A 57,671-nucleotide genomic window follows, 5' to 3' on the forward strand; every position below is an offset into this window, starting at 1 on the left:
ACGTTAATGTTACACTACCTCCTGCTATATCTGCTGCACTCGGAGTATAAACGGCATTAAGTGTCGTAGCATTAGGTGCAAATGTACCTGTACCACTTGAACTCCATGTTCCTGAAGAAGCACCTCCACCAACTGAACCGGCTAACTGAACGGTTGAACCCGCACAAATAGTTTGATCAATATTAGCATTAGCTGTTGCTCCCGGATTAATAGTAACAACCATAAAATCACTGACTGCAGGACAAGGTCCATCCGGATTATTAGTAGTTAATGTTAATGTTACACTACCTCCTGCTATATCTGCTGCACTCGGAGTATAAACGGCATTAAGTGTCGTAGCATTAGGTGCAAATGTACCTGTACCACTTGAACTCCATGTTCCTGAAGAAGCACCTCCGCCAACTGAACCCGCTAGCTGAACGGTTGAACCAGCACAAATAGTTTGATCAATATTAGCATTAGCTGTTGCTCCCGGATTAACCGTAACATCAAATTGAGCAATTCCATAACAACCAGGATTACTCAATTTTTCACTACGCACATAAATAGTAGTTGTACCAAGGGATGCATTGTAAGATGCTGGATTAAGTATTTCAACGTCATAAACACCTTCAGCATCATTGTTATCACCATCGGATGTAAAATAGTGAATTGGACCACCATCAGGCGTTACAGAAGTTCCTGTTGTAAGATTAACTGGATTATCAGAGTTACAAATTGTTTTAGCAGCAACAGTTATGTTAGGCGGGGTTCCAGTGTTTCCAAACAAGAAAGGACCTGCAAAATCTTTCAGCTCACTGCCAAAAGCAGTACTATCGGTTGGACCACCACCACTACTTCGGGTTTTAACCAACAAACTTCCCAATATATTGCTACATGGATCTTGTGACCCACGTGCGTCCAATCCGAAAGCAGTAAGATTTATCCCTATTTCAACAAACTGTAACGCTTGATAGTGAGTTACAGCATTCGGTGTAGAACCTTCAAAGGTTCCCCAAGGAGGCCCTAGTGTGGTGTCATTATTATTTACTCTACCCCAGATAGCTGTTGTTCCTACATTGGGTAAAATAACACCATAGCCAAAAGTTAATGAACCAGTTCCTTTTTCAAAAGTTCCAGGATCAGTTGTGAAAGGGCGAGCCACAGCTGAATTATTATAATTATTAAAAACGGTTTCGTCCATCCATACCCTGACCCTAACTTGTGGTACTGTTCCCCCGTTAGTATAATCTACAGAAACAATAATGGTTCCGGGAGTTGCAACAGATCCGTCAGGATTAAAAGTCCAAGCGGTTCTACCTCCATCGGGACCAGTAGCCCCTGGAACAGATAAGTCTGATACTTCGTCCAATGCGGTACGGAAGAACTCAAAATCAACATGCTTATTACCATTAGTAACCACTAAAGAAGCTCCCGCGTAAGCCCAAAGTGTAGTAAAGGGTCTTGGGTCTGTGTTCCCTGGAGGTGTAAATGGAATTCTGGGTCCTTCCCCTCTTAAATGTGCATACACATCAATAAGATCATCCTTTTGAGGAACACTCCCTGAAGTCCCAATAGACCAAGTAGATGGATTATCGGAATTCTTATCCCCAGAACCTGCAAAATAGGATTTTTCAGCGCTACCACCTTTTACATAGTTATCTCTTCCATAAACGGCATCCAACCACAAATAATCAACAACCGCACCTGAATCATTAACGCCAGGAACAAGAGGATAAGGATAAGGAGAATTAAGAGCTGTTATAGATTGTCTAAATGAAAAGGCTTCATTAGGAGTTGCTGGAATGGGGTCAGTTTGTTTTATCACTCCCCGACCGTCGCCCGGATATGTACTGTTAAACCAGTCATCGGTATTCGAAGGACCAGCAAGATTACCAAATTGTAACAGATTAGCATAGACATCTCCATCAATACCAAAACCAGCTTTGACGGCTGCTCCACCAACAAGCTGTCCATAAATAGGAGCCTGACCAAATGCTAAAAGCGATAAAGTAGTATAAAAAACGAGTTTTTTATGAAACCAACTCGTCCCAAAAAAACTCGAAAAGCCTGCTTTGCAGCAGCAGGAAAAAGTATGGCTATGCTTTAGCCAAACTTTTAGCTTAGATAAAATTGTATTCTTTTTCATGATAATAGTATTTTTACACCATAAATTATATCAAGTAGGATATTTAAAGACTTGGAGAAAAACCAGTAAAGAAAATCATCTTCACAAGAAATAGCTGTGAAGTACACCATCATCCAAAGGATTTGTCATTTTTAGGAAATAAAAAATCCATCCTTTTACCAACTAATAAAGTCATTAAAAAAACTTTTAAAATTAGGATTAAAGCAACGGATAGGTTAAAACTAAAGTTTTCAGAATCGGGGGAGAAAACCAATAAAAAGAATCCTCTTCACATACTTTTATGAAGGATAACATCATAGAAAGGCTATCTCTATTATAGGAATAGTTAAGTCTTTTTACCAAACAGCTAAATCATTTCTGAAATAACTTAAAAAACATTATTAAATATAGTCTATAGATTAAATACAAAAGCTTTCAGACTTGGGATAGAAAAGCTGCAGAAAAAATTATCTTCAAAAAATATTTATGAAGTATGGCCCCCTTTATGGATATTTCATGAAGTAAAAACAACAAATAAGCACCTTTTTTAGTGTTAAAAAACTGTCTTATAAAACAACTTATTGTGAAAATTTTGTCTCTCAAAGTTAACTATTTAACTAAAAAAAAAGACGTTAAAAAAACCTAAAAAAGACAATCAACTACTATTCTCGTCAAAAAGCATGGTTGACTAAGAAAAACATTACAGTAGAAAAAAATTAGCATTAATTGACGTGTTAATATATTGAAAATCAATTAATTAATACAATTATTACATAAATTTTGTTAATCAAAAATAAATGTTAATTGCCATAAAACTTATTACGTTATTGTCTCTTTAATGGAATAAAAACTAATTTTTAAACAGTGATTTTTACAAAAAACCAACAATATTAAATTATTAAAAATAACTACAAAAAAACGTTTACTTTAAACTCAATTTTTAGTAAACGTAAAATTATAATCTCCAAAAATAAAATTGCGATTATCAGTTTCAAATCAATAAAAAAAAAGGCTTTTTTCTAACTAATTAATAAAATAATAGCATAAAAAAACCACCTCATCGGAATGGAGGTGGTTTGGATTTTAACAAAATAGTTAACTATAAAATCAGAATAAAGAATCTACAAATAAGACCCGATTTTATTCTTTATCGGAGTAAGGGATTCACATACTTTTCTTTTGCATATAAAGCGGTTCTCTATTTACATATTTCTTCTATACTGACCGCCTACCTCAAAAAGTGCAGCAGTGATTTGTCCCAAAGAACAAACTTTGCTCGCTTCCATTAAATATTCGAATAGATTTTCATTTTTAATGGCAGCGTCTTGAATCGCTTTCAATTGTTCATCTACTTTATCGTGATTTGCTTTGTGCAAATTATCCAGCATGGTGATTTGGTATTGTTTTTCTTCTTCAGTTGCTCTGATTACTTCAGCAGGAATAACCGTTGGCGAACCTTTAGAACTCAAGAAGGTATTTACTCCAATAATTGGGAATTCACCTGTATGTTTCAAAGTCTCATAATACAAACTCTCTTCCTGAATCTTAGAACGTTGGTACATCGTTTCCATTGCACCAAGAACTCCACCACGCTCTGTAATTCGGTCAAATTCCTGTAAAACGGCAGCTTCTACCAAATCCGTCAATTCCTCGATGATGAATGCACCTTGAATTGGATTTTCGTTTTTGGCCAAACCTAATTCTTTATTGATAATCAGCTGAATTGCCATTGCGCGACGTACCGACTCTTCGGTTGGTGTTGTAATCGCCTCGTCATACGCATTGGTATGCAAGGAATTACAGTTGTCATAAATCGCGTACAAAGCTTGCAAAGTTGTACGAATGTCATTGAAATCAATTTCTTGTGCATGCAAAGAACGACCCGATGTTTGAATATGGTATTTCAACATTTGCGCTCTTTCGTTAGCACCGTATTTGTTTTTCATGGCTTTCGCCCAAATTTTACGCGCCACACGTCCGATTACCGCATATTCAGGATCTACACCATTCGAGAAAAAGAACGATAAATTAGGTCCAAAATCATTAATGTTCATTCCACGACTCAAATAATATTCCACGTAAGTGAAACCGTTTGAAAGCGTGAAAGCCAATTGCGTGATTGGATTGGCACCAGCCTCGGCAATGTGATATCCAGAGATCGAAACTGAATAAAAATTTCTAACGTTCTTAGTAATGAAATATTCCTGAACGTCACCCATTAATCGCAAAGCGAATTCTGTTGAGAAAATACAGGTATTTTGTGCTTGGTCTTCTTTTAAAATATCCGCTTGAACGGTTCCTCGAACTTGAGATAACGTTCTTGCTTTGATGTCATTATATACTTCCAAAGGTAAAACCTGATCTCCGGTAACGCCCAAAAGCAGTAATCCTAAACCATTGTTTCCTTCTGGTAAATCACCTTGATAATGCGGTCTTTCTACCCCTTTTTCTTTATATATTTTATTGATTTTAAGCTCAACTTCTTTTTCCAGACCGTTAGCTTTAATATACAGCTCGCATTGCTGATCAATGGCAGCATTCATAAAAAATCCTAATAACATAGGCGCAGGACCATTGATGGTCATACTCACTGAGGTCATTGCATGAACCAAATCGAAACCAGAATATAGTTTTTTAGCATCGTCCAAACAACAGATAGAAACCCCGGCATTACCGATTTTTCCGTAAATATCCGGACGAAGATGCGGATCATTTCCGTATAAAGTCACACTATCAAAAGCCGTTGACAGTCGTTTTGCCGGCAAGCCCGCACTTACGTAATGAAAACGCTTATTAGTTCTTTCCGGTCCACCCTCGCCCGCAAACATACGAGAAGGATCTTCGCCTTCGCGTTTGAAAGGATATAAACCAGCTGTGAAAGGAAATTCTCCAGGAACATTTTCCTGCAGACACCAACGCAGAATATCACCCCAAGCCTGGTACTTTGGCAAGGCGATTTTTGGAATTTGAGAATGCGAAAGTGACTCTGTATGTGTCGCCATCTTTATTTCGCGATCACGAACCTTAAAGGTATAAACCGGATTCTTATATTTATTTACTTTTTCGTTCCAAGTCAATATAATTTCCCAATTGTAGGGATCTAAATCCATTTTTACTTTATCAAATTGATTCAGTAAAAGATTAAGGAATATTTTATTTTCAGCAGCTCCTTGCTTTTCGGATTCAATAGCGTTTGGTAAAACCGAACTATCATCAATTCCCGTTTTTATAATAAGCGGTACTTTACCCGAAACCGTTTCCAGTGTTTTGAAAATTCCGTATAATTTTTGGGCAACTTGCTCTTGGCTTAAAGCTATGTCATCATATTTACGATTGCTCTCGGCAATTTCAGACAAATAACGCGTTCTGTGTGGCGGAATAACATAAATTTTCTCGCTCATTTCTCGCGTGATTTGAAAAGTTGATTTCAAATCTGAATTTGTTTTCTCAACGATTTTATCCAAGATCGCTTTGTAAAGCGTATTCATTCCCGGATCGTTAAACTGCGAGGCAATGGTGCCAAAAACCGGCATTTCATCCGGATTCACATCCCATAGATTATGATTGCGTTGGTATTGTTTCTTAACATCGCGAATAGCATCTAATGCGCCTCTTTTGTCGAATTTATTTAATGCCACCAAATCAGCAAAATCAAGCATGTCGATTTTTTCCAATTGAGTTGCAGCACCAAATTCCGGTGTCATAACATATAAAGAAACATCAGAATGGTCCATAATCTCGGTATCTGATTGGCCAATTCCGGAAGTTTCAAGGATTATAATATCGTATTTAGCCGCTTTAATTACCTGAATTGCATCGGCAACGTATTTTGATAATGCCAAATTGGATTGACGCGTAGCCAACGAGCGCATATAAACTCTAGGATTATTGATGGCATTCATTCGGATTCTGTCTCCCAACAATGCTCCTCCCGTTTTACGTTTGGATGGATCCACAGAAATTAAACCAATCGTTTTTTCTGGAAAATCGATTAAAAAACGACGAACTAATTCATCTACTAATGATGACTTTCCTGCTCCTCCTGTTCCTGTAATTCCAAGAACTGGAGTCTTACAATTTTCGTTCATTTTATGAATAGCATCCAAAGCAGGTTTTGCCAAATCTGGGAAATTTTCTGCAGCAGATATGATTCTTGCAATGGCTGTTGGATTTTTGGATTCTAATTCTTCAAGCTCATTTGTTAATTTATTTCCGGTAGGAAAATCAGAACGTTCTACCAAATCATTGATCATTCCTTGCAATCCCATCGAACGACCATCATCCGGCGCATAAATACGGCAAATTCCATAGGCTTGCAGTTCAGCAATTTCAGAAGGCAAGATCACTCCGCCTCCGCCTCCAAATATCTTAATATGTCCCGCTCCTTTTTCTTTGAGCAAATCATACATGTATTTAAAATACTCATTATGTCCACCTTGGTAAGAAGTCATTGCAATAGCATTAGCATCTTCTTGAATGGCGGTATTTACCACTTCTTCGACACTGCGGTCATGACCGAGATGAATTACCTCAACACCTGTAGATTGAATAATTCTTCTCATAATGTTTATGGCAGCATCGTGACCGTCAAAAAGAGAGGCCGCGGTAACAATTCTTACTTTATTCTTAGGAATATATGGTGTTTCTGGATTCATTTTGAGGATATGATAATTTTAGTGGTGCAATTTACAAATTTTTTTAATGATTGTTTGACCTTCGTTAGACTTGTTAATAAAAAAGCAAGGAACTTAGCTTATAGCCCCGATGGAAGCGGTATCCTTAGCTGTTATTGCGAGGAACGAAACAATCAGCGAAGATAGAGCGCACAGCGGGACCGATGCCTGCAAACAAATCCTAAAGTTTATGCTTCTAAACAAAATTATGCGTTTGTTTTTGAATTAAATAGTATTTTTGACTCAAACCTTTTAAATAAATTAAGGTGAAGTAACTCTTAAAAAATAAACATGAAACGATTTTTAATTTTAACAGCAGTATTTTCTCTTTTTGGCTGTGCCGAAATGCAACAAGTAATGAATCAATTACCACAAGCCCAAGGCATGGGATTAGTTGATATATCTGGCGGATTAAAAGAAGCTTTGAACAATGGAATTTCAAAACAAGTAACAAAATTGACTGCCGCTGACGGTTTTTATAGAAATGAAGCTGTAAAAATATTATTACCAGAAGAATTGCGAAAAGTTGATGCGGGCTTGAGAAAAATTGGTCTTAATTCCTTAGCCGATGAAGGGCTAAAAGTACTGAACCGTGCCGCCGAAGATGCAGTGAAAGAAGCGACTCCAATTTTTGTAGATGCCATAAAAAACATGTCTTTTGCTGATGCCAGAGGAATATTGATGGGAAATGAAAGTTCAGCGACTAATTATTTACAAAATAGCACTTCGACTTCTTTATACGGAAAATTTAATCCTGTGATTAAAAATTCGTTTGCTAAAGTTGGTGCCGATAAAGTTTGGGCCAATATTATCACCAAGTACAACAGTATTCCATTAGTAAACAAAGTGAACCCAGATTTGACAGATTATGTTACGAATCAGGCGATGAGCGGTGTTTTTAAAATGGTGGCTGTTGAAGAAAAAAACATTAGAACAAATCTAAATGCCAGAACTTCTCCTCTATTACAAAAAGTTTTTGCGATGCAGGACAAGAAGATTTAATTCTTATTTATTATAGGTAAACAAAACGGCGGTGTTTTACTAAAAACACCGCCGTTTAATAATTTGTCTCCATAACATTTATTTTATTCTCGTTTTCAAAGATTACTTTTTTCCAAAAAGGTTTTGCTTTTATGCTTGTAGGATACCAATCTTTTCCTTCTGCAGCGAGTATAAAAAGTCCTGTTTCTGTTCCCATAACAATAAACTTTTCCAGTTTTGGCTGCATCGAAAAAACGGGAAGCTCATATTTTTCGACTAATTCATCGCAAAGCTTTGAAACACTTTTAGCTACAAAACCAATTTCGCTTATCGAAATAATGGAAGAACCATCAAAAGGATCGTTTGATTTGTTATCCAAATTATTACGGGCTATAAATTCTAAAATATTTCCGTTGTTATCATAGAAATAAAACGACTTGGCATTCCAATTACGAAAATCCGCAATTTTATCAGGAGGAATCACCTCTAGAATCTGAACTTTTGCTTCCATCCATGCAAAAGCCTCCGAAAGCATATTATTTGGGATATCGAAAGCGAAATGATAAATCGGCTTTTTAATTTTAGACAATCTGAAAGTCAGCTTCGTCTTTTTTACAGCAAATGAGATACTGGATTTATCCTTTGAAATAATTTTCAATCCTAGTTTTGTCCTATAAAAAACTTCTGTTCCGTCAATATCATTTGTCAATAATTCAACCTCTAAAATATTCATACCAATTTTGTTAAAACTATTTCGGTTCTTCCATATCCACCTCATCAACACCCAAACCTTCTTCAATTGCCGCTCCTAAACGACCATCGACTCTATACCAATGACTCAATTGTCTGTTGATGATTTCGCGTTTTTTAGGCCCCTGAATACCAGACATGGCGGCTACAATGTTACTAATGGTGTTTTCTTGTTGTTTAGCTGTCATTAATTTAAATAAATTACCAGGCTGCGAAAAATGATCGTTCTCGCCTTCAGAATTTCTGTCGTACCAATCGGCATAATGGCTGTTAATAGGAAGTGGTGGTTCCTGATATGCCGGATCAATTTCCATATCATCAAAGCTATTTGGAAAATAATTAGGGTTTTCGCCACCATTACCATCCACTCTCATGTGTCCGTCTCTTTCATAATTATTGGTTGCAAAGGGACATCTGTTTACTGGAATTTGTTCGTAATTGGTCCCCAACCGATAGCGGTGGGCATCCGGATAGGACAATAATCGTCCTTGCAACATTTTATCGGGCGAATAGCCAATACCGTTTACTATATGCGCCGGGGCGAAAGCGGCTTGCTCAATATCCTGAAAATAATTATGGGGATTTTGATTTAATTCTACAACTCCAACGTCAATCAATGGATAATCTGCGTGGGGCCAAACTTTTGTCAAATCAAACGGATTTAAATAATAGTCTTGACTAAGCGCTTCTTCTTCGGTCATTACTTGAATTTTTAAATCCCATCTTGGAAAATTCCCTGCATCAATATTCTCCATCAAATCACGTTGTGCAAAATCCATGTCATGGGCTTTCATTTGGGACGCTGCCTCATTAGTGAAATTGCGAATCCCTTGTGCCGTTTTAAAATGAAATTTTACATAGGTACGTTCATTGCCTGAATTAATCATCGAATAAGTATGACTGCCATAACCGTTCATGTGACGGTATCCGTAAGGCGTTCCTCTATCAGACATTAATATCAAAACCTGATGCAAACTCTCGGGATTCAACGACCAGTAATCCCACATCATTGTTGGTGACTTCAAATTTGTATGGGGATCTCTTTTTTGAGTATGTATAAAATCTCCGAATTTTTTAGGGTCTTTGACAAAGAAAACCGGGGTATTATTGCCGACTAAATCCCAATTTCCATCTTCGGTATAAAACTTCATTGCAAAACCTCTGGGATCTCTTTCTGTATCTGCCGATCCTCTCTCTCCACCTACCGTTGAAAACCGCATCAACATTTTTGTTTCTTTCCCTATTTCAGAAAAAATTTTAGCTTTCGTATATTTAGTGATATCATGAGTTACCGTAAAAGTTCCAAAAGCACCTGAGCCTTTTGCATGTACCACTCTTTCCGGAATGCGTTCCCGATTAAAATGAGCCATCTTTTCATGGAGAATATAATCTTGCAATAAAAGCGGCCCTCTTGAACCTACAGATTGGGAATTTTCATTCTCTACATAAGGTCTCCCCGATGCGGTTGTCAGTTTTTTATGTAATTTCATGATTAAGAATTTAAGAATTTTTATCAAATTAACACTCTGAACAATAGATGCAATAAAAACAAAACGAATTAACTGTATGCTTTTTTAACAAAAAGTCATACAGAAGTAACAATGACAAAGAAAGAGGTATTATAAAAAAAATTAAAATTATGGACTTGGGGACTAATGCCATCAATTTTAAAAACTACACTTAAAGTTAAAAAACTTAACTTATAAACAACAAACTAATAACAAAATATTAACAGCTAAATAGGGGCTTATAACCGATCTTTGCAGAGTAATAAACTGGTTATTTATTATATTGGTTTTGGTTAGTTAAAGATTTGCCGACATTTTAGGATGTCGGCATTTTTTATTTTGTTTTATTCATAAAAGAAAGGACAGCAACATTAAAAGCATTAGCCTGCTCCACGTTTACCACATGTCCACAGTTTTCAATTACAAACAATTTTGAGGATTTATAATGAGCTGCCACCACTTTTCTGACAGAAGGCAAAAACATATAATCTTCTTCTCCCATTACATAAAGGGTCGGTATATTCAATTCAACCTGACGAAACCATTTCAGTACAGGATTAATTTCGGCTGTGAGTTTAAACCATTTTATGAACTCTTTCTGATATAACTTTTTGGCCTCATTGATAAATAGCAAACGGGATTGTTTGTGATTCGCTTTTGGCATGATCACAAAAGCAAAAAACTTATACAATACCAGATAAGGCAACACATATTTAAAAAGATTCCCCAGTCGCATTAAAACCTGAGAACGAAAATTCATTTTTAATATTGCTCCTCCTAAAATCATGCTTTGAACCCGTTCAGGATACATTTCAGCCAATTGTCTAATCAAAATTGTTCCGAGAGAAATTCCAACAAAATGTGATTTCTGAATTTTGAGAAAGTCCAAAACTTCCAAAATATCATTGGCCAAAGCCGAAAAAGTGTATTTCTGCTTAAGAGCACTCTTTAGTGAAGTTTTTGAGTTTCCATGCCCCCGCAAATCCAATAACAAAACATTATACTGTTTCTGGAAATCCCTAATCTGCTTGAACCAAATAGAAGAACTTCCACCAGCACCATGAACAAAAGTCACCCATTGGTCACTGTTTTTATTTTCATAAATAGTATAATTTATCATGCGCTTATTTTTTGTAAAAGAAGATTTATAAACGGAATAATCTATTCATCAATCCTCCTTTTATAATTTTTGATGTAAATTTTTAAAATACTCAAAAGCTTTCAGCAATCTGCTTCCATACCAGGAAAACATTTCACCATCTACCAGAATAATTTGGGCGTTCTCTGCAAACTCTGCTATCTCATAGCCATCTTCGCGCTTAAAAGGATAAGGTTCCGAAGAAAGAAAAACGATCTCGGGATTCCCTTCTGATTTCATTTTTTCTAATTCAATTTCCGGATATCTGCCTTTATCATCATAAATGTTTTTAAAATGATTCAATCTCAATAACTCATTAATAAAATTGTTTGAACCGGCAACCATATATGGGGTTTTCCAAATAAAATAGGTGACTTTCGCAATTGCTTTATCTTTGATGAAATTTTTAAAATCGCTCAAGGCAAAAGCCAATTTGTCATTCCATTTTTGTGCTTCGATTCTACAATTAAAAAGTTGACCAAAATCAGTTATCATCTTAAAATTATCTTCGATAGTAATGATGTCAGTCACCCAAACTGGACAAATTTTACGCAATTCTTCAACGATTTCCTTCGTATTCTCCTCTTTATTGCAAATAATAATATCTGGCTGCAATAGTCGGATTTTCTCATAATGCACTTTTTTTGTTCCGCCTACAATCTTCTTGGTCGATTTTAGATGATATGGATGCACGCAAAACTTGGTTATCCCAACAATTCGGTCTTCCAAGCCCAAATCACACAACAATTCCGTTTGCGAAGGAACCAAAGAAATGATTCTTTGTGGCGACTTCTCAAAAGTATGTTCATTCCCGATTTGGTCAATTAAAGTTTTCATGTATTTAACGCAAGACTCACAAAGAAATTCACAAAGGATTCAAATTATGTTGATTGCTTCCTTTTGAACTTCTTCTGAATTTTATTATTTTATTGGATTTGTATTTAAAATTGCTTCCATTTCCTGTTGCATCTTCAAGGCTTCGACTCTGGCTTTTTCGGCAAAATCAGCTCCATTAGAAGCATAGATAATTCCTCTTGAAGAGTTAATAAGCAATCCCACATTGGCATTCATACCGTATTTACATACTTCAGAAAGGCTTCCACCTTGTGCTCCCACTCCCGGAACAAGTAAGAAACTATCAGGAACTATTTTACGAATTTCAGTAAAATATTCTGCTTTGGTTGCTCCAACCACATACATCAAATTTTTGCTATTTTTCCAAGTTTTAGAGGTTTCTAAAACACGTTTATACAATTCTTTACCGTCTACGTTCAAAGTCTGGAAATCAAAAGCACCTTCGTTTGAAGTCAGTGCCAACATAATGGTATGTTTGTTTTCGAAAGCCAAGAAAGGTTCTACGGAATCTTTCCCCATGTAAGGCGCAACGGTTACACTATCAAAATTTAAATCTTCAAAAAAAGCTTTGGCATACATCGAAGAGGTATTTCCTATATCGCCACGTTTGGCATCGGCAATTGTGAATATTTCGGGATAATTCTCGTTGATGTAATTGATTGTTTTTTGCAATGACATCCAGCCTTTGATACCATAAGCCTCAAAAAATGCCGTATTGGGTTTGTAAGAAACCGCAAGATCATGAGTTGCATCAATTATCGCTTTATTAAACTCAAAAATAGGATCTTCCAGTTCTAATAAATGTGATGGGATTTTAGTTAAATCTACATCTAATCCTACGCATAGGAATGATTTCTTTATTTTTATTTGCTCAATTAGTTGTTGTGTTGTCATTGTAATTTATTTAATCGCAAAGTTCGCAAAGTTTTTCGCAAAGTCCGCAAGGATTCTTTGATATTGTGTTGTTTTTTAGGAGCAATATCCTCGAAGTGAAACGAAGAGATAAAGACGAAATCGGGAAAAAGCTCCAAAAAAAAGCCTCAATAAATGAGGCTTGTAATTTAGAAAACTTCGCTGGCTTCCTTTAATTTTTCCATGTTGTTCACCAGTTGTAACTCGTCAACAATTTTCTGAATGTCACCATTCATGATATTTCCTAAATCGTATAATGTCAGACCAACTCTGTGATCCGTCACACGACCTTGTGCATAGTTATAGGTTCTAATTTTTGCAGAACGGTCACCTGAACTCACCTGAGAAGTACGTTTTGTAGCATCCTCAGCTTCTTTTTTGGCTAATTCTTGTTCGTATAAACGAGAACGCAAAACGCCCATCGCCTTATCCTTATTTTTATGTTGCGATTTTTGATCTTGACATTGCGCTACTAATCCTGTAGGAATGTGTGTCAAACGCACCGCAGATTTAGTTGTATTTACCGATTGTCCTCCTGGTCCTGACGAACAAAAGAAATCCACACGTACATCATTCATATCAATTTGAACATCAAATTCCTCCGCTTCTGGTAAAACCATAACTGTTGCTGCCGAGGTATGAACACGTCCTTGGGTTTCCGTTTGAGGAACACGTTGTACACGGTGAACTCCCGCTTCAAATTTTAAAGTTCCGTAAACATCTTCTCCACTAACTTCAAAAATCACCTCCTTGAATCCTCCTGATGTCCCTTCATTCATATCCACAACCGATGTTCTCCATCCGCGGTTTTCACAGTATTTAGTATACATACGGAATAAATCTCCGGCAAAAATACTCGCTTCATCCCCGCCCGTACCGGCACGAATCTCCACCATCACGTTCTTAGCATCTTCTGGATCTTTAGGAATCAGCATGAATTTAATTTCTTCTTCTAATTCCGGCAATCTATCTTTGGCTTCTTCCAGTTGCATCTTGGCCATTTCGGTCATATCAGCATCACTATTGTCAGCTATTATTTCGTTTGCTTCATCAATATTAGCCATCAAAAGAACATATTCATCTCTTTTTTCAGCCAAAGCTTTCAGATCTTTATACTCTTTGTTCAGTTGCACATAACGTTTCTGATCCGAAATAACATCCGGCTGGATGATCAAATCCGAAATCTCATCGAAACGTTGTTTTACTATTTGAAGTCTATCTAACATATTATCAGTCCTTATATTTGGAGTGCAAAAATACAAAAAAGATTGCAGATTTTAGATTCCGGATTTCAGATTTTTTTAGAAGCTTAATTCAGCTGTTTGATCAAATAAAATTGATCAATTTCCGATGAAAATAAAAACAAAGTGAAGTACTCTTTTATAATAAGAAAAAATCAAAAAAAAGGATGCTGATTCGATCTGGGCTAATTGCAGTAATTTTCATAATATTGTACCCAATTTCATCAACAATTCAATTTTTAAAATATGTACACAAAAACCTTTTTTCTACTTCTTATCATAACGCTTGTCTCCTGTAAAAATTCAGATTCAAACGAAAAAGACAAAATCAAAACAGCACATTGGCTCCTTGGAAAATGGGAAAGCAAAACTTCTGATGGTACTCTTTCGGAAAACTGGAAAAAACTAAATGATAGTACTTATAAAGGGCAATCCTATTTCATCAAAGACAAAGACACCTTGCATTTTGAAAGCATCCTTTTACAACAAAAAGGAGAAGAACTAAATTATATTGCCACCGTACAAGGACAAAACGATGATAAAGCTGTTACGTTTCAACTTACAGGGACCACTGAAAAACAATTAGTTTTTGAAAACCCGAAACACGATTATCCTCAAAAAATAAGTTATACGAACGTTTCCACCACCACTTTGGTTGCTGAAATTTCAGGAATCCAAAAAAGAAAACCAAGTTCTGAAAAATATACTATGGTTAAGACCCAATAGAGAAACATTATATTTCTTATAAAGCCTTGCTTAAATTAAGCAGGGCTTTTTGTTTACATAAAAAACTGATTTTCAATTTACTAAAAAAAAGTTAAACTTATTATTGATATTTAATCTAAATAAGCTTTGTCAAATCAAAATGAGGTTTTATCTTTGCATCGTTATTTTTAATTATTCCAAATAAACAATCATGAGCAATCAAATTAGAATATTATTTATCCTATTATTTACATCATTTTTTATACAAGCACAAGAAACAGGTATCATTGAAGGGAAAATAGTTTCGGCAGATGGATTTCCTCTTTCGGGAATAGCCATAAAATTAGGAAAAGAAGTGAAAACAACCAAAACGGATGCCAAAGGCGAGTTTAGTTTCACTAATTTCCCAATCGGAAACCACACTATTACATTAGAAGGAAGCGGAATGAAGAAACAATCCAAAGAGATTAAAGTTCTGCCAAACCAAACCAATTTTGTAGAATTCCGATTAGAAGAGGACATTACTACTTTAAAGGAACTGGTAATTAAAATTAAACAAACTCCCAATAAAAAAAGAGAAACCGTTCTATCTGGTCTGGAAATAAAACCAATAGATTTGCCTCAAAGCATTCAAATAGTAGGAAAGCAAGTTATAGAACAGCAACAAGCAGTAAAATTGAGTGACGTCATTAAAAATGTAAATGGCTTATATGTAGGTTCAGCCCGTGGTGGTGCTACAGAATCATTTTGGTCTAGAGGATATGATATGTCAACCAATAATATGTTTAAAAACGGCTTCCGTTTTAACAATGGTTCAATTCCGGAAGTATCTTCTTTGGAAAGAATAGAAGTACTTAAAGGAAGTGCCGCATTATTATTTGGAAACGTGGCTCCAGGAGGTGTCTTAAATATGGTTACAAAAAAACCTTCTTTTAAAAGTGGAGGAGAAATTAGCATGCAAATGGGAAGTAACGCTTTCTACAAACCATCTCTTGATATTTATGGTCCTTTAAATAATACTATTGCTTATCGCATTACAGGTTCTTATGAAAACTCAGAAAGTTTCAGAGATGTTGTAAAAAAAGAACGTTACTACATTAATCCATCGGTACTTTTTAAAGCTAGTAAAAAAACCGAAATTGTATTGCAAGGAGATTATTTACATGACAATTGGACACCTGACTTTGGAACAGGAATCATTGGAAAAGAAATTGTTGATTTGCCTAGAAATACTTATTTAGGTGCTACTTGGTCTAATGGTCAAACTAGACAAGCCAGCGTTTCAGGATTAGTAAAACATGAATTTAATGAAAATTGGAAATTGAATTTCAATACTTCTTTCCAAAACTATGAAAGAAGTTCAAAAGGAACCGAACGTATACAACCAGCTGCCAATGGAGATTGGAGCCGCCCTTTAGGTCAAAACAAAAACTTGGAACAAATAATCGGGGAGCAAATAAGTTTGCAAGGAAATTTTGTTACCGGAAAAATAAAACACCAATTTTTTACGGGAGTCGATTTTGATAATTCTTTTGCGCAAGCATATACCTATACATTTGGCCAAAAAAATTATGGTAGCGGTAACATTTTCGATTTTGATAATTTTGATCAAGGCGGTGCCATTCCCGATGCGACTAATACTCGAATCGTAAAAACAGACACCAATCGTTTTGGAATTTATGCACAAGATTTAATTTCGCTTACCGATAAATTCAAAGTTTTGGCAGGAATACGTTGGTCTTGGCAAGAATCACAGGCAACAAACCATGATTTAACTAAAAGCCCGGTTGCAATAAAAGAAGATGAAAAACGTATCGATCAAGCTTTTACTCCTAAATTAGGTTTGGTTTACCAACCTACAAAAAACACCTCGTTATTTGCCAGTTATTCTAATTCTTTTACCCCAAACACAGGTACAACGGTTGATTTAAAAGTGATAAAACCTTCTATAATTGACCAATATGAATTGGGAATCAAAAACGATTTTTGGAAAGGAATATTGAGTACAAACGTTACTTTCTACCAAATTGAAAACAGCAACTTAGCTCAAACTGCCGAATTTAAAGCCGATGGATCAAGCAATACTGACTCTAGCATAAAAGTCTTAAGCGGATCAACAAAAAGTAAAGGTGTAGAATTAGATATCACAGCACGACCATCAGAAGGTTTAAGCATAATAGCAGGTTATAGTTATAATGACATGCGCTACACTAAAACTTCAGGTTTAAAAGGAAGTTTTATAGAAGGTGATCGTTTAGCAAGAACACCAGCAAACACAGCTAATTTAAGTTTCTTTTATACCTTACCATCAGGAGCCTTAAAAGGTGTTTCTTTTGGAGCAATAGGAAACTATATCGGAAAAAGAGTTGGAGGTTGGAACAATCAAATTGATGCATCATTACCAAACGGAATTTTTGACAGAGAAATCCCTCTTGCAGCTTACACGACGATAGATGTATCAGCAGGTTATAGCTGGAAACAGTTTTCAATCTTATGTAAATTGTCTAATATCACAAACGAGTTGAATTATACCGTACATGAAAATTACAGTGTAAACCCAACCGCTCCACGTCAAGTAATGACTTCGCTAAAATATAAGTTCTAATCAAGTTATTTTTCTTGATTCTAAACTAAAATTTAAATCATACAACTTACAAAAAATCCCAATTCTGAAATTTCAGAATTGGGATTTTTTTATTTTAAGAAGAATCTAATATTATTTCAATCCAGCCAAACTCTGCTCAATGGTTTCAATTTTAGATAAAGCATCGGCTTCTTTTTGCCTTTCGTTTGCCAATACCTTCTCCGGTGCACCGGCCACAAATTTTTCGTTGGCTAATTTGTTTTGAACTGATTTCAAGAAACCTTTTATATATTCTAACTCTGAAGTTAGTTTAGCAATTTCTTCCTCAATATTTATGTTTCCGGTAATTGGGATGAAATATTCATTTGATTTAACTCTGAATGATAAAGCGCCATCCACTTTGTCCGAAACATATTCCAACGCAGTGATATTCCCCAATTTAGTCACCACCGAATCAAAATAAGTCGAAGTGTTATCATTATTAATCGCTTTCAATTCGATCGCGTCTTTGAAAGGAATATTTTTGTCTTTACGGATCGTTCTTATTCCAGAAATCACATCGATTGTGTTCTCGAAATCGGCAATTAATCCCGCATTAAATGGTTTCATCTCCGGCCAAGTTGAAACGATTAACGCTTCTTCTGGTGTTCTTTCGGCCAATAATTGCCAGATTTCCTCTGTCAAAAACGGCATGAACGGATGCAATAATTTCATGTTGTTTTCCAGCATTTCTATCGCTTTCGCAAAAGTTACGCTGTCAATTGGCTGTTGATAAGCCGGTTTTATCATTTCAAGGAACCAAGAACAGAAATCATCCCAAACCAATTTGTAGATTCCCATCAAAGCATCGGAAATTCTATATTTTTCGAAATTATCTTCGATTTCCAAAAGCGTTTGTTGCAATTTGGCTTCATACCATTCAATCGCTACTTTTGAGGATTCCGGCTGCGGAATTGAATCCGAAACTTCCCATCCTTTTATCAGTTTGAAGGCATTCCAGATTTTGTTGGTAAATCCTTTTCCTTGGTTGCATAACTCTTCGTCGAACATAATGTCGTTTCCTGCAGAAGCACTCAAAAGCAAACCTACACGAACACCATCGGCACCAAATTTTTCAATCAAATCCAATGGATCCGGTGAATTCCCCAATGATTTAGACATTTTACGTCTTTGTTTGTCGCGAACCAAACCGGTCAAATACACATTTGTAAATGGTTTTTTCCCCGTATATTCATAACCCGCAATGATCATTCGCGCCACCCAGAAAAACAAAATATCCGGCCCGGTCACTAAATCATTCGTAGGATAATAATATTTAAAATCTTCGCTTTCTGGATCCATGATTCCACCAAAAACGGACATTGGCCAAAGCCAAGAAGAAAACCAAGTATCTAAAGCATCAACGTCTTGTCTCAGATCAGAAATTTGAAGTTGAGCGTTAGAAGTTTTTGTTTTTGCCAATTCTAAAGCTTCTTCGATAGATTCAGCAACCACAAAATCTTCTTTTCCGTCGCCATAAAAATAAGCTGGAATTTGTTGTCCCCACCACAATTGGCGAGAAATATTCCAATCGCGGATATTATTTAACCAATGTGCATAAGTATTCTCGAAACGTTTTGGGTGCAATTTAATATCACCATCAACCAAAACGGATTGGATAGCCGGTTTAACCAAATCCTCCATTTTCAAAAACCATTGGTCTGATAATCTTGGTTCGATTACCGCTTTGGTTCTTTCAGAAGTTCCTACTTTATTCAAGTGAATTTCCGTTTTTGCCAAGGCACCAATAGTTTCGAGTTCTTTTGCAATTTCTTCACGAACCACAAAACGGTCTTTTCCTTGGTAATGCAATCCAAAACTGTTCAAAGTGGCATCTTCATTAAAAATATCAACGATTTCAAGATTGTGTTTCTCACCCAATGTTTTATCATTCATATCGTGGGCAGGAGTCACTTTCAAACATCCTGTTCCGAATTCGATATCAACGTATTCGTCTTCGATAATAGGAATGATTCTTCCACAAATAGGCACAATCGCTTTTTTTCCTTTCAAATGAGCAAAACGCTCGTCATTCGGGTTGATACAAATCGCGGTATCCCCAAAAATAGTTTCCGGACGCGTTGTAGCAATCGTTAGGAAATCTTCACTTCCCTCGATTTTATATTTTAAGAAATATAATTTCCCTTGTTGCTCTTCATAAATAACCTCTTCATCAGACAAAGTTGTTTTGGCTTCCGGATCCCAATTCACCATTCGATAACCTCTATAAATCAATCCTTTGTTATATAAATCAACAAAAGAACGAATTACAGATGCTGACATATCCGGATCCATCGTGAATTTTGTTCTTTCCCAATCGCAAGAAGCGCCTAGTTTTTTTAATTGATCCAAAATTACACCGCCATACTTATCCGTCCAATCCCAAGCATGCTTAAGAAATTCTTCGCGTGTCAAATCATTTTTATTGATTCCTTCGGCTTTTAACTTCGCAACCACTTTGGCCTCAGTAGCAATCGAAGCGTGATCTGTTCCGGGAACCCAACAAGCGTTGAAACCTTTAAGACGTGCACGACGAATCAAAACATCTTGAATTGTATTGTTTAGCATGTGTCCCATGTGCAAAACTCCGGTAACATTTGGCGGAGGAATCACAATGGTATATGGGGTTCTATGATCTGGCTCCGAATGAAAATAATTATTCTTCATCCAGTAGTCATACCACTTATTTTCAATAGTTTTAGCGTCAAATTGTGCAGGAATTGTCATTTTACTTTTGATTTGTTTATTTGTTAATTCGTTGATTTGACTAACCGAACCATCGATTAACCCTATCAACAAATAACCATTTAATCTTTGGTCTAATTATTGTAATTCATATAGGCAACAAAAGTAAGTAAATAATTAAGGACACTATAAAAAGGCAAATAAAATTTGTGTACTAATTAAAAGAAAGTATATTTACTTTTAATAAATAAACTAAAAATGAAAAAAATAGCCACATTATTAGCGATCATATGCTTTAGTAGTATGGGATTTGCCCAAAAAGGAGCTAAAATTGAATTTAAGGTACAAAATAACACTATCGATTACGGAAATATCAGCAAAGGAAAGGACAATGGGATACGGACTTTTGAATTTACTAATACCGGTGACGCCCCATTAATCATCTTTTCTGTTCAATCAACTTCAAATTTGACTATACTTTCTAAACCGAAAGATTCCATCTTACCTGGAAAAACGGCTAGAATTGAAATTAAATACAATATGATTCCAGGGCCAATCAGAAAAACGATTACTGTTGAATCTAATGCTATAAATTACGATGAAGGACGTATTCCTTTAAAGATTAAAGGGGAAGTAATTGCCAACTAATATTCCTAACTTAACTAAAAAAACGCTTCTTGATTTAATTTCAAGGAGCGTTTTTTTTTTATAAAATATCAACGAGTTGAAATTTAAAAACCTGAAGTTTCCCTTCTCTTTCTATTTCCAAAGTAATCCATTTATCTTCTTCTGATTTTAACAACAGATTAATTTGTTGCAAAGTATATTTGTATGCCGGATTTTTATTAATCGAAATAATTATATCTCCTTTTTGCAATCCGCTATTCTCCGCCGGAGATTTTTTTCGAATATTTGCTATTTCAAAAACGGGTTTTAATTCAAATTTGTATTTAAACTCAACCGAATTCCTGTCCTCTTTGTTACTATATGAATTCGCCGAAACCGGTACTGTATTAAGGCGCACCGTTTCCTGAACCCACTGCACACCAACATGGCTAATTTCAATTCCGCTTTTATTATAATGAAAAGGAGCATTAAAATCTTTGTTCTTTTTTAAATAAATATATTCATTAGGATAGTCAAAAACAACGGAAAATCTTTTTAAAATCTCCCCACCTACAGAACCCAATCTATTTGAGGCCATGGTCACATGCCTTATGGAACTGGAATCCGGAAAAGCAGCAATAGGCTTATTAAATTTAAAATCCGAAATTGTAAATTCAGAAATCCGAGCTCTTTTACCTAAAACATCACCACTAAAACCTTTGCCCAAATAATCATCGAAATTTTTCTCTGGAACTGAAATTTTATCTGAAATTTTTTGAAAAAGCCATATTGCATCACTGTTTCCTATATCGATCAGTAATTTCGCAGGAAATGCAATCGAATCTATAACCATTGTAGTCTTAATATAAGGTTTTGATCTTTCAATTGAAATTGGAATTTTATTAGAGTTCTTCTCAACTCTCTTTCTGTTTTTCGGATTGTCTTTATAAACAATAACTTGTTTCTTGGCATAATTAATTTCTACAAGATTATGCTGCAAAAAAGAATAGCCAATAATTCCATTTACAGGAATCCCAACATGCGAGGATAAATTAAAACTTGGATCCAAAATAATATACAACAAATGTTCTTTGGACTGCATCCCATTGACTTCAACTAAATTCCCTTCCGATTTTAGTCCTTCAATAGCATCTTCACTTCCTAAACCCCGCAAGCTTATTTTTTCAGTGTTTTTGAGATTAACTTCATTTTTATCTTCCAAACTGAATAAAATAGTCTCTTGAACACCCGAATCTAATAAAACCGTAAGTTCCGTTCCGTTGACTTTTATAGGAATAAATATCAAATTATTAATCAATTGAAAGGGAATTTTCACTTTATCAATTCCTTTTTCAAATTGAAATTCATCCTGAGCAAAAACAGGAAATACATAAATAAAAACAAAAAAAAGCAAGAGCATTTTTTTCATATAAAATCGTTTTTTATAAAATTACTAAAATTCCTTCATTATAATACACAATCAACAATAAATATGGATGTTGACGGCATTAAATTCGAAAAAAATTCGCAAATTTGCAGATCAAAAATTTTATTATCATGCCAAAAATATCCAATAAAGGCAAGCACATGCCTGAATCTCCAATTCGCAAATTGGTTCCTTACTCGGAAATCGCCAAGAAAAAAGGGCACAAAGTATACCATTTAAACATTGGTCAACCCGATATAAAAACACCTGAAGTGGCTATGAATGCCGTAAAGAATTTTGATATAAAAGTATTAGAATACAGTCATTCGGCGGGTTTTGAAAGCTACAGAACTAAATTATCTCAGTTTTATAAAAATCAAGGATTACCAATAAACCTAGAAGACATCATTATTACAACTGGTGGTTCTGAAGCCTTGCTTTTTGCTATGGGAAGCACAATGGATCAAGGTGATGAAATCATCATTCCTGAGCCATTTTATGCTAATTACAATGGTTTTTCAGTGGCATCAGGTGTTACTGTAGTTCCTGTGATTTCTTCTATCGACACCGGTTTTGCGCTACCTGCAATCGCTGATTTCGAAAAATTAATCACCCCTAAAACCAAGGCAATTCTTATTTGTAATCCAGGAAACCCAACGGGTTATTTGTATTCAAAAGAAGAAATGATGCAATTGGCTGATTTGGTAAAAAAACACGATTTATTTTTGATTGCTGATGAAGTTTATAGAGAATTCACTTATGATGGTGACATCCATTATTCTGTAATGAACATTCCTGGAATTGAAGAAAATGCCATAATGATTGATTCTGTATCAAAAAGATATAGTATGTGTGGCGCAAGAATTGGTTGTATTGTTTCAAAAAACAAAGAGCTTATGGCTACTGCAATGAAATTTGCACAAGCAAGATTAAGCCCACCTACATTTGCACAAGTTGCAAGCGAGGCAGCTCTTGACACTCCTCAAAGCTATTTTGATGAAGTAATCACAGAATACAGAGATCGTAGAGATACACTTATTGCCGAATTAAATAAAATTGAAGGCGTAAAAGTAGCTACACCAAAAGGCGCATTTTATTGCATCGTAGAACTACCAATAGAAAATGCAGACGATTTTGCACAATGGCTTTTGGAAAGTTACGATTACAATAATGAAACCGTTATGGTTGCACCAGCAGCAGGTTTCTATTCTACTCCTGGAGTAGGTTTAAACCAAGTGCGAATTGCTTATGTTCTGAAAAAAGAAGATTTGATCAAAGCAGTTCGTATTTTGAAAGAAGCTATTATTGCCTATAATTCTAAATAATCTGGCATATAAAAAGGATTTGTTAACCAAAAAAGAAAGATATCGTTTGTAAAACAATACTTTTCAGTTGGCAAAACAATAATTAAACACTTATAATAAAGGCAATAACAATCAAATGTTATTGCCTTCATTTTTATACTTAAATTTATATCCTACTATCGCAGTAAAAAGAGATGATTAATTATCAAAAGCTATAGAAATTCTTTGGTTTTTATTAATTATCTTTACCCCTTTAAATTATTACACCCACCATAACAGTAACTTTTAATGATAAATAGAGAAGAATCACATGACGAAATAGGAAACAATCATATTGGTTCATGCGCACAAAACCCATTAAGAAAAGATGCTTTTGATCTTTCAGACGATGAAAAAATAGAAATCATAAAAAAGGATGTCAAAAATATTCTGCTTACCCTTGGAATGGATTTGACAGACGACAGCATGAAAGGTACACCTAATCGTGTTGCCAAAATGTTTGTAAAGGAAATTTTTGGCGGTCTAAACCCAGATCGAAAACCAAAAGCATCCACTTTTGACAATAATTACAAATACGGTGAAATGTTAGTCGAAAAAAACATCATCGTATACTCTACTTGTGAACATCACTTATTACCAATTATAGGAAGAGCACACGTGGCTTACATTTCTAATGGAACTGTAATTGGACTTTCTAAAATGAATCGAATTGTAGAATATTATGCCAAAAGACCTCAGGTACAAGAGCGTTTGACAATGCAAATTGTTCAGGAATTACAAAATGCATTAGGAACAGAAGATGTTGCTTGTGTTATTGATGCTAAACACCTTTGTGTAAATTCAAGAGGAATCAGCGATATCGAAAGCAGTACGGTAACCTCCGAATTTGGCGGAAAATTTAAAGAAGCTCAAGCTCGAAGAGAATTTTTGGATTACATCAAACTAGAAACAAAGTTCTAAAAGCTTCTTAAAATTCATTAGAAATAAATAGATAAATAATGCCTCTATATAATAATCAGACTCTAAAAATATACAACTCTCTTTCAGGAGAAAAAGAAACTTTTGTACCTATTCATGAAGGTAATATTGGCATGTATGTTTGCGGACCAACGGTTTACAGCAATGTTCATCTTGGGAATGTAAGAACTTTTATGTCATTTGATGTTATTTTTAGATATCTATTGCATTTAGGCTATAAAGTACGCTATGTTCGAAATATTACCGATGTAGGTCATATTGTCGATGATGTGGATGAAGGCGAAGATAAAATTGCCAAAAAAGCACGTTTAGAACAACTGGAACCTATGGAAGTTGTACAACGTTATACGGTCGATTTTCATGAAATCCTAAAAGCTTTTAACTTTTTACCTCCAAGTATCGAACCTACTGCCACAGGGCATATCATTGAACAAATTGAGATAATCAAAAAAATTATTGATACTGGAGTTGGTTACGAAGCCAACGGATCTGTTTATTTTGATGTGGTAAAATTCAATGAAACCAATCATTACGGAAAGTTAAGCGGTCGAAACATTGAAGACATGCTTGCTAATACCCGTGATCTTGATGGACAATCAGACAAAAGAAATCCGCAGGATTTTGCTTTATGGAAAAAAGCGGAACCGCAACACATTATGCGTTGGCCCTCTCCTTGGAGCGACGGATTCCCAGGTTGGCATTTAGAATGTACTGCAATGAGCACAAAATACCTTGGAAATCATTTTGATATTCACGGTGGCGGAATGGATTTAAAATTCCCACATCATGAGTGTGAAATAGCCCAAAACGAAGCTTGTACAGGTCAAACTCCAGTTAATTACTGGATGCACGCCAACATGCTTACCCTAAACGGTAAAAAAATGGCTAAATCTACTGGAAATAATATTTTACCAAGAGAGATTTTAACCGGCGAGAACACTATTCTGAGCAAAGCATTCTCTGCATCTGTAGCTCGATTCTTCATGCTTCAGGCTCAATACAGAAGCATTCTTGATTTTTCGGATGATGCCATTGTCGCAGCCGAAAAAGGATACAAAAGATTAATGGAAGCAATGGATTCCTTGAAACAAATTAGTCCAAGTTCTAATAGTTCTCTAGACATTGCAAGCTGGAAACAATCTTGCTATGACGCCATGAACGATGATTTCAACTCCCCTATTTTAATTGCCCAATTATTTGAAGGCGTTCGATTTATCAATTTATTAAATGATGGTAAAGAAAGCCTGAATGCAGTTGATTTAGAAACATTCACCAAAGCAATGAACGCTTTTGTGTTTGATGTTTTAGGATTAGAAGACGAAAAAACAACCGATAATAGCAACGATAAATTAGAAGGAACTATAAATATGCTTATCGGAATGCGAAATCAAGCCAGAGCCGATAAAAACTTTGCCCTCTCTGATCAAATCAGGGATCAATTGATAACGTTAGGAATTCAATTGAAAGACGGTAAAGAAGGAACAACTTTCGCGATATAATGTGTAAATTAGAAAATGAGATAATTATTTCATTTTCTAATTTACCAATTTTCAAATTAAACCATGAAAATAACTGCTCCATTTATAATCATAGTTCGGTTTTATCAAGTAGCAATATCACCCTTTACTCCCGCTACCTGTCGGTTTTCACCTACTTGTTCCTCTTATATGATTGAAGCTTTACAAGTACATGGCTTATTTTACGGAGGCTATTTAGGAATAAAAAGAATTCTAAGTTGCCATCCTTGGGGAAAAACGGGTTATGATCCCGTTCCTAAAAAAGAGTGCAACCATAAACATTAACCTTTTATTAGTACGTATTTTACACGGAATCTTTATTTTTACAACATATCATAAAACAATAATAAATGACACACTCTTTAAATATAGTTTGGAATCCATCGGAAGGTATAGATTTAGGATTTTTTATGATTCGCTATTACAGTTTAATGTTTGTAATTGCTTTTGGACTGGGTTGGTATATCATGAAAAAAATATACGAACGCGAAAACGAATCAATAGAAAAACTAGATTCATTATTCATATGGACCGTACTTGCCACTCTAATTGGTGCACGTCTTGGGCATGTATTCTTTTATGATTGGGAATATTATCGCAATCATTTAGTGGAAATATTTTTGCCTATCAGAGAAAATCCAAACGCAGCCCTTTTTAACATAATTAATGGTTGGGAATTCACCGGATTTCAAGGATTAGCAAGTCATGGAGCTGCAATTTCGATAATAATTGCTATGTACTACTACAGCAAGAAAGTTTTACAAAGACCTTTATTGTGGATTTTAGACCGAGTGGTTATTCCTGTAGCAAGTGGAGCTATCTTTGTAAGACTTGGTAACTTTTTCAATTCTGAAATAGTAGGAAAAGAAACTAATTCTTCTTTCGGAATCAAATTTATTCACGATCATTTTAGTCCTAGAGATGCTGAAAATGCAACTCAGATACAAGACTCAAAAGAGGCCTATACAGCAATAGCAACTGACCCAAAATTTGCGGCTTTGTTAGAACAAGTTCCTGCAAAACATCCGGCGCAATTGTACGAAGCTTTTTGTTATATTTTCGTTTTTGCCATCTTGTTTTTCCTATATTGGAAAACAGACGCAAGAAAGAAATCCGGTTATTTATTTGGACTATTTCTAGTATTGTTATTTACTGTTCGTATCGTTGTAGAATCTGTAAAAGAAAGCCAAGGCGGTTTTGAAAGCGCTTTAGGATTACTATCTACAGGTCAATGGCTCAGTATTCCTTTTATACTAATTGGATTCTATTTTTTCTTTACTGCGAAAAAACAAGTTGAAATATAACTTTATTTCAATTCAAATAAAACATAAAAAAGCTTCCAAATTTTGGAAGCTTTTTTATGTTTATCTTTTTAATGAAAAATGCGATTTAAACTCTTTCCGAATATTTTGCTCTGTATAATTAACAACAAACCAATAATCATCCGCAGGCAGAGGTCTTCCGTTATAAGTTCCATTCCAGCCATTTCCGTTAGGTCTTATTTCTTTTACTAATTTACCATAGCGATCAAATATGTAAATTTTAGAACTTAAGTCATCTTGCAATTCGAATATATTCCAAGTATCATTAAAATTATCCCCGTTGGGCGTAAAAAACTTAGGATAATTAACAACACGAATATTATTCACTGTTACAGCTAAACTGCAACCGTAAATATCCTTAACTGTGATAGAATGTAAGCCATAAGCAACATATTCAAAGCTTGAATCTTCCTGAAATGGTCCATCATCCAGTTGATACAAATAATTACCCATCGGACTTGCTACAATTGATATTACTTGATTATCAGCAAAAGCTTCTGTGACAGTCCAATCAACACTCACAATATTAACTAATGGATTTACATCTACTTTTATGCTTTTTGAAGTAGCACATTGTCCAGGATCAGGAGTAAAATCATAAGTTCCGCCAAGTGTATTATCTATGAATGCAGGCGACCAAGTTCCAGTAATTCCATTAGGAGATTGAATATTCAAATTTGGTGCTGTACTTCCAAAACAAATTGCTAAATCAACAAAATCGGGTTCTTTAAAAGAACCTACAGTTACAACTAAAGTTTGCGTTGTAGCACAAGGAAATAAAATGGGATCTGGCGTAAAAACATAGCTTCCACCTATCAAATTATCAATTACCGCTGGCGACCAAGTTCCAACAATACCATTTGGTGATGTTGATGATAAAATTGGTGCTGCTGTACCTGTACAAAAAGGAGGAACAGCAGGAAAATTTGGAATTGAAGTTGTAATACAAGGAACAGAACATGTAGCAGATTGTGGAGGTACACAAGGATAAGGATCTACCGAAGTTATAGTCAAAGTAACAGATTGCCCAGGTAACAAACCTGGTATTTTAAGATTTGTAGATGCATTTGTTTTTTGCCCTGTAAAAGTCCCTCCACCTAAAATTGTATAGGAATAATTATAAATCACACCTCCAGGTGTCAGAGGATTATTTCCCCAATCAAAAAAAACAGCACTATTTTTTTCAGCAGCTGGTACCTGTGAAGGATCACATACTAAACTTTGCACAGTCGCCCCACTATTAGCAACAACTATAACATCAATCTTAGAACGAGTGCTCTCAATACCAGCGACGGTTTCGCTCACATAATATGAAGTAGTACCAACAAGAGCTGTTGATGGAGTTGGAGCTGCTACAGAGGCTATTCCGCCTGAACTACTGGTACCATACCAATTTAAAGTTCCTCCTGGGGATGCAGTTGCGGTTAATGCAGAAGCCACACTTCCTTGACAATAATAAATAGGAGAACTTACAAGCGGAGGCGAGGCAACAACCTCTAAATTAACAATTGCAATTTTAGAAACAGTACTATTACAATTAAAGTTGGCAAACAGATCTGGGTAAATACAACAAACAAAAACAAATAATAGTAAATTCTTTTTCATTGTTCTAAATTTTTAAAATAGATTAAGAGTCAGGAATTATATTCTGTTGTTGAGTAAATATATAAAATTTTGAATCTTTTATTAAATTAAATCACACAAATAAAAAAGCTTAATCGCTATAAAACTGAACTTTACAAATTACTTTCTAGAAATAACACCGCTTATAATGGAATTTTAAAACCAAACTCTAAGTTAAATATGCTAAATCCATTGTTGTTTTTCTGAAGTCCGGCATTAGAAATATGATTAAAATTAGGTCTAAGCTCAAAAACAAAAGGAGATACTTTTAATGAAACACCTAAAGACAAAACGCTTGAAAAAGCAAAACCTTTTGAAAGTCTTTCTGTTTCGGTATCTGTAATCATTGGACCTATACTTGCTAATACAAAAACACTGCAATTATCAGAAATTGGTTTTCTAACTATTATACCCAAATTCAATATATAGTCCTTAATATGTTTTAACCTACCAAATTCTTCTCTTTTTTCAATATAATTTGGTTCTTCTACTCCAATATAGTCTAAATTTAGAAGCTTGTGTTTTACAAAATTGAGTTCAGGCTGAACAAAGAGTTCGTATTCAAAATGTTTAGATTCCTTTATTAAATAACTAAGCTGAACCTTATAATAATTACTTTCATAAAAATAATCCTCCTCTAGTATATTTTTTCCAAAACCATAATAAAAACCCAAAGACAAATCCTGCTTGCTTTCTTGGCTGTAGAAAGCATTAAAAAAAGTAAGAAAAAACAAAGTGAAAATTTTCGCTTTCATGATTCGATTTTAAATTAAAACAAATTATTACAAATCAAATACTTACATTAAAATTAATCAATTTCAAAGATTAATCCAGCAAAAAATCTATTTAAACTTTAAAACATATATACAAAAAAAGGACTCAACTTTCGTTGAATCCTTTTTTGTATAGTAATAAAGCAATTTTATGCTTCCTGATGACGTTTTTCAATCAGGTCTTTGTCAACACTCGAAATTGTATCAACAAGTACAGGCGTTGCGATGAACAAAGATGAATATGTTCCTACAAGAATACCTACCAACATAGCAAAAATAAATCCTCTGATAGATTCTCCTCCAAAAAGAAACATAATAAACAATACCGCGATCATTGTCAACGAAGTATTGATTGTTCTTGACATAGTTGTGTTAATAGACTTATTAACGATATCAGCGAAAGTACCTTTTGTTTTACCAGCTAAGAATTCACGAACCCTGTCAAATACAATTACTGTATCATTCATAGAATATCCAATAACCGTTAGAATCGCTGCAATAAAATGTTGGTCGATCTCCATACCAAAAGGCATGAATTTGTAACATAAAGAATAAATTCCTAATACAAAAATAACGTCGTGCGCAATAGCTGCAATAGCACCTAAACTATATTGCCATCTTCTGAAACTAATCATCAAGTATAAAAATACGATTGCCATAGCTCCAAGAACTGCCCAATAAGCATTCGTTTTAATATCTTCAGCCACTGTTGGACCTACTTTTGATGCTTGTAGAATACCTAGTTTTTTTCCATCATAAGCATTAACAAATTTATCATAAGTCAACCCTTCAGAGAAATGCTGTTTTAAATTATCAAACAATAATCTATTTACTTCTTCATCTGCTTTTACACCGTGCTCTTCTACTTTATATTTAGTAGTGATTTTCAACTGATTATCTTTACCAAATATTTTAGCTTCTGTATTACCAAAAACCTTAGTTAATTCTTCTTTTACAGTTTCAGCTTCAACTGGTTTTTCAAAACGTATTTGAAAAGTTCTTCCTCCAACAAAATCAACACCTTGATCCAATCCATTTACAGAAAGAGAAACAATACTAACAATAACTACAACCGCTGAGAACCCATAAGCCCATTTTTTAACACCTAAGAAATCAAAATGGAAATTGTTAAATAAGTTTTTAGAAAACTTGGTAACAAATGATAAATCGTTCTTTTTACTTATGTTCCAATCGATGAAGATTCTTGCAATAAAAATTGAAGTAAACAATGACGTTACAATACCTATCAATAAAGTAGTAGCAAAACCTTTAATTGGTCCTGAACCAAAGATAAACAATACAGCACCAGTTAATATGTGTGTAACGTTTGCATCTGTAATTGATGACATTGCACCTCTCCAGCTGTAAGACGTTTTTATGGCTTCTGCCAAAGTTTTACCGTCACGCAATTCTTCTTTTGCTCTTTCATAAATAATAATATTCGCATCTACCGCAGTACCCATCGTTAAAACGATACCTGCAATACCCGGCAAAGTAAGAACAGCTCCTAAGCTTGCCAAAATTCCAAACAAGAACAATAAGTTAACCGCCAAGGCAAGATTAGCATACCAACCTGCTTTTCCGTAATAAACCATCATCCAAAGTGATACTAAAAGTAATCCTACTAATGCAGAATTAGTTCCATTATCAATAGCTTCTTGTCCTAAGGATGGACCTACTACTTCTGACTGAACAATATCAGCAGCAGCTGGAAGTTTACCTGCTCTTAATACGTTAGCTAAATCTTTCGTTTCCGTTACATCAAAAGATCCAGAAATCTCAGATCTTCCACCAGAAATTGGTCCGCTAGAAACACCCGGTGCAGAATAAACAACATTATCCAAAACGATAGCAATATTACTTTTTTGAGTATATGCTTTACCTGTTAATTCTTCCCAACCTTTAGCACCTTGTCCGTTCATTTGCATAGAAACTGCTGGCTTGCCTAATTGGTCAAAAGTATCTTTTGCATCAGTTACAACTCCACCACTCATTGCCGGAATATTATCTCTATTCCCTTTTAAAGCATATAATTCTACCGCTTCAACACTTTTATCTTTGGCATCTTTTATTGTTGTCAATTTACCCCAAACAAATTTAGCGTAACGTTGATCAGCAGCCAATAAAACTTTAATGTCAGCTCTTTTAAAATATCCATTGATAACAGCTGTATCTTTTGGAGAGAAAAGACCAAGAACTGGTCCACCACCTTGAGCAATTATTTTGTCAAACAAAGGATTATTCCCTTTTTCAGTAGTAGCTGAATCTTTTGCATCAGCTAATAAAGAACTCAAAGAGTCTTTAACAACTTCCTTTTTTTCAACTTTATTGATTTCAGTTTTTTTCAATGACTCATTTGCAGCCATCAAGAAATTACCAATTTCTTCTATTTTATACGTTTCCCAAAACTCTAATTGAGCTGTACTTTGTAATAATTTTTTAATTCTGTCTACATCTTTAGCTCCAGGAAGCTCTACAAGAATTCTTCCGGTCTCACCTATTTTTTGAATATTAGGTTGCGAAACGCCAAATTTGTCAATACGTTTTCTAAGAACTCCAAAAGCACTTTCTACTGATTCATCAACTTTTCTTTTGATGATTTTCTTCACTTGTGCATCTGTCATTTGAAAATCAACACCACCTTCTCCTTGTAAACTTCTGTTCGCAAAGATATCTGGCGAAGCTAATTTTACAGTTCCTTTAGAATTTGCATCAAAAGCATCAAAAAACTTATCTAAATATGGTTTATTTCCTTGTAAATCAGCTGTAGCATCGGCCAAAGACTTATTGAAAACCGGATTTTTAGAATTATTAGATAATCCTTTCAAGATATCTTTAACAGAAACCTGAAGTATAACATTGATACCTCCTTCTAAGTCAAGACCTTTGTTGATTTGCTTATCAGTAACTTCATTAAAAGTAAAATCTGTAAAACCAAGATTATATACTTTTTCCTTACCAATAGAATCCAAATACTTTAATTCTTTATCTGAATCACCTCCAGCAAAAGATTTTGCATCGCTTTTTACTTTATCTGCGACAAAAGTGAATGAAAGTTGGTAAATACTCACCAATGCAAATAGAATTGCGAAAAATTTAATAAGTCCTTTATTCTGCATTATTACTAAAAATTAATTATTTTAAATTTATTTATGTTTCAATCTTTCCAACCATATTCTTAATACACTATTAATCACATAAATAGAAAAACCAAGAATTATATTATTTTTTTAAACCGAGCAAATATATAATTAACGACAAGATTAACCAATTTATTTATTAATTAATCTCAAAAAAAAGACTGCAAAAGTGCAGTCTTCTCTGTTATATAACAAAATTACTAGACTAAAATAGATTTTAAAGCGTCATTCATTTGTCTAACTGCATCAGCACTTTTGACAAACAAAGCTTTTTCTTGATCATTTAACTCAATGGCAAGGATTTCTTCCACCCCATTTTTACCAATAATACAAGGTACACCTATACATATATCATTTTGTCCGTATTCTCCTTCCACAAAAACGGAACAAGCAATCATTTTCTTTTGATCATTCAAAATACTATCTACTAAGTAAGCAACCGAAGCTCCAGGAGCATACCATGCCGATGTCCCTAAAAGACCGGTAAGTGTTGCTCCGCCCACCATAGTGTCAGCGGCTACTTTTTGCAAAGCTTCTTCTGAAAGAAACTGAGAAACCGGAATACCATTATAAGATGCTAAACGAGTCAACGGAATCATCGTAGTATCTCCATGACCTCCTATTACCATAGCAGAAATATCGTTTGCCGGCTTATCTAAAGCCATAGAAAGATAAGTCCTAAAACGAGAACTATCTAAGGCTCCGCCCATACCTATTATTCTATTTTTAGGTAATCCAGTAGCTTTTAAAGCTAAATAAGTCATGGTATCCATAGGATTTGAAACCACAACAATAATAGCATTAGGCGAATGCACCAATACATTTTCGACAACTGTTTTCACAATCCCTGCATTGATTCCTATTAATTCCTCGCGCGTCATTCCCGGCTTCCTTGGAATACCAGAGGTAATAACCACTACGCTACTATTTGCTGTTTTAGAATAATCATTGGTAACACCAGTCACCTTGGTATTAAAACCCGTATTGGTCGCACATTGCATGATATCCAAAGCCTTACCTTCGGCAAAACCTTCTTTTATATCCAATAATACTACTTCGCTTGCAATTCCTCTATAAGAAATTACGTCAGCACAGGTTGCGCCTACATTTCCTGCTCCTACAATGGTAACTTTCATATTGTAATAGTATTTTTGGTTAGTTAGTAATCAGTAAACAACGTCTTAATTAAGCGTCAATTTTTGCATAAACTGCATTTTTCTCAATAAATTCCCTTCTAGGTGGTACTTCATCCCCCATCAACATAGAGAAAACACGGTCCGCTTCGGCCAAACTATCTATAGTCACCTGACGCAATGTTCTAAAATTAGGATCCATTGTAGTTTCCCATAATTGCTCGGCGTTCATCTCTCCAAGACCTTTATAACGCTGAATACCTGCGCTTCCGCCCATTCTTTCATTAGCCTGATCACGTTGAACGTCATTCCAAGCGTATTCTTTCTTATTTCCTTTTTTAACTAAATACAAAGGAGGCGCAGCAATATAAACGTGACCTTCTTCAATAAGTTCTTTCATAAAACGGAAGAAGAATGTTAATATTAAAGTAGAGATATGACTACCATCGACATCGGCATCACACATAATGATTACCTTATGATATCTTAATTTTGAAATATTAAGAGCCTTACTATCCTCTTCGGTACCAACAGTAACTCCTAGAGCTGTAAATATATTTCTGATCTCTTCGTTCTCGAAAACTTTGTGATGCATCGCTTTTTCGACATTCAAAATCTTACCTCGTAATGGTAAAATAGCCTGAAAAGCACGATCACGACCTTGTTTAGCCGTTCCTCCTGCCGAATCTCCCTCGACAAGATAAACCTCACATTTTGCAGGATCTTGTTCCGAACAATCCGAAAGTTTACCTGGCAATCCGCCGCCACCCATTACGGTTTTGCGTTGTACCATTTCACGCGCTTTTTTAGCTGCGTGACGTGCCTGAGCTGCAAGAATTACTTTTTGCACAATGATTCGGGCGTCATTTGGATTTTCTTCCAAATAATTTTCGATCATTTCACTCACCGCTTGACTCACTGGCGAAACTACTTCTCTATTTCCAAGTTTGGTTTTAGTTTGTCCCTCAAATTGTGGCTCTTGAACTTTTACCGAAATAATAGCAGTCAATCCTTCACGGAAATCATCCCCGGAAATATCAAATTTCAGTTTGTCCAACATTCCGGAAGCATCAGCATATTTCTTCAACGAACGAGTTAAACCCGTTCTGAAACCTTGCAAATGCGTTCCTCCTTCGTGCGTATTGATATTATTTACGTAAGAAAAAATATTTTCAGTGTAACTTGTATTATAAATCAAGGCAACCTCAACCGGAATTTCTCCTTTTTCGTGATCCATAGAAATTACGTGCGCAATAATCGGCTCACGATTTCCGTCTAAATAACGAATGTATTCTTTCAGTCCTTCATCTGAATGGAAAACTTCTGAAAGGAATTTTCCGTCCTTATCTAATTCTCTTTTATCGGTAAAAGTAATTGTGATTCCTTTGTTCAAGAATGACAATTCACGCATACGAGCCGCTAAAGTATCATAAGAGAACTCCGTTGTTTGGGTAAAAATGGTGTTATCTGGAAAAAAAGTAACTATCGTTCCTCTTTTCGTAGTTTCCCCAATTTGCTTTACAGGATAAAGCGCTTTTCCTCTTTCATATTCTTGTTCATAGACTTTACCGTCACCACTGTGAACCGTTGCCGTAAGGTGGTTTGATAACGCATTAACAACCGAAACCCCAACACCGTGCAAACCTCCAGAAACCTTATAGGAATCTTTGTCAAATTTACCTCCTGCACCAATTTTAGTCATTACAACTTCCAATGCAGAAACACCTTCTTTTTTATGGATTCCTACAGGAATACCACGTCCGTTATCTTCAACTGAAACAGATCCATTTTCATTAATAGAAACACTAATAGTATCACAATGACCTCCCATTGCCTCATCTATAGAGTTATCGACTACTTCATAAACTAAATGATGGAGTCCTCGAACACCTACATCTCCAATATACATCGATGGACGCATTCTAACGTGCTCCATTCCCTCTAATGCCTGAATACTATCCGCTGAATAATTGTCCTTCTTGATTTCTTCGCTCATATGTTTTATTCTATAATATAATTGTCTCTAACACGCAAATATATAAAAACGCAAACTATATAAGCGTTAAAATCCCTTTTTAAGCCGTTAAGTTATTAACATTTTGTTTATTTATTGTAATAAAAAACGCTCTCTATTGGAGAATTTTTTTAAAGTAAATTAAAAATTTGACATTACTGCTAACTGTTTGTATTTTTGCTCAATGAATGATAATTTTACAACTGAATATTTTGGCATAGGGATACAAAACGGCAAAACACCTGAAAATCTAGGCGTTTTATGGCGCTCAGCACAAAACCTTGGCGCAAGCTATATTTTTACTATTGGAAATCGTTATGCAAAACAAGCCTGCGACACCCATAATGCCGTAAAATCAATACCCTATTTTCATTATGAAACTTTTGAAGAGTTCTATAAAAACCTACCCGTAGGCGCGCGCTTGGTTGGTGTTGAATTGGATGAAAATGCAGAAGATTTAGAGACTTTCGAACACCCAAGACGTTGTGTTTATTTATTAGGTGCAGAAGATAATGGTCTTTCAAAAAAAGCGATTGAAAAATGTCATTTTTTAGTAAAATTCAAATCCGAAAAAAGCTTAAATGTATCTGTTGCGGGAACAATTATTCTTTACGACAGAGGTCTTAATAAACCGAGATCATAAATTCAATTTCAATGGTAATTTCAAAAATTAATTAAAAACTAAACCTTTCTAAAAGACAAATTTTCAAAACAAACATTTAAAATGCCGTTTTGAAAATTTGAAAATTATTACATTACAATTGAAATTGTTATTGATATTTTTTTTTAAACTGTAAACGCCGCTTTCGCAATTTCAGTATCCGCTTGTAAGTGCGCGGCATTTGCTCTCCCGCTTGGATCTTGGTTTTCTTGCCATTTCGGAATCCACTTCCTAACCGTTTGAGCCGCGCTGCGCTGCGGATAATACTTATTAAATATTGACCTGTAAAAATAAGCTTCTTTGGTAGTTGGCGAATTGTATAAAAATTCAGTAGAAGCTCCCGCTAATTGCTCATCCGTAACCTTTGAAGAACAATATTCAATCAGCTGATCAATCCAATTATAACCTACGCCATCAGAAAACTGTTCCTTTTGCCTCCATAAAACTTCGCTCGGCAGATAAGGATCTTCCGGAGTATCAAATGCTTTTCTTAATATGTATTTTTCTATTCCTTCGTAGGTTTTAGGCATTTTTTCTTCTGCTTTAACACAAACAGCCATTTCCAAGAACGCTTTGTCTAAAAACGGTACCCTAGCCTCTAATCCGTGAGCCATTGTTGATTTATCCGCTCTTAACAAATCGGCAGTAAATAATTTCTGAACCCTTTCGATGGTTTCTTTTTGAAACTCTTCGGCAGATGGCGCATTTCTAAAATACAAATAACCCCCAAAAACCTCATCGGCTCCTTCTCCCGAAAGCACCACTTTAATTCCCAAATCAGCGATCGCTTTCGACAAGAAATACATTGGCGTACTAGCTCTTATTGAAGTAACATCATAGGTCTCCAGATGCCAAATTAATTTATCCAAAATCGCAATTCCCTGCTCTATCGTAAAATAGATTTCATGATGTTCCGTCCCTAAAAACTCAGCCACTTTCCTTGCAGCCAAAGCATCTGGAGCATCAGCATCCAATCCTATTGAAAAAGAATGCAGTTCCTTTCCCTGCTCCTTCAGCAACCTTGAAGCAATTGCCGATGTTAATGACGAATCCAATCCCCCAGAAAGCAACACCCCAATTGGCACATCGCTCATCAAGCGCTTACGAGTAGCCTCGGTCAAAGTCGTTCGGATCAACTCTAAATCCAAATCCTGATCTGCCTTTAAATAATCTTCGTATTGAGGTCTATAATATTTCACAAAACCTGTTTTTTGTGTATAATAATGTCCGGGCGGAAAAGTGGAAAATGTTTTGCACTGATCGGCTATAGATTTCATTTCTGAAGCAAAATAAATCTTACCTCTTGCGTCTAAACCATAATACAAAGGTTTCACACCTAGCGGATCTCTAGCGGCGATAAAATCATCCTCATCGATTACAACAAAAGCAAAATCACCATCCAACATATCGCAAAATTCATAGCCAAATTCCTCGTATAAATGAACAATCACTTCCGAATCCGATTGGGTTCTAAAAATATGATCTTTCAAAATGCCATCTCTTAATTCCTGATGATTGTAAATTTCACCATTATGAACCATATAAGCTTTCTTAGAACCTTGTATCGGTTGTTTACCAGAATACAAATCAATAATAGACAAACGTTCATGACTCAGAATGTGTCCTTTTTCAGTAACATATAAATCGCTTTCATCCGGACCACGATGTGACATCCTTTTCGAAAGTTCTTTTATCAATTCCTCGTCTTTTCCTTTTCCAATAATGGCTAATATTCCACACATACACTGTCTATTTTACTGTTTTCAATCTGTTTTATTAAAACAAATTTGCATCAATAGTCACTATTACAAAACACAAAACTTAATTCTAGTTACAAAAAACAACAAAAATTAAATATTTACATAAAAAATGTAATTCACAAGTTCTAAATCTGGAATCAGGCAAACGAAGCTGTAACTTTTCCAATCCCGATTTCTTTATCCTTAAAATCGATATTTTTCTCAAGAACAGCTATATAAATAAAAAACGCCCTCAAAATGAGGACGCCTTTCTAACAACTAATTCTAAATAAAAATTATTTATGCTTTAACATACGCATCGTCATGAACGCTTGCAACAGCTCTTCCTGACGGATCATTCATGTTTTTGAATGCTTCATCCCATTCTAAAGCTATTTTTGTACTACAAGCCACACTTGCTTCCTGAGGCACGCATAAAGCTGCTGCATCACTAGGGAAATGTTCTGTAAAAATTGAACGATAGTAATACTCTTCTTTAGAAGTTGGCGTCTGTAAAGGGAACTTGTATTTTGCATTTGCCAATTGTTCATCTGAAACCGCTTCTGCAACTACTTCTTTCAAAGTATCAATCCAGCTATATCCTACTCCGTCACTAAATTGCTCTTTTTGTCTCCAAGCAACACTTTCCGGCAACATGTCTTCAAAAGCTTTACGAACCACCCATTTTTCCATAGGATGTTCTTTATTGATCATTTTGTCTTGTGGGTTGATTCTCATTGCCACATCCATAAATTCTTTATCTAAGAACGGAACGCGCCCTTCAATACCCCAAGCCGCTAAACTTTTGTTGGCACGCAAACAATCGTACATGTGCAGTTTACCTAATTTACGGACGTTTTCTTCATGAAATTCCTGCGCATTTGGAGCTTTATGAAAATAAAGATAACCTCCAAACAACTCATCAGCACCTTCACCAGACAATACCATTTTGATACCCATTGATTTAATAACTCTCGCCATTAACCACATTGGTGTCGATGCTCTAACGGTAGTAACATCATAAGTTTCTAGGTTGTAAATTACATCACGCACCGCATCCAAACCTTCTTGAATTGTAAATTTAATTTCGTGGTGAATTGTTCCGATATGATCCGCTACAATTTGAGCAGCTGCTAAATCTGGAGAACCTTCCAAACCTACTGAAAAAGAGTGTAATTGTGGATACCAAGCATCGGCAACATCGCCTGACTCGATACGTTTTTGCGCATATTTTTTGGCCACAGCCGAAGTAATAGACGAATCCAAACCTCCCGAAAGCAAAACTCCATAAGGAACATCGCTCATCAATTGTCTGTGAACAGCAGCCTCAAGCGCCACTTTGATATCTGAAATATTTGTTTCGTTATCTTTTACTGCATCATATTCAGTCCAATCTCTTTTGTACCATTGTACAAATTCTCCATCTTTACTTGACATATAATGTCCCGGAGGAAACAATTCTATTTTAGTACAATAGCCTTCTAATGCTTTCAATTCAGAAGCTACATAAAAAGTTCCGTGTTGATCCCAACCAATATATAATGGAATAATACCCATATGATCACGTGCCACAAAGTATTCATCTTTGTCAACATCATAAATAGCAAATCCGAAGATACCATTCATCTCATCGATAAAATGAGGTCCTTTTTCTTTGTAAAGTGCCAAGATAACTTCGCAATCACTTTCTGTTTGAAAGTTATATTTCCCTTCAAATTGCTTGCGCAACTCTCTATGGTTATAAATTTCACCATTGGCAGCCAAAACTAATTTCCCGTCTTCGCTTAACAAAGGTTGTTTTCCCGAAGCCGGATCAACAATAGCCAATCGCTCATGAGATAAAATCGCTTTTTCATTACTAAAAATTCCACTCCAATCTGGTCCGCGATGACGAATAATCTTAGACATCTCCAACACCTGTGGTCTTAAAGTTTCAGCATTCTGTTTTAAATCAAAGGCACATACTATTCCGCACATAACTATATATTTTAAATGTTTTATTTAATTTGATAAGGCAAAGATGCGTTATCAGTTACAAACACAAAACACAAAAACACTATATAGTTACAAATAAAAACAAATAATCGCTTTTTACATAAAATATGTAATTTCAAAGCTTTCAAATATGAGCATAAAGTTTAAAATTTCAATTTATACCAAAAACAGAAAACAAAACAAGGAATAAAACTGCTATACTATCTCCTCAATAGTATATTTTGTAGTGTTGATTTCAAATTGAAAACCAACTTTATTACCCATTAAATGAGTCCCAAGCGGAGATTGAGGGGACAAAGCAATAACGTTGATTCCGTCGATATTAATTTTTGGCAATGCTAAACTGAGATACAGATAAATTCCATTGGCCTTCACCAAACTACCTACAATAATGGTTTCAGCGATTGCATTAGAATCAATTTTATCTAAAACAGCTTTTTGAGCAAGTACTTCTCGTAGCTTCGAATTAAGTTTTTCCTGCTCCAGATGCATCATCGACAAAGCCGTTTCGTGCTTATCACCGGCAGAACCTTTGGCATCATTTTTAGAATCTTCGGTCAATGCAGTAATCATATCTCTAAAAACATCTATTCTATCTTGAACAAGTTGTAGATAATACTGATATATTTTTTGTTTGAAAGTCATAATTTTTGTTTAAAATACAGAATAATGGAAATAAAACCAACATCTCTGAACAAAAGAGAAACCGCTTCTTTGCCCATAAACGCGACCAAAGTTATACTATTATTCCAGAGTCCTACAACTTCCGTAATCCCTTTTGCCATTCTTATGAAACTTTAACAAGATTTTTTATCTTTACAAAAACACAATTAATAATTTCAACCTTTTAAACTTTTAATAAAAACTATGAAAAAATCTACATTTCTTACCACAGCTGTCTGTGCATTTGCGATGCTTTTATCCGCTAATGCGAATGCACAAAAATTCTCTGATCTTGACAAAAGCCCAATGGATGCGGCTTGGTTCCCTAATGATTATAAAGAAACTAATAAAACCGCAAGAGTAATCTATAGCCGACCTCAACTAAAAGGACGTAGTCTTAATGAACTGGCTCCTAATGGAAAAGTTTGGAGAACCGGAGCCAATGAGGCAGCCGAAATAAGTTTTTACGCGGATATGTATTTAGGGAAAACCAAAATAAAAGCCGGAACTTATACCTTATACACGATTCCAGGTGAAAAAGAATGGATCGCTATTATAAGTAAAGACCGCAACGCTTGGGGAGCCTATAATTACGATGCCAAAAATGATGTGGCAAGATTAAGCGTTCCGGTAACCTCTGCTGACGATTATCTTGAAGCTTTTTCAATGGTTTTCACCAAGGCTGATAATGGAATATTACTTAACATAGGTTGGGACAAAATGAGAGTTGCCATTCCTTTTACCAAATAAAAAGCATCCTAATTTGTTCTTTTAACCGCAAAGAACACTAAGATTTACGCTAAGTTCGCTAAGTTTTATTTTTTATAATTCTTTGCGCTCCTTGTAAAACCTTAGTGTTCTTTGCGGTTAATTTTTAGTTTAAAAATCAAACTTATAGTTTGCTCCCACTACTATTTGAAAACCTTGAACCGGATAATTTAACCATTTTTGATAGGCTTGATTGGTGATATTATTGGCTCTAAGAAAACCTGTCAAACGATCGCTGTACTTATATCCCAAATGGGCATTTACGTCAAAATAACTATCTAATGTTGTTACGGTATAATTAGCTACAATATCGGTCTTCGTTTTTAAATCCTTGCGATCACCAACATAGAAAACCGCTGCTCCGGCATACCATTTCTTAGTAATATTAAAATCAATATTAGAATTTAATTTAATGGTTGGCAAATTCCATGCTTCGCTTTGAAAATCATTGGTAAAACTATTAAAAGTTCCGCTAATCCCAAAAGTCACATTGTCTGAAAAATCAGCTTTTAAATCTCCCGAAAAACTCAAGGTTCTCATATCATCATAAACCACTTGCATTGAATTCCCAAATTCATAATCTTGATTTGAAGAATTCTCATTATAATCATTGCTCTTGTACAACGCTTTATTTCTTTCATTAATATAAGAACCACGAATATTATAACTTACGTTATTTGCTAACTTTCCTTTTAATCCCGCAAAAATATCATACTGCTTGTCAGTCGGAGTAATATTTAAAGTTGGTGATAAAAATGAATTCCCGTTAACAAAATCCTGATAAGAGTTTTGCTCTAAACTTCCTTCGGCACCTGCGTAAAAAATCATCAAATCGCCCACCACTTTATAGGAAGCATTAATATTTGGATAAACAAAAAGGCTATTATTGCTGTTCTCTGTATCTAGACTATAAAATACCGATGCTCCCAAATTTAAGGTCCAATCGTCTTTTTGCATTACAAAACTTGGCGCAATACCAAAATTTGTATATCCATATTTTAAAGGTTGGATGTTATTCATATAATTTTTATCGAAACTTCCTCCTACATAATCAACTATAATATTTGTTTTAATAGATTCCTCCATTATAGCTAACTGCAAAGAAGGTTTGATGAAAAATCTATTTTCAGCAGAACCAAAATTATCAGTAAAATGGCTAAATTTCAGAATAGCCTCATTCAAAATCCCTTCGTTAAAATCAATTTTACTTCCCAAAGAAATAGTAGTATAACTATGTTGCGGATTGATTCCGTTTACCAAAATCGCCCTTTCAGAAGGAATCAGAGTATTGCCAAAACCTTCCGGTATGCCATACCAATTGTAAATCTGGTTTTGAACCCCTAAATCTACATTCCAAGACATATCCTTATAATTTGAACCATAGGTTAAATCTAGTAATGTATTATAAAACGGATCATCCAGCTCTACTCCACTTATTCCGCCTTGAGAAGAAAGATGACGAAACATCCCTCCTACATAATCGTAATTATTCAACTCATGATTTACGAACAACTCCGCATTGAGAGTTCCGTAGTTTCCAAATCCTAAAGTCGCGTAATTATTGTACAAATGCGCTTGCTTTGTTTTATCTACCCCTTCTGCTTTTCCTTTAGAAGGTGTAAAAGTAGAGGCAACTGGAAAAGAAAAAATAGAATATTTAATCGTTTCTTTCTTGGCATTTCCGGCATCATCCAGAACAGGCGTTTCCGGCACTTTGAAAGCATCCGAAATAGTTGGCGTATATGGCTTTACCACATTTACCACTTCTGAGCCTATGTTTTCATCCTTTTTTTGAGCAAATGAAAACTGGAAAGCCATTAACAACAGGATTATAATTGTTTTATTTTGGAAATTGAACTTCATGTTTTTTTGTTTTTATAAAGAAAAAAGCTTTAAAATAAGGTCTTAAAATTTACAACGCTCTTTTTTCTTGATTCTAATTTCTTATTTTATTACTTAACGATAGATGAATTGGTTTTCGATTCTTCGGCTTTAATGACATCCAATTCTTTTTGTGCTTCTGAAACAACATCAGGGAAATCAGTAAAATTTTGAATAACATTATCTAAAATGTAAGTCGCCTGAAAACTATCTTTCAATCCATAAAAGTTTTTAGCCATAAGAACCAAACCTTTGGCACCAAAATAACGATAAGCCGAATAATTTTTAGCCAGTTTTTGAACCGCTACATTTGAAACTTCAAATTTCCCATCTTTATTCTTAAAATATGCATCATAATACAAAGCTTCCGCCGCCAATTCTCCTTTGGCAATGGTCAACAACTTAGCATAACCTGATCTTGCCTTAGTTTCATCACCGGTATGCACGGCTGAACGTGCAATGATAATTTGAGCATCACTTTTCACATTATCATCCGTTTTTGGATTATTCAAAACCTTATCGGCATATATCACAGAGTTTGCATAATCCTTTTTATCATAATAGCATTTCATCAAATTAGACTGGGCAAAGATTTTATTTTGAGGGAAATCAGCCTCATTCTCTAAACGAATAAGTACCGGAATTGCTTTTCCTTTTTCATTATTGTCTAACAAAACTTGAGATAATCTTGCCAATGATTGTTCTGTAAACTCACTTCTAGGCTCATTGATCACATACTCATAATTAGCTATTGACTTGTTTTTTTGCCCTTCAGAGAAATAGGCTTGTGCTAAATAAAAATTAGCTGACAAAGTATGAATCCCTTTTGGAAAACTAGAAATATAAGCCGTAAAACCAGAGATAGCTTGCTTGTTGTTGTTTTGCTCAAATTGTTTCAACGCCGATTCATAGGAATCATTATCCAAATCAGCATCCGTAACAGCTACAAAATCTAATGTTCTTACCCAAGTTGCATATTCATCTACTTTTCCTGAATCAACATAAATCAATCTTGCAGTCGAAACTGCTTCAAGTGCTTCTGGAGTTTTAGGAAATTCTGCAGCCACTTTTTTAAATTTAGTCAAAGCTTCCGCATTTTTATCTGAATTGTAAAAAATCAATCCTTGACGTAAAACTGCTTTTGAAGCATACGATCCATTTTTATATTCATTTATTAAACGGTCATAGGTTTTTAAGGCCAAATCCTGTTTGTTGCTCGCAACATAAGTATTTGCTAATTCATACATCGCATCATCACGTAAACTTGATTTAGGATACAATTGTAAAAAGGAATTCAAATCTTCTATTTTTCGGTCATTTTTAGAAACAAAACCATAACAAATTGCTTTTTGATAAAAAGCATAATCGGCATCAATTCCTTTAGAATCAACTACCTTATTATAAGCCTCCATCGCAGGCCAATATTTAGATGTAACAAATTGACAATCTCCTAATCGCAAATAAGAATCATTCAATCGTACTTTATCATCCTTTACTTTGTCAATCTGTGCTTGGAAATAAGTAGCCGCAGATTCGTATTCTTTCAATTTAAAATAGGCATAAGCCATATTGTAATTGCTGTTTTTATATTCTGGTGTCGAAGTCGCACGAGGCAATCCTGAGAATTGTTTGTAACTCAACAAGGCATTTTTATAATCGTCCAATACATATTCTGTTTCTCCTTTCCAGAAAGTGGCTCTTGCTGTAAATTCGGCGTCTATTTGTCCGTCAATAGATTTTTTAAACATTTTTGCGGCCTCTGAATAATCTCTGTCAACGTATAATTCTAAACCTCTGTAAAAAGTAACTTTTTGATAGGCCAATTTATTCTCAGAGCTTTTATTTTTTTCCAATAAAACCAATGCTTCTTTGTAATTTTTTGAAGAAATATAAGAGTCAATCAGTAATTTCTCTATTATGGAACGACTGGAATTATCTGGATATTTTTTTATAAACCCAAGCAAAACAGCTGGGACACTTTGATAAGAATTCCCTAATTCATAACTTAATTTAGCATAATTCAAACTCGCATCTTCTTGTATAGCCAGGTCAAATGTCATCTCGGATGCATTCTTGAAAGCGTTCAATGCTTCTTGTTTTTTATCTAATTTCAAATAACTTTCTCCTAAATGATAATAGGCGTTTTGTGCCACAAAATCTTTCCCGCTAACAATTTTATTGAACTGAGAAATAGCATTTTCAAAATCATTTTGCTTGTAATAGGCATATCCTAACTGGTAAAAATCGGTATTGTTCCATTTTCCTTTTTTTCCTTTGTAAGCAGCTAAATAAGGAATTGCTTGATCGTATTTTTTTAAATTGAAATAACTTTCTCCAATAATTTTATTGAGTTCCGACTTTTCTAAGGCATTTGATTTTGCCATCGCTTTCTCGCCTAATTCAATTGCTTTTTGAAAATTCCCGAGTTTAAAATTCATATCAGCCTGATAATACGAAAGCTTCTCTTTGTATTTCTCTTCGCCTGAAACTTCATCAAAATATTTAGTAGCTTCCTTATAATCATCGCCTTCATAGGCCATAAAGCCCAAGTAATATTTAGCTTGAGAACCGTATTCGGCAGAGTTGACCACTTTATTCAAATAAGTAGTGGCTTCTTTTTTGTTTTTGGAACTAAAAAAAGCATATCCTTTCTGGAAATTAAATTTATCGCGATCTGCAGAACTAAGCTGGCCTTCATCTACTTTTTGAAACCATTGCAAGGCTTTTGGATAGCTTCCTTGGTCAAAATAATAATGCGCCACTTCAATAAAAGCTTGATTACTCTTAGCACTTGTAGGATAATCCGAAACAAAACGTTCCATCAGTTCATCTGCATTAGCATGATTGAGACGAATGGCACAAGTAGCGTCATAATAAGCGCAATCCGATTTTAATTCCTCGTTTTTAGTTTCTGATTTAACTTTATCAAAAATAATTTGAGCCGAAGCATATTGATTGTCTTTGAAAAGTGAGACCGCCTGGTCAAAATCCTTTAAATCATGGGTGTATATTGCTGATTTTTGTGCCGACGCAGTTAAGGATTTAACAAAAATCAATAAAAAGAAGAGCCAAGAAAGTTTACGCATTTTTATTTTATTTTTATAATATTCAAATGTATCATATTCTACGGTCTATAACGGCTTGTAAATCGCTTTTATTATGAACATTTTTCTTAACAACCACACTTTAACATTTTAAGAAAACAACTACACAGCTTTTAAAAATCACAAATCCTTCGCTAATTATACACTAGAAGCTCTCATTTAAAAACAAAGACTTTAACGAATGCTCTTTATTGATAAAATTTATTTTGAATAGAAGCGTTATCTTATTACTTTTACCCAATAAACAAATGTTAATTATGTCTCAAGCTGTACTGTCTTTAAAAAACGCAACCATTTATCAAGAAGATAAGGTAATTTTATCTAATATTAATTTGGATGTAAACCACGGTGAATTCTTATACATCATTGGAAAAACAGGATCAGGAAAAAGTAGCTTAATGAAAACACTTTATGCCGATTTACCTTTAAACGAAGGCGAAGGACATGTTGTAGATTTTGATTTGGGAACTTTAAAAGAAGATGACATTCCGTTTTTGAGAAGAAAAATTGGTATTGTTTTCCAAGATTTCAAATTATTACCAGATCGTACCATAAAAGATAATATGCTTTTTGTACTAAAAGCTACTGGCTGGGTCGATAAAGACGAAATGGATCATAAAATTGATGAAGTATTAGACAAGGTAGGCATGAAAGATTATGCGAATAAAATGCCGCATCAAATATCTGGAGGAGAACAACAACGTGTTGCCATTGCCAGAGCGTTGCTTAACGACCCCGAACTTATTCTTGCTGATGAACCTACAGGAAACCTAGATCCTCAAACCAGCGCCGAAGTCCTTGAACTTTTAAGACAAATAAACGCGAACGGAAAAACAATTATAATGGCGACACACGATTATGCCTTATTGATGAAATTCCCATCGAAAACCTTGAAATGCGAGGATACTAAAATTTTTGAAGTGGTTCAAAGAGCCGTTTAATTCTTTTCTTTATATCTCTTACAAAAACGATACTTAGCTTTAGAATCACCTAAAATTAAATCCAAATTTTCTTTTGCGGATAAATTATAAATTTCCGCAAAAGATTTTTTTATTTATTCCCTAAAGCGGGCAAATACCATTTGAATTTGACCGCCATCAAGCGTACCGAAATAATCACTAACGAAGTTGTTAGGTACAAAATATCATTGTCTAGATGGAATTTTTTCAGAATAAAAAATACGATTCCGCCAAGGATACAAATCGTAGCATAAATCTCTTTTCTAAAGATTACCGGAATTTCATTGCACAAAATATCTCGGGTTACTCCGCCAAAACAGGCAGTCATTGTTCCAATGGCAATACATATAACGGGATGCAAACCAATGCTGATTCCTTTTTCGAGACCTATTAATGTAAAAACTCCTAATCCAATGGTGTCAAACAGAAATAATGAAGTTCGCAATTTATCCATTTTTTTTCGAAACACTAAAGTCAACACAAATCCAAAAATTATCACGTAAACGTACTTTAAATCAAGCATCCATCCCACCGGAGTCCTACCAATCATGACATCACGCAAGGTTCCTCCACCAACAGCAGTCACAAAAGCGATAATAAAAACCCCAAAAGGATCTAACTTTTTGTTCATTGCCGTTAATGCACCTGACATAGCAAAAGCCATTGTCCCAATGATATCTAATAAATGAAACATGATTATTTTTGAATTTAAATTGCAGAAAAAAATTGTTTTGACTAAAACAATTTAAGCAAAATTAAAGAAAAATACTCGCGTAAAACAGTTCTGATAAAATAAATAAACAAACTCTTTTCTCCAGATTCTCGAATATTCTATTTCAAATTTATAAAAACTGAAATTTCTCTATGTATCTTTGTTTAATAAATAATAATTAAATTTTAGAATACCTTGAAACACATCACTTCTATTCAAAATCCATTCATAAAATCCTTGGTATTATTACAAGAAAAAGCAAAAAACCGTAAACAAACGGGAAGTTTTTTAATAGAAGGAAAACGTGAAATCACATTAGCCCTAAAAGGTGGTTATGAAATAGAAACGATTTTATTCTTGGCTGAAATTTGCTCTGAATCCGAAACAAAAAAAATTTCCGGAAATGCCGAACTGATAGAAATCAATAAAGAAGTCTATCAAAAACTGGCCTATCGCGATACCACCGAAGGAATCTTGGCTATAGCCAAAACAAAATCATTGCATTTATCCGATTTAAAACTATCCGATAATCCTTTAATTCTTGTTGCCGAAGCTCCCGAAAAACCAGGAAACATAGGCGCTTTATTGCGCACCGCAGATGCCGCAAACCTAGATGCGGTAATTATTGCCAACCCGAAAAGTGATTTATACAGCCCAAATATTGTTCGCTCAAGTGTGGGCTGTTTGTTTACCAACCAAATTGCCACAGGTACAACCAATGAAATTATCGCATTCCTGAAAGAAAGAAAGATCAATTTTTATTGTGCCACCTTACAAAACTCGACCTCCTATCACACTCAAGACTACACTACTCCAACCGCTTTAGTTGTGGGCACAGAAGCGACAGGTTTAACACAAGAATGGCGCGATGCCGCCACACAAAACATCATTATTCCTATGCAAGGCGAAATTGACAGCATGAATGTTTCCGTTGCCGCAGCAATTTTGATTTTTGAAGCCAAAAGACAAAGAGGATTTTAGGATTAGGATTTAGAAAATCTTATCAAAAAATCGCTACTAAAATATTATAATCAGAAGCCCTACTTACCCCTTGCATATATGATAACTAATCGCTATTTTTAGAAAATGAACCATGAAGTTATGACAGAAATAGATATCGAAAAAGAAAATAAAGCAATCGCTCAAGAATATAAAGAATTACTCCGAATCAGTTACCAAACCTTGTCAAACGAAGACAAAAAACTCATTCGAAAAGCCTTTGACGTTGCCGTAGAAGCCCATAAAGAACAACGAAGAAAATCAGGCGAAGCCTATATATTTCACCCTATTGCCGTGGCAAAAATTGTTGCTTCAGAAATAGGATTGGGAGCCACTTCAATTGCCGCAGCATTATTGCACGATGTTGTCGAGGACACTCCTACAACCGTAAAAGAAATCGAGCGTTTATTTAACCCCAAAGTAGCACAGCTTGTTGAAGGGTTAACAAAAATCTCTTTGGTACAAAAAGACTTGAATGTGTCTATGCAAGCCGAGAATTTTCGTAAAATGTTATTGACTCTTAATGATGATGTACGTGTAATTCTTATAAAAATAGCCGACAGATTGCACAATATGCAAACGATGGAATCTATGGAAAATGCCAAGCAAATCAAAATTGCTTCGGAAACACTATATATTTACGCTCCACTTGCACACCGTTTGGGTTTATATAAAATAAAAAATAAATTAGAAGATTTAGGTTTAAAATATACCGAACCCGAAGTTTACAACAACATTGTAAGCAAAATAAAAGAGACCAAAGAGCAACAAGATGCTTACATCAAAGATATTTCAGATGTTATTAAAGCTTCTTTGGACGAAGAAAATGTTGATTATATCATAAAAGGGCGCCCAAAATCAATCTACTCCATTCGAAGAAAAATGAAGGCACAAAACGTAAGCTTTGATGAAGTTTACGACAAATTTGCCCTTCGCATCGTATACAAGTCTATTCCGCATGACGAAAAATTTCTGGCTTGGAAAATTTATTCGATCGTAACAGATCATTACAGACCCAGCCCAAGTCGTTTGCGTGATTGGATTTCATCGCCAAAATCAACCGGTTACGAAGCATTGCACATCACTGTAATGGGACCAAAAGGTCGCTGGGTAGAAGTTCAAATACGAAGTGAACGCATGGACGAAATTGCCGAAAAAGGCTATGCAGCTCATTACAAATACAAAAATGGCGCAACAGAAGAAGGCGGTTTAGACCGTTGGCTGAATTTGCTCAAAGAAGCCCTTGAAAATTCGGAAACCAGTGCCGTAGATTTTGTAGAGGATTTTAAGATGAATTTATATTCTAAAGAAATCTATATTTTTACCCCAAAAGGAGATATCAAATCCTTACCAAAAGGAGCAACTTCTCTTGATTTTGCTTTTAGCATCCACTCCGAAATAGGAATTAAGACCCGAGGAACACGAGTAAACGGAAAACTAGTCCCTTTAAATTACGAGTTAAAAAGTGGAGATCAGGTAGAAATTATCACTTCTCAAAATCAAAAACCTACAATAAACTGGCTTGATTATGTAACTACGTCCAGAGCTAAAAACAAAATCAGGAATGTTCTAAACGAAAACACCAAAAAGATTGCCGAAGACGGAAAAGAACTGCTAACGCGTAAATTAAAACATCTTAAAGTTAATTTAAACGAGTCCGTTGTCAATGAATTAGTCAACTTCTTTAAATTAAAAACCAGTTTAGATTTGTTTTACAGAGTTGGAATAGGTTCTATCGACAACCAACAGCTCAAAGACTTTGCCGCCCAAAAAAGCAATACTTTAATCAATTTCTTTAAAAATAAAATTAAACGTTCCGGGCAAACTGCTGATATAGACATTCACAAACAAGTATTGAATAGTAATTATGACATGCTTGTTTTTGGTAAAGAACAGGACAAACTAGATTATAAACTATCAACTTGTTGCAATCCAATTCCGGGAGACCAGGTTTTTGGATTTGTCACTATCAACGAAGGAATCAAAGTTCATAAAAAAGATTGCCCTAATGCCATTGCAATGCAGTCCAATTACGCTTATCGCATCATGCAAGCCAAATGGATTGATTCGACCCAACAGGAATTCAAAGCTATTCTTACTATTACGGGAATGGATTCTCTAGGACTTACTAACGAGTTGACCAAGGTGATTTCGAACAATATGCATGTAAATATTCAAAGCCTAACCTTGAGCGGTGAAGCCGGACTTTTTAAAGGTCAGGTGACGGTTGTGGTTCAAAACAGTACAATTTTGAAAAAGCTAATAGACAATATCAAAAAAGTTGACGGAATAGATAAAGTGACCCGGATTTATAAAAACTAATTCCCAAACTTTACTCCTATTATTGTTTCAAAACTCACAAAATTATCCTCTTATAAGTATTAAACTATAGAACTATTAAAATAATAAATTATCTTTGCCAAATATGACACTAATTTCCACAGATAACGACAAAAACCAAGAAATTGTAAAAAATGTTTTTACAATGTATCTTGAACAAAAAGGACATCGAAAAACTCCTGAACGTTACTCTATACTTCAAGAAATTTACGAAAGCGAGGAGCATTTTGATATAGAAAATCTTTATATCAAAATGAAAAACAAAAACTACCGTGTCAGTAGAGCCACGCTATACAACACCATCGAATTACTATTAGACTGTAATTTGGTGCGCAAACATCAGTTTGGGCAAAATCAGGCTCATTATGAAAAATCGTACTTTGACAAACAACACGACCATATTATAATGACCGATACCGGTGAGGTAATTGAGTTTTGTGATCCTAGGATACAAACCATCAAGAAAACTATTGAAGAAATATTTGATATTGAAATCACCAATCACTCTTTATACTTATATGGAGTTAGAAAAAGTCCAAAATCAGATAGCACAATTTAGAACATACAATTTTAAAAACACGAACAACTTAAGAGCTGTTCATTCGATAAAAATTAACTACAAATAATAAACAGAATGACCGTAGATTTATTACTAGGATTACAATGGGGAGATGAAGGGAAAGGTAAAATCGTTGATGTACTTACTTCAAAATATGATATTATTGCTCGTTTTCAAGGAGGACCTAATGCGGGACACACTTTAGAATTTGACGGAATAAAACACGTACTTAGAACCATTCCTTCTGGAATTTTTCATGAAAATAACATAAACATCATCGGTAACGGAGTTGTGATTGACCCAGTTGTTTTTAAAAGTGAAATTGACGGTTTAGCAAAATTTAATTTGGACTTAAAATCGAAACTAATCATTTCGAGAAAAGCTCATTTAATCTTGCCTACACACCGCTTGCTTGACGCTGCTTCTGAAGCATCGAAAGGAAAAGCAAAAATTGGTTCTACTCTAAAAGGTATTGGACCAACTTATATGGACAAAACCGGTAGAAACGGTATTCGTGTTGGAGATATTGAACTAGAAGATTTCAAAGAACGTTACAGAGCTTTGGCTGACAAGCATGAAGCCATGATTGCATTTTACGATGTAAACATTCAATACAATCTTGAAGAGTTAGAAAAAGAATTTTTTGAATCTATCGAAGATCTAAAAAAATTAGATTTTATTGATAGCGAAGAATATTTACACCAAGCTCAAAAAGCGGGGAAATCAATTTTATGTGAAGGTGCTCAAGGTTCTTTACTTGATGTAGATTTTGGAACTTACCCATTTGTAACTTCTTCAAATACAACTGCCGCTGGTGCTTGTACCGGTTTAGGAATTGCTCCAAATAAAATCAAAGAAGTTTACGGTATCTTCAAAGCATACGTAACTCGTGTTGGAAGCGGACCGTTCCCTACGGAACTTTTTGACGAAGACGGTTCTACGATGGCACGTATCGGAAATGAATTTGGATCGGTTACCGGAAGACAAAGACGTTGTGGATGGTTAGACCTAGTAGCATTAAAATATGCTGTTCAAATCAATGGTGTTACTCAGTTAATGATGATGAAAGGCGATGTTCTTTCAGGATTTGAAACTTTAAAAGTATGTACTGATTACAACTACAAAGGCGAAAAAATAGCTCATTTCCCATACAATATCGAACCGGAAAATGTTACTCCGGTTTACCAAGAATTCAAAGGATGGAAAGCTGATTTAACCGGTATGACTACTTATGATGAATTGCCGATTGAATTGAAAGAATATATCGAGTTCATAGAAAAGGAAGTAGAGGTTCCGATAAAAATTGTTTCTGTTGGACCAGACAGAAAACAAACAATCCTTAAATAAGATTCACTAACGCTCTGAAATTTCAGAGCGTTTTTTATTTTAGCAAAATTCTAGCTCACAAATAAATTCCAATGAACGATCCTCAAATAAAAATCAAACAAACCGATTTGCTTTCTGACAATTGGTACATCCTGAACAAAGTCACTTTCGATTACCAAAAAAAGGACAACTCCTGGGTAACCCAAACAAGGGAAGTCTATGATCGCGGAAACGGCGCAGCTATTTTACTATATAACTCAAAGAAAAAAACGGTAATACTAACAAGACAGTTTAGATTGCCAACCTATCTTAACGGTAATGAATCGGGCATGATGATTGAAGTTTGTGCCGGGCTATTGGACGAAGATAATCCTGAACAATGTGTTATCAGAGAAACCGAAGAAGAGACTGGTTATCGCATTACCAAAGTTCAAAAAGTGATGGAAACCTATATGTCTCCGGGTGCCGTAACCGAAATTTTATATTTATTCGTTGGAGAATATGATGAATCTATGAAAGTCAATGAAGGTGGTGGCGTGGAACACGAAGAAGAAAATATAGAGGTTCTGGAAATGTCCTACGATAAAGCTTACGATATGATTGAATCAGGGCAAATAAAAGATGCCAAAACAATAGTATTGTTGCAACATGCCAAAATAAAAGGATTAATTTAAAACAACTGCTTAAAGTTCCCTGAATGAATAATGAAACTAAAGGCGTTATTTTTGCACTCAGCGCTACCTTTCTTTGGTCAGTAAATATGGTAATTGCCAGCGGAATAAAAGGACACATTCCTCCTGTAGGTCTTGCTTTCTGGAGATGGACAATAGCCAGTATTATTTTGGCTCCATTTGCCATTAGAAACACAATTAAAAACAAGGCATTAATAAAACAGAACATCTGGTATCTTATAATTACAGCTGTACTGGGAATCACTATCTTCAATACGTTAATTTATTTTGCAGGAAAAACGACGTCGGCAGTAAATTTATCGTTAATTGCTATTTCGATTCCTTTATTTATTGTGGCAATATCTCGAATTGCTTTTAAAGAAAAGATATCCACTATCAAAATCATCGGAATTCTAACAATTATTTTGGGAGTTTTAGTGCTTGTTACCAAAGGCTCTCTACAATCTTTGCTCGAAATAAATTTTACTGTAGGCGATTTTATAATGTTAGCCGCTTGTTTTTTCTTCGCCTGTTATACCATATTAGTTCGAATAAAATCCAAAGAAATACCTCCAAAAGTATTCTTATTCAGTATTTTTGTTTTGGGAGTTCTCTTTCTTTTTCCGTTCTATCTTTGGGAACATTTTTTCTATAAAAAAGTAATTTTAGACAGCACAACATTTTTGGCAACAACTTATGTTGGGCTATTTGCTTCACTAGTGTCCTACTATTTATGGAATGAAGCTATTAGCTTGATTGGTACTAATAAAACAGCTTTAATATATTATTTAATCCCTGTTTTTAGTGGAATTTTGGCTTATATTTCTTTAAACCAAGAAATTTCACTGACCCAAATCATAAGTATGGGAATTATAATTTCAGGTTTATTGATAACCAATCGCAAAGAAAGCTAACTCCAATTTCTCATCTTAAACTCCAAAAAAAGGACTTTGAAACGATTTCAAAGTCCTTTTTTTAATATTGTAAATTCCAACTTTTATTTATTGGGTTGTGGAGTCATTCGCAAATAAGGCTTTATTTGCTGGTAACCTTTTGGAAATTTTTGGGGAATTTCACTGTCAGGTACCGAAGGAGAAATCACCACATCATCTCCATCTTTCCAGTTTGCCGGCGTTGCAACGCTATAATCTGCTGTCAACTGCAAACTATCAATAACACGCAAAATTTCGTCAAAATTCCTTCCGGTCGATGCTGGATAGGTAAATATCAATTTTATCTTCTTGTCCGGAGAAATGATAAAAACAGAACGCACAGTAAAATGATCATTTGCGTTAGGATGAATCATATCATATAAAGTAGCGATACGCTTTTCAGCATCAGCTATAATAGGAAAATTTACCGTAGTATGTTGGGTTTTATTTATGTCTTTTATCCACTCTAAGTGCGAATCCAATCCATCGACGCTCAAAGCAATTACTTTTGTATCTCTCTTTTCAAACTCTTTAGAATAATTGGCCACAGTACCTAATTCTGTAGTACAAACTGGCGTAAAATCTGCCGGATGAGAGAATAATACTCCCCAAGAATCTCCTAACCATTCATGAAAATGAATTTTACCAAGAGTCGTTTCTGCCTCAAAATCCGGAGCTATATCTCCTAATCGTAATGTTGCCATGATGAATACAGTTTTAAATTCATCTAAAATTAATAAAAAAATTCTACAAGACAAGCAACAGCCATCACAAATAAAACCTTAAATCTCTACAAACCAAACTTTTAATTTTAAAAATTAGATTCTATACAAATAGCTCTAAATTAAAGATATTCAACGATAAAATACCAGAAAATCAAGGTGACAAAAGAAATTGGAATTCCAAAACCAATCATCATACTACTTAATCTAGGCTTTAAACCATAAGAAGACGCTATAATACAAGCTGTTATCATTGGCGCCATCGCCGCCTCCATAATAGCCACATGAATCATTTTAGAATTTTGGTTCAAAACCACTACATATAAAAAATACAATAACGCTGGAGTCAAAAACAGTTTATAGAAAAGACCAAGACCTAAAAATTTTAAATGCTTACTTCTCCTATCGAATTGCAATTGTAATCCAACGGAAAGCATTGCCAAAGGTGTCATCGCTATTCCTACTTTTTGCAACAGCAATTGAATGTACTGATGGAAATCGAAACCAAAAATATTCATCAGGCAAGCCACCAAAAAAGCAATGAATGGAGGAAAAAAAAGGATTCTTTTGGCAATATAGATTCCATTGACACTTCCAGAAGAATATAGCGTTGCCACTAAAATCCCAAAAGTAGATAGAGCCACAAAAGTACCGGGCTGATCGACTAAAATTGCCATTCTCAGCCCTTCTTCGCCATATAAAGCCTGAATAATAGGAAAACCCAAAAACGATGTATTCCCAAAACCTGCCGTTAGAATTAAACAACCCGTAAGTTTTTTGGACCAACCAAATTTATTTCCTAGAAAACTGAAAAACAAATAGGAGAAAAGAAATCCAATCCAAGCCACTCCTATGGGATACAGTAGCCGGTTATCCCAATGGATCTTGGGTATATAATACAAAGCCAAAGCAGGAAGGCAAATATAAATTACGAAATTATTTATAAGCTTATAGCTATGCGATGGAAACGATTTAACTCTTTGCAAAACCATTCCAAAAATTAAAAAAACGAAGATTATTATAAAATTGTACATAGCTTAAAATTGAAAACAAAAATACTATTAAAATTGTTTTAGAGAAGAAGCAAACTATGTTTTGATTTAGATAAGAAGCATAGATTTTGGAAATTCCAATTTTGTTTGTAAATTTGTAAACTATTTTATTACAGTATGATTTCAGGCAAATTTGCAATAACAGTACATATCCTTACTTTACTCTCTAAATTCCCAAACGAATTCTTATCGTCAGAATTTATAGCTGGAAGTTTAAACTTGCATCCGGTGTTGGTAAGAAAAGAAATTGCTAACCTGAAAAAAAATAATATTGTAGAAAGTAAAGAAGGCAAAAATGGTGGAACGAAACTATTGAAATCAGCTTCAAAAGTTTCATTAGATGCTATTTTCAAAATAACCTTTGACAAGGTAAGTTTGGGTTTCTCAAAAAACAAACCCAATCCGGAATGCCCTGTTGGGAAAGAAATAAATAAAAATTTAGAAGATTTATATGAAAATATCAACGAAAAAATCAGCTTACAATTAGGCGGTATTTCATTGGAAGATTTTTCTAATAAATTTTAGAACTATTTTTTTATCCAAAACTGTAACTTTTTTTATTACTTTTAAAACA

Annotated in this window: 43 protein-coding genes (1 of these 43 cut by a window edge); 20 read left to right on the forward strand and 23 right to left on the reverse strand. The window is 34.8% G+C overall.

From position 1 onward, the window contains the following. Both ACMDB5_RS14300 and ACMDB5_RS14305 read right to left on the reverse strand, forming a co-directional pair. Positions 1-2,128, reverse strand: partial view of a hypothetical protein gene (locus ACMDB5_RS14300; RefSeq protein ID WP_413998939.1) — the start only. Its footprint begins 4,742 nt before the window's first position; the window shows 2,128 of its 6,870 coding nt (coding positions 1-2,128); the start codon lies at positions 2,126-2,128; its stop codon lies beyond the left edge, outside the window. A 1,181-nt stretch (positions 2,129-3,309) separates the two neighbouring features. Then, positions 3,310-6,762 carry a methylmalonyl-CoA mutase family protein gene (locus ACMDB5_RS14305; RefSeq protein ID WP_413998940.1) on the reverse strand — a complete coding sequence of 1,151 codons (3,453 nt, stop codon included), beginning with the start codon at positions 6,760-6,762 and terminating at the stop codon, positions 3,310-3,312. A gap of 309 nt (positions 6,763-7,071) precedes the next feature. Here ACMDB5_RS14305 and ACMDB5_RS14310 point away from each other — a divergent pair, with 309 nt between their 5' ends. Next, a complete protein-coding gene (locus tag ACMDB5_RS14310) occupies positions 7,072-7,782 on the forward strand; it encodes a DUF4197 domain-containing protein (RefSeq protein ID WP_413998941.1) in 711 nt (236 codons plus the stop codon). A 55-nt stretch (positions 7,783-7,837) separates the two neighbouring features. On the opposite strand, the gene ACMDB5_RS14315 is transcribed toward ACMDB5_RS14310, so the two are convergent. The 6 genes from ACMDB5_RS14315 to prfA form a co-directional block, all read right to left on the reverse strand. Next, positions 7,838-8,494 (reverse strand): VOC family protein, encoded by a 657-nt coding sequence (locus ACMDB5_RS14315; protein WP_413998942.1) that lies wholly within the window; start codon positions 8,492-8,494, stop codon positions 7,838-7,840. 16 nt (positions 8,495-8,510) lie between these two features. Then, a complete protein-coding gene (locus tag ACMDB5_RS14320; RefSeq protein WP_413998943.1) occupies positions 8,511-10,001 on the reverse strand; it encodes a catalase in 1,491 nt (496 codons plus the stop codon). Between the two features lie 352 nt (positions 10,002-10,353). Continuing rightward, positions 10,354-11,139, reverse strand: coding sequence for an alpha/beta fold hydrolase (locus ACMDB5_RS14325; protein WP_413998944.1), 786 nt, complete (start codon positions 11,137-11,139; stop codon positions 10,354-10,356). A 60-nt stretch (positions 11,140-11,199) separates the two neighbouring features. Further along, positions 11,200-11,994 (reverse strand): ABC transporter substrate-binding protein, encoded by a 795-nt coding sequence (locus ACMDB5_RS14330; protein WP_413998945.1) that lies wholly within the window; start codon positions 11,992-11,994, stop codon positions 11,200-11,202. An 84-nt stretch (positions 11,995-12,078) separates the two neighbouring features. Beyond that, positions 12,079-12,906 carry an orotidine-5'-phosphate decarboxylase gene (pyrF, locus tag ACMDB5_RS14335; RefSeq protein WP_413998946.1) on the reverse strand — a complete coding sequence of 276 codons (828 nt, stop codon included), beginning with the start codon at positions 12,904-12,906 and terminating at the stop codon, positions 12,079-12,081. 167 nt (positions 12,907-13,073) lie between these two features. After that, complete coding sequence (gene prfA / locus ACMDB5_RS14340; protein ID WP_413998947.1) at positions 13,074-14,150, reverse strand: peptide chain release factor 1; 1,077 nt, start codon at positions 14,148-14,150, stop codon at positions 13,074-13,076. A gap of 261 nt (positions 14,151-14,411) precedes the next feature. On the opposite strand from prfA, the gene ACMDB5_RS14345 reads away from it, so the two are divergent. Together ACMDB5_RS14345 and ACMDB5_RS14350 are read left to right on the forward strand one after the other, a co-directional pair. Further along, complete coding sequence (locus ACMDB5_RS14345; protein ID WP_413998948.1) at positions 14,412-14,891, forward strand: DUF6265 family protein; 480 nt, start codon at positions 14,412-14,414, stop codon at positions 14,889-14,891. A gap of 190 nt (positions 14,892-15,081) precedes the next feature. Further along, entirely contained in the window at positions 15,082-17,475 is a 2,394-nt protein-coding gene (locus ACMDB5_RS14350; protein ID WP_413998949.1) for a TonB-dependent siderophore receptor, read from the forward strand. Positions 17,476-17,586: 111 nt separating this feature from the next. On the opposite strand, the gene ACMDB5_RS14355 is transcribed toward ACMDB5_RS14350, so the two are convergent. Then, a complete protein-coding gene (locus tag ACMDB5_RS14355) occupies positions 17,587-20,220 on the reverse strand; it encodes a valine--tRNA ligase (RefSeq protein ID WP_414000394.1) in 2,634 nt (877 codons plus the stop codon). Between the two features lie 216 nt (positions 20,221-20,436). Here ACMDB5_RS14355 and ACMDB5_RS14360 point away from each other — a divergent pair, with 216 nt between their 5' ends. Next, on the forward strand, positions 20,437-20,826 hold the full coding sequence (locus ACMDB5_RS14360; RefSeq protein ID WP_413998950.1) for a DUF1573 domain-containing protein: 390 nt from the start codon (positions 20,437-20,439) through the stop codon (positions 20,824-20,826). A 58-nt stretch (positions 20,827-20,884) separates the two neighbouring features. On the opposite strand, the gene ACMDB5_RS14365 is transcribed toward ACMDB5_RS14360, so the two are convergent. Then, entirely contained in the window at positions 20,885-22,213 is a 1,329-nt protein-coding gene (locus ACMDB5_RS14365) for a PDZ domain-containing protein (protein ID WP_413998951.1), read from the reverse strand. A gap of 128 nt (positions 22,214-22,341) precedes the next feature. Between ACMDB5_RS14365 and ACMDB5_RS14370 the strand changes: the two genes are divergently transcribed. The 5 genes from ACMDB5_RS14370 to lgt all read left to right on the forward strand — a co-directional run bounded on the left by ACMDB5_RS14370 (position 22,342) and on the right by lgt (position 27,313). After that, entirely contained in the window at positions 22,342-23,535 is a 1,194-nt protein-coding gene (locus ACMDB5_RS14370; RefSeq protein WP_413998952.1) for a pyridoxal phosphate-dependent aminotransferase, read from the forward strand. Positions 23,536-23,802: 267 nt separating this feature from the next. Beyond that, positions 23,803-24,474, forward strand: coding sequence for a GTP cyclohydrolase I FolE (folE, locus tag ACMDB5_RS14375; RefSeq protein ID WP_413998953.1), 672 nt, complete (start codon positions 23,803-23,805; stop codon positions 24,472-24,474). Positions 24,475-24,512: 38 nt separating this feature from the next. Next, a complete protein-coding gene (cysS, locus tag ACMDB5_RS14380; protein ID WP_413998954.1) occupies positions 24,513-25,991 on the forward strand; it encodes a cysteine--tRNA ligase in 1,479 nt (492 codons plus the stop codon). Positions 25,992-26,054: 63 nt separating this feature from the next. After that, positions 26,055-26,294 carry a membrane protein insertion efficiency factor YidD gene (gene yidD / locus ACMDB5_RS14385; RefSeq protein ID WP_413998955.1) on the forward strand — a complete coding sequence of 80 codons (240 nt, stop codon included), beginning with the start codon at positions 26,055-26,057 and terminating at the stop codon, positions 26,292-26,294. Positions 26,295-26,359: 65 nt separating this feature from the next. Further along, entirely contained in the window at positions 26,360-27,313 is a 954-nt protein-coding gene (gene lgt / locus ACMDB5_RS14390) for a prolipoprotein diacylglyceryl transferase (RefSeq protein WP_413998956.1), read from the forward strand. Between the two features lie 60 nt (positions 27,314-27,373). On the opposite strand, the gene ACMDB5_RS14395 is transcribed toward lgt, so the two are convergent. The 5 genes from ACMDB5_RS14395 to gyrB all read right to left on the reverse strand — a co-directional run bounded on the left by ACMDB5_RS14395 (position 27,374) and on the right by gyrB (position 35,996). Beyond that, positions 27,374-28,936, reverse strand: coding sequence for a T9SS type B sorting domain-containing protein (locus tag ACMDB5_RS14395; protein WP_413998957.1), 1,563 nt, complete (start codon positions 28,934-28,936; stop codon positions 27,374-27,376). A 161-nt stretch (positions 28,937-29,097) separates the two neighbouring features. After that, the gene (locus tag ACMDB5_RS14400; RefSeq protein ID WP_413998958.1) at positions 29,098-29,709 is read right to left on the reverse strand and encodes an acyloxyacyl hydrolase; all 612 of its coding nucleotides are present in this window, start codon (positions 29,707-29,709) and stop codon (positions 29,098-29,100) included. 167 nt (positions 29,710-29,876) lie between these two features. Next, the gene (secDF, locus tag ACMDB5_RS14405) at positions 29,877-32,846 is read right to left on the reverse strand and encodes a protein translocase subunit SecDF (RefSeq protein ID WP_413998959.1); all 2,970 of its coding nucleotides are present in this window, start codon (positions 32,844-32,846) and stop codon (positions 29,877-29,879) included. 221 nt (positions 32,847-33,067) lie between these two features. Beyond that, on the reverse strand, positions 33,068-34,003 hold the full coding sequence (mdh, locus tag ACMDB5_RS14410) for a malate dehydrogenase (protein ID WP_413998960.1): 936 nt from the start codon (positions 34,001-34,003) through the stop codon (positions 33,068-33,070). 49 nt (positions 34,004-34,052) lie between these two features. Continuing rightward, the gene (gyrB, locus tag ACMDB5_RS14415; RefSeq protein ID WP_413998961.1) at positions 34,053-35,996 is read right to left on the reverse strand and encodes a DNA topoisomerase (ATP-hydrolyzing) subunit B; all 1,944 of its coding nucleotides are present in this window, start codon (positions 35,994-35,996) and stop codon (positions 34,053-34,055) included. Positions 35,997-36,198: 202 nt separating this feature from the next. Between gyrB and ACMDB5_RS14420 the strand changes: the two genes are divergently transcribed. Further along, positions 36,199-36,657, forward strand: coding sequence for an RNA methyltransferase (locus ACMDB5_RS14420; RefSeq protein WP_413998962.1), 459 nt, complete (start codon positions 36,199-36,201; stop codon positions 36,655-36,657). Positions 36,658-36,800: 143 nt separating this feature from the next. Here ACMDB5_RS14420 and asnB (ACMDB5_RS14425) read toward each other — a convergent pair whose 3' ends face one another. The 3 genes from asnB (ACMDB5_RS14425) to ACMDB5_RS14435 all read right to left on the reverse strand — a co-directional run bounded on the left by asnB (ACMDB5_RS14425) (position 36,801) and on the right by ACMDB5_RS14435 (position 41,054). Further along, on the reverse strand, positions 36,801-38,417 hold the full coding sequence (gene asnB / locus ACMDB5_RS14425) for an asparagine synthase B (protein ID WP_413998963.1): 1,617 nt from the start codon (positions 38,415-38,417) through the stop codon (positions 36,801-36,803). Positions 38,418-38,714: 297 nt separating this feature from the next. Beyond that, a complete protein-coding gene (asnB, locus tag ACMDB5_RS14430) occupies positions 38,715-40,391 on the reverse strand; it encodes an asparagine synthase B (RefSeq protein WP_413998964.1) in 1,677 nt (558 codons plus the stop codon). A gap of 213 nt (positions 40,392-40,604) precedes the next feature. Beyond that, positions 40,605-41,054, reverse strand: a complete 450-nt coding sequence (locus ACMDB5_RS14435; RefSeq protein ID WP_413998965.1) for a hypothetical protein — start codon at positions 41,052-41,054, stop codon at positions 40,605-40,607. A 24-nt stretch (positions 41,055-41,078) separates the two neighbouring features. On the opposite strand from ACMDB5_RS14435, the gene ACMDB5_RS14440 reads away from it, so the two are divergent. Next, on the forward strand, positions 41,079-41,210 hold the full coding sequence (locus tag ACMDB5_RS14440; protein ID WP_413998966.1) for a hypothetical protein: 132 nt from the start codon (positions 41,079-41,081) through the stop codon (positions 41,208-41,210). A gap of 66 nt (positions 41,211-41,276) precedes the next feature. After that, complete coding sequence (locus tag ACMDB5_RS14445; protein ID WP_413998967.1) at positions 41,277-41,822, forward strand: DUF2911 domain-containing protein; 546 nt, start codon at positions 41,277-41,279, stop codon at positions 41,820-41,822. A 129-nt stretch (positions 41,823-41,951) separates the two neighbouring features. Here ACMDB5_RS14445 and ACMDB5_RS14450 read toward each other — a convergent pair whose 3' ends face one another. Then, positions 41,952-43,703, reverse strand: coding sequence for a TonB-dependent receptor (locus ACMDB5_RS14450; RefSeq protein ID WP_413998968.1), 1,752 nt, complete (start codon positions 43,701-43,703; stop codon positions 41,952-41,954). An 89-nt stretch (positions 43,704-43,792) separates the two neighbouring features. Next, on the reverse strand, positions 43,793-46,807 hold the full coding sequence (locus ACMDB5_RS14455) for a tetratricopeptide repeat protein (RefSeq protein ID WP_413998969.1): 3,015 nt from the start codon (positions 46,805-46,807) through the stop codon (positions 43,793-43,795). Positions 46,808-47,082: 275 nt separating this feature from the next. Between ACMDB5_RS14455 and ACMDB5_RS14460 the strand changes: the two genes are divergently transcribed. Beyond that, positions 47,083-47,766: a cell division ATP-binding protein FtsE gene (locus tag ACMDB5_RS14460; RefSeq protein ID WP_413998970.1), complete on the forward strand. Its 684-nt coding sequence runs from the start codon at positions 47,083-47,085 to the stop codon at positions 47,764-47,766. 109 nt (positions 47,767-47,875) lie between these two features. Here ACMDB5_RS14460 and ACMDB5_RS14465 read toward each other — a convergent pair whose 3' ends face one another. Next, on the reverse strand, positions 47,876-48,478 hold the full coding sequence (locus ACMDB5_RS14465) for a trimeric intracellular cation channel family protein (protein WP_413998971.1): 603 nt from the start codon (positions 48,476-48,478) through the stop codon (positions 47,876-47,878). 213 nt (positions 48,479-48,691) lie between these two features. Here ACMDB5_RS14465 and ACMDB5_RS14470 point away from each other — a divergent pair, with 213 nt between their 5' ends. The 6 genes from ACMDB5_RS14470 to ACMDB5_RS14495 all read left to right on the forward strand — a co-directional run bounded on the left by ACMDB5_RS14470 (position 48,692) and on the right by ACMDB5_RS14495 (position 55,305). Beyond that, a complete protein-coding gene (locus tag ACMDB5_RS14470) occupies positions 48,692-49,477 on the forward strand; it encodes a TrmH family RNA methyltransferase (RefSeq protein WP_413998972.1) in 786 nt (261 codons plus the stop codon). A gap of 120 nt (positions 49,478-49,597) precedes the next feature. Next, positions 49,598-51,817: a RelA/SpoT family protein gene (locus tag ACMDB5_RS14475; protein ID WP_414000395.1), complete on the forward strand. Its 2,220-nt coding sequence runs from the start codon at positions 49,598-49,600 to the stop codon at positions 51,815-51,817. A 103-nt stretch (positions 51,818-51,920) separates the two neighbouring features. Continuing rightward, the gene (locus ACMDB5_RS14480; protein WP_413998973.1) at positions 51,921-52,394 is read left to right on the forward strand and encodes a Fur family transcriptional regulator; all 474 of its coding nucleotides are present in this window, start codon (positions 51,921-51,923) and stop codon (positions 52,392-52,394) included. Between the two features lie 75 nt (positions 52,395-52,469). After that, on the forward strand, positions 52,470-53,741 hold the full coding sequence (locus ACMDB5_RS14485; protein ID WP_413998974.1) for an adenylosuccinate synthase: 1,272 nt from the start codon (positions 52,470-52,472) through the stop codon (positions 53,739-53,741). A 71-nt stretch (positions 53,742-53,812) separates the two neighbouring features. Beyond that, positions 53,813-54,394: a GDP-mannose pyrophosphatase NudK gene (gene nudK / locus ACMDB5_RS14490; RefSeq protein WP_413998975.1), complete on the forward strand. Its 582-nt coding sequence runs from the start codon at positions 53,813-53,815 to the stop codon at positions 54,392-54,394. A 23-nt stretch (positions 54,395-54,417) separates the two neighbouring features. Continuing rightward, positions 54,418-55,305, forward strand: coding sequence for a DMT family transporter (locus ACMDB5_RS14495; protein ID WP_413998976.1), 888 nt, complete (start codon positions 54,418-54,420; stop codon positions 55,303-55,305). An 83-nt stretch (positions 55,306-55,388) separates the two neighbouring features. On the opposite strand, the gene ACMDB5_RS14500 is transcribed toward ACMDB5_RS14495, so the two are convergent. After that, positions 55,389-56,027, reverse strand: a complete 639-nt coding sequence (locus ACMDB5_RS14500) for a peroxiredoxin (RefSeq protein WP_413998977.1) — start codon at positions 56,025-56,027, stop codon at positions 55,389-55,391. Positions 56,028-56,167: 140 nt separating this feature from the next. Next, on the reverse strand, positions 56,168-57,079 hold the full coding sequence (locus ACMDB5_RS14505; RefSeq protein ID WP_413998978.1) for an AEC family transporter: 912 nt from the start codon (positions 57,077-57,079) through the stop codon (positions 56,168-56,170). A gap of 135 nt (positions 57,080-57,214) precedes the next feature. On the opposite strand from ACMDB5_RS14505, the gene ACMDB5_RS14510 reads away from it, so the two are divergent. After that, positions 57,215-57,622 carry an Rrf2 family transcriptional regulator gene (locus ACMDB5_RS14510; protein ID WP_413998979.1) on the forward strand — a complete coding sequence of 136 codons (408 nt, stop codon included), beginning with the start codon at positions 57,215-57,217 and terminating at the stop codon, positions 57,620-57,622. Positions 57,623-57,671 lie beyond the last annotated feature (49 nt).

Origin of the sequence: Flavobacterium sp. W1B (assembly GCF_047344965.1) — a bacterium.
Classification (GTDB): Bacteria; Bacteroidota; Bacteroidia; order Flavobacteriales; family Flavobacteriaceae; genus Flavobacterium.

Excerpts from the sequence above, each read along its gene's own strand:
- ACMDB5_RS14305 (WP_413998940.1), bottom strand. The coding sequence starts at position 6,762 with ATGAATCCAGAAACACCATATATTCCTAAGAATAAAGTAAGAATTGTT.
- ACMDB5_RS14310 (WP_413998941.1), top strand. The coding sequence starts at position 7,072 with ATGAAACGATTTTTAATTTTAACAGCAGTATTTTCTCTTTTTGGCTGT.
- ACMDB5_RS14315 (WP_413998942.1), bottom strand. The coding sequence starts at position 8,494 with ATGAATATTTTAGAGGTTGAATTATTGACAAATGATATTGACGGAACA.
- ACMDB5_RS14320 (WP_413998943.1), bottom strand. The coding sequence starts at position 10,001 with ATGAAATTACATAAAAAACTGACAACCGCATCGGGGAGACCTTATGTA.
- ACMDB5_RS14325 (WP_413998944.1), bottom strand. The coding sequence starts at position 11,139 with ATGATAAATTATACTATTTATGAAAATAAAAACAGTGACCAATGGGTG.
- ACMDB5_RS14330 (WP_413998945.1), bottom strand. The coding sequence starts at position 11,994 with ATGAAAACTTTAATTGACCAAATCGGGAATGAACATACTTTTGAGAAG.
- pyrF (WP_413998946.1), bottom strand. The coding sequence starts at position 12,906 with ATGACAACACAACAACTAATTGAGCAAATAAAAATAAAGAAATCATTC.
- prfA (WP_413998947.1), bottom strand. The coding sequence starts at position 14,150 with ATGTTAGATAGACTTCAAATAGTAAAACAACGTTTCGATGAGATTTCG.
- ACMDB5_RS14345 (WP_413998948.1), top strand. The coding sequence starts at position 14,412 with ATGTACACAAAAACCTTTTTTCTACTTCTTATCATAACGCTTGTCTCC.
- ACMDB5_RS14350 (WP_413998949.1), top strand. The coding sequence starts at position 15,082 with ATGAGCAATCAAATTAGAATATTATTTATCCTATTATTTACATCATTT.
- ACMDB5_RS14355 (WP_414000394.1), bottom strand. The coding sequence starts at position 20,220 with ATGACAATTCCTGCACAATTTGACGCTAAAACTATTGAAAATAAGTGG.
- ACMDB5_RS14360 (WP_413998950.1), top strand. The coding sequence starts at position 20,437 with ATGAAAAAAATAGCCACATTATTAGCGATCATATGCTTTAGTAGTATG.
- ACMDB5_RS14365 (WP_413998951.1), bottom strand. The coding sequence starts at position 22,213 with ATGAAAAAAATGCTCTTGCTTTTTTTTGTTTTTATTTATGTATTTCCT.
- ACMDB5_RS14370 (WP_413998952.1), top strand. The coding sequence starts at position 22,342 with ATGCCAAAAATATCCAATAAAGGCAAGCACATGCCTGAATCTCCAATT.
- folE (WP_413998953.1), top strand. The coding sequence starts at position 23,803 with ATGATAAATAGAGAAGAATCACATGACGAAATAGGAAACAATCATATT.
- cysS (WP_413998954.1), top strand. The coding sequence starts at position 24,513 with ATGCCTCTATATAATAATCAGACTCTAAAAATATACAACTCTCTTTCA.
- yidD (WP_413998955.1), top strand. The coding sequence starts at position 26,055 with ATGAAAATAACTGCTCCATTTATAATCATAGTTCGGTTTTATCAAGTA.
- lgt (WP_413998956.1), top strand. The coding sequence starts at position 26,360 with ATGACACACTCTTTAAATATAGTTTGGAATCCATCGGAAGGTATAGAT.
- ACMDB5_RS14395 (WP_413998957.1), bottom strand. The coding sequence starts at position 28,936 with ATGAAAAAGAATTTACTATTATTTGTTTTTGTTTGTTGTATTTACCCA.
- ACMDB5_RS14400 (WP_413998958.1), bottom strand. The coding sequence starts at position 29,709 with ATGAAAGCGAAAATTTTCACTTTGTTTTTTCTTACTTTTTTTAATGCT.
- secDF (WP_413998959.1), bottom strand. The coding sequence starts at position 32,846 with ATGCAGAATAAAGGACTTATTAAATTTTTCGCAATTCTATTTGCATTG.
- mdh (WP_413998960.1), bottom strand. The coding sequence starts at position 34,003 with ATGAAAGTTACCATTGTAGGAGCAGGAAATGTAGGCGCAACCTGTGCT.
- gyrB (WP_413998961.1), bottom strand. The coding sequence starts at position 35,996 with ATGAGCGAAGAAATCAAGAAGGACAATTATTCAGCGGATAGTATTCAG.
- ACMDB5_RS14420 (WP_413998962.1), top strand. The coding sequence starts at position 36,199 with ATGAATGATAATTTTACAACTGAATATTTTGGCATAGGGATACAAAAC.
- asnB (WP_413998963.1), bottom strand. The coding sequence starts at position 38,417 with ATGTGTGGAATATTAGCCATTATTGGAAAAGGAAAAGACGAGGAATTG.
- asnB (WP_413998964.1), bottom strand. The coding sequence starts at position 40,391 with ATGTGCGGAATAGTATGTGCCTTTGATTTAAAACAGAATGCTGAAACT.
- ACMDB5_RS14435 (WP_413998965.1), bottom strand. The coding sequence starts at position 41,054 with ATGACTTTCAAACAAAAAATATATCAGTATTATCTACAACTTGTTCAA.
- ACMDB5_RS14440 (WP_413998966.1), top strand. The coding sequence starts at position 41,079 with ATGGAAATAAAACCAACATCTCTGAACAAAAGAGAAACCGCTTCTTTG.
- ACMDB5_RS14445 (WP_413998967.1), top strand. The coding sequence starts at position 41,277 with ATGAAAAAATCTACATTTCTTACCACAGCTGTCTGTGCATTTGCGATG.
- ACMDB5_RS14450 (WP_413998968.1), bottom strand. The coding sequence starts at position 43,703 with ATGAAGTTCAATTTCCAAAATAAAACAATTATAATCCTGTTGTTAATG.
- ACMDB5_RS14455 (WP_413998969.1), bottom strand. The coding sequence starts at position 46,807 with ATGCGTAAACTTTCTTGGCTCTTCTTTTTATTGATTTTTGTTAAATCC.
- ACMDB5_RS14460 (WP_413998970.1), top strand. The coding sequence starts at position 47,083 with ATGTCTCAAGCTGTACTGTCTTTAAAAAACGCAACCATTTATCAAGAA.
- ACMDB5_RS14465 (WP_413998971.1), bottom strand. The coding sequence starts at position 48,478 with ATGTTTCATTTATTAGATATCATTGGGACAATGGCTTTTGCTATGTCA.
- ACMDB5_RS14475 (WP_414000395.1), top strand. The coding sequence starts at position 49,598 with ATGACAGAAATAGATATCGAAAAAGAAAATAAAGCAATCGCTCAAGAA.
- ACMDB5_RS14480 (WP_413998973.1), top strand. The coding sequence starts at position 51,921 with ATGACACTAATTTCCACAGATAACGACAAAAACCAAGAAATTGTAAAA.
- ACMDB5_RS14485 (WP_413998974.1), top strand. The coding sequence starts at position 52,470 with ATGACCGTAGATTTATTACTAGGATTACAATGGGGAGATGAAGGGAAA.
- nudK (WP_413998975.1), top strand. The coding sequence starts at position 53,813 with ATGAACGATCCTCAAATAAAAATCAAACAAACCGATTTGCTTTCTGAC.
- ACMDB5_RS14495 (WP_413998976.1), top strand. The coding sequence starts at position 54,418 with ATGAATAATGAAACTAAAGGCGTTATTTTTGCACTCAGCGCTACCTTT.
- ACMDB5_RS14500 (WP_413998977.1), bottom strand. The coding sequence starts at position 56,027 with ATGGCAACATTACGATTAGGAGATATAGCTCCGGATTTTGAGGCAGAA.
- ACMDB5_RS14505 (WP_413998978.1), bottom strand. The coding sequence starts at position 57,079 with ATGTACAATTTTATAATAATCTTCGTTTTTTTAATTTTTGGAATGGTT.
- ACMDB5_RS14510 (WP_413998979.1), top strand. The coding sequence starts at position 57,215 with ATGATTTCAGGCAAATTTGCAATAACAGTACATATCCTTACTTTACTC.